The 57671-nt window shown below is 46.7% G+C and carries 48 protein-coding genes and 1 tRNA gene (2 of these 49 running past the window's edge); 21 read left to right on the top strand and 28 right to left on the bottom strand.

The features are described 5' to 3' along the window. On the top strand, window positions 1-442 hold the 3' end of the coding sequence (locus GO493_RS03175; RefSeq protein WP_157304654.1) for an SMP-30/gluconolactonase/LRE family protein. It extends 449 nt beyond the left edge of the window; only the last 442 of its 891 coding nucleotides appear in the window; its start codon lies off the left edge, out of view; it ends in the stop codon at window positions 440-442. A 42-nt stretch (window positions 443-484) separates the two neighbouring features. Here GO493_RS03175 and fabG read toward each other — a convergent pair whose 3' ends face one another. The 3 genes from fabG to lptB form a co-directional block, all read right to left on the bottom strand. After that, window positions 485-1234 carry a 3-oxoacyl-[acyl-carrier-protein] reductase gene (fabG, locus tag GO493_RS03170; RefSeq protein ID WP_157304653.1) on the bottom strand — a complete coding sequence of 250 codons (750 nt, stop codon included), beginning with the start codon at window positions 1232-1234 and terminating at the stop codon, window positions 485-487. Between the two features lie 34 nt (window positions 1235-1268). Continuing rightward, complete coding sequence (locus GO493_RS03165; protein WP_449386640.1) at window positions 1269-2756, bottom strand: GH3 auxin-responsive promoter family protein; 1488 nt, start codon at window positions 2754-2756, stop codon at window positions 1269-1271. 69 nt (window positions 2757-2825) lie between these two features. After that, complete coding sequence (lptB, locus tag GO493_RS03160; RefSeq protein WP_157304651.1) at window positions 2826-3590, bottom strand: LPS export ABC transporter ATP-binding protein; 765 nt, start codon at window positions 3588-3590, stop codon at window positions 2826-2828. A 287-nt stretch (window positions 3591-3877) separates the two neighbouring features. Here lptB and metF point away from each other — a divergent pair, with 287 nt between their 5' ends. After that, window positions 3878-4828 carry a methylenetetrahydrofolate reductase [NAD(P)H] gene (gene metF / locus GO493_RS03155; RefSeq protein WP_157304650.1) on the top strand — a complete coding sequence of 317 codons (951 nt, stop codon included), beginning with the start codon at window positions 3878-3880 and terminating at the stop codon, window positions 4826-4828. Window positions 4829-5100: 272 nt separating this feature from the next. On the opposite strand, the gene GO493_RS03150 is transcribed toward metF, so the two are convergent. The 4 genes from GO493_RS03150 to GO493_RS03135 all read right to left on the bottom strand — a co-directional run bounded on the left by GO493_RS03150 (window position 5101) and on the right by GO493_RS03135 (window position 9205). Continuing rightward, entirely contained in the window at window positions 5101-5883 is a 783-nt protein-coding gene (locus GO493_RS03150) for a porin family protein (protein ID WP_157304649.1), read from the bottom strand. Window positions 5884-6074: 191 nt separating this feature from the next. After that, window positions 6075-6698 carry a porin family protein gene (locus GO493_RS03145; RefSeq protein WP_157304648.1) on the bottom strand — a complete coding sequence of 208 codons (624 nt, stop codon included), beginning with the start codon at window positions 6696-6698 and terminating at the stop codon, window positions 6075-6077. 142 nt (window positions 6699-6840) lie between these two features. After that, window positions 6841-7530, bottom strand: a complete 690-nt coding sequence (locus tag GO493_RS03140; RefSeq protein WP_157304647.1) for a porin family protein — start codon at window positions 7528-7530, stop codon at window positions 6841-6843. A gap of 265 nt (window positions 7531-7795) precedes the next feature. Beyond that, window positions 7796-9205: a redoxin domain-containing protein gene (locus GO493_RS03135; RefSeq protein ID WP_157304646.1), complete on the bottom strand. Its 1410-nt coding sequence runs from the start codon at window positions 9203-9205 to the stop codon at window positions 7796-7798. 67 nt (window positions 9206-9272) lie between these two features. Between GO493_RS03135 and rlmD the strand changes: the two genes are divergently transcribed. From rlmD to GO493_RS03100, 7 genes are all read left to right on the top strand, one after another. After that, window positions 9273-10679 (top strand): 23S rRNA (uracil(1939)-C(5))-methyltransferase RlmD, encoded by a 1407-nt coding sequence (gene rlmD, locus GO493_RS03130; protein ID WP_317165399.1) that lies wholly within the window; start codon window positions 9273-9275, stop codon window positions 10677-10679. Between the two features lie 22 nt (window positions 10680-10701). Beyond that, window positions 10702-11505, top strand: a complete 804-nt coding sequence (locus tag GO493_RS03125; RefSeq protein ID WP_157304645.1) for a rhomboid family intramembrane serine protease — start codon at window positions 10702-10704, stop codon at window positions 11503-11505. A gap of 18 nt (window positions 11506-11523) precedes the next feature. Next, window positions 11524-12270 carry a rhomboid family intramembrane serine protease gene (locus tag GO493_RS03120; RefSeq protein ID WP_157304644.1) on the top strand — a complete coding sequence of 249 codons (747 nt, stop codon included), beginning with the start codon at window positions 11524-11526 and terminating at the stop codon, window positions 12268-12270. A 115-nt stretch (window positions 12271-12385) separates the two neighbouring features. After that, a complete protein-coding gene (locus tag GO493_RS03115) occupies window positions 12386-13501 on the top strand; it encodes an endonuclease/exonuclease/phosphatase family protein (RefSeq protein WP_157304643.1) in 1116 nt (371 codons plus the stop codon). A gap of 103 nt (window positions 13502-13604) precedes the next feature. Beyond that, window positions 13605-15110, top strand: coding sequence for a cysteine--tRNA ligase (gene cysS, locus GO493_RS03110; RefSeq protein ID WP_157304642.1), 1506 nt, complete (start codon window positions 13605-13607; stop codon window positions 15108-15110). 85 nt (window positions 15111-15195) lie between these two features. Beyond that, entirely contained in the window at window positions 15196-16185 is a 990-nt protein-coding gene (locus tag GO493_RS03105) for a M28 family peptidase (protein ID WP_157304641.1), read from the top strand. Window positions 16186-16433: 248 nt separating this feature from the next. Then, window positions 16434-17054: a DNA-3-methyladenine glycosylase family protein gene (locus GO493_RS03100; protein ID WP_157304640.1), complete on the top strand. Its 621-nt coding sequence runs from the start codon at window positions 16434-16436 to the stop codon at window positions 17052-17054. Window positions 17055-17151: 97 nt separating this feature from the next. On the opposite strand, the gene recA is transcribed toward GO493_RS03100, so the two are convergent. The 5 genes from recA to GO493_RS03075 all read right to left on the bottom strand — a co-directional run bounded on the left by recA (window position 17152) and on the right by GO493_RS03075 (window position 21790). After that, window positions 17152-18165, bottom strand: a complete 1014-nt coding sequence (gene recA, locus GO493_RS03095; RefSeq protein ID WP_157304639.1) for a recombinase RecA — start codon at window positions 18163-18165, stop codon at window positions 17152-17154. A gap of 241 nt (window positions 18166-18406) precedes the next feature. Then, the gene (locus GO493_RS03090; RefSeq protein ID WP_157304638.1) at window positions 18407-19099 is read right to left on the bottom strand and encodes a phosphatase PAP2 family protein; all 693 of its coding nucleotides are present in this window, start codon (window positions 19097-19099) and stop codon (window positions 18407-18409) included. 11 nt (window positions 19100-19110) lie between these two features. Next, window positions 19111-20601: an RNA polymerase factor sigma-54 gene (rpoN, locus tag GO493_RS03085; protein ID WP_157304637.1), complete on the bottom strand. Its 1491-nt coding sequence runs from the start codon at window positions 20599-20601 to the stop codon at window positions 19111-19113. A gap of 42 nt (window positions 20602-20643) precedes the next feature. Next, window positions 20644-21306 carry a ribonuclease HII gene (locus GO493_RS03080; protein WP_157304636.1) on the bottom strand — a complete coding sequence of 221 codons (663 nt, stop codon included), beginning with the start codon at window positions 21304-21306 and terminating at the stop codon, window positions 20644-20646. A gap of 52 nt (window positions 21307-21358) precedes the next feature. Beyond that, window positions 21359-21790, bottom strand: coding sequence for a hypothetical protein (locus GO493_RS03075; protein ID WP_157304635.1), 432 nt, complete (start codon window positions 21788-21790; stop codon window positions 21359-21361). Window positions 21791-21933: 143 nt separating this feature from the next. Here GO493_RS03075 and GO493_RS03070 point away from each other — a divergent pair, with 143 nt between their 5' ends. Then, window positions 21934-24090: a S46 family peptidase gene (locus tag GO493_RS03070; protein ID WP_157304634.1), complete on the top strand. Its 2157-nt coding sequence runs from the start codon at window positions 21934-21936 to the stop codon at window positions 24088-24090. A gap of 172 nt (window positions 24091-24262) precedes the next feature. On the opposite strand, the gene GO493_RS03065 is transcribed toward GO493_RS03070, so the two are convergent. The 6 genes from GO493_RS03065 to GO493_RS03040 form a co-directional block, all read right to left on the bottom strand. Beyond that, window positions 24263-24700, bottom strand: a complete 438-nt coding sequence (locus GO493_RS03065) for an META domain-containing protein (RefSeq protein WP_157304633.1) — start codon at window positions 24698-24700, stop codon at window positions 24263-24265. Between the two features lie 51 nt (window positions 24701-24751). Continuing rightward, window positions 24752-25627: a hypothetical protein gene (locus GO493_RS03060; RefSeq protein WP_157304632.1), complete on the bottom strand. Its 876-nt coding sequence runs from the start codon at window positions 25625-25627 to the stop codon at window positions 24752-24754. Between the two features lie 18 nt (window positions 25628-25645). Beyond that, window positions 25646-26269, bottom strand: a complete 624-nt coding sequence (locus tag GO493_RS03055; protein ID WP_157304631.1) for an alpha-ketoglutarate-dependent dioxygenase AlkB family protein — start codon at window positions 26267-26269, stop codon at window positions 25646-25648. Window positions 26270-26377: 108 nt separating this feature from the next. Then, window positions 26378-28192 (bottom strand): translational GTPase TypA, encoded by a 1815-nt coding sequence (typA, locus tag GO493_RS03050; RefSeq protein ID WP_157304630.1) that lies wholly within the window; start codon window positions 28190-28192, stop codon window positions 26378-26380. A gap of 209 nt (window positions 28193-28401) precedes the next feature. After that, entirely contained in the window at window positions 28402-30630 is a 2229-nt protein-coding gene (locus GO493_RS03045) for a patatin-like phospholipase family protein (protein ID WP_157304629.1), read from the bottom strand. A gap of 103 nt (window positions 30631-30733) precedes the next feature. After that, entirely contained in the window at window positions 30734-31828 is a 1095-nt protein-coding gene (locus GO493_RS03040) for a COX15/CtaA family protein (RefSeq protein WP_232538722.1), read from the bottom strand. A gap of 147 nt (window positions 31829-31975) precedes the next feature. On the opposite strand from GO493_RS03040, the gene GO493_RS03035 reads away from it, so the two are divergent. Further along, complete coding sequence (locus tag GO493_RS03035) at window positions 31976-32422, top strand: hypothetical protein (protein ID WP_157304628.1); 447 nt, start codon at window positions 31976-31978, stop codon at window positions 32420-32422. Window positions 32423-32788: 366 nt separating this feature from the next. Then, window positions 32789-33916, top strand: coding sequence for an ATP-binding protein (locus tag GO493_RS03030; protein ID WP_157304627.1), 1128 nt, complete (start codon window positions 32789-32791; stop codon window positions 33914-33916). A 94-nt stretch (window positions 33917-34010) separates the two neighbouring features. On the opposite strand, the gene GO493_RS03025 is transcribed toward GO493_RS03030, so the two are convergent. After that, window positions 34011-37028 carry a glycoside hydrolase family 3 N-terminal domain-containing protein gene (locus tag GO493_RS03025; RefSeq protein ID WP_232538721.1) on the bottom strand — a complete coding sequence of 1006 codons (3018 nt, stop codon included), beginning with the start codon at window positions 37026-37028 and terminating at the stop codon, window positions 34011-34013. A 361-nt stretch (window positions 37029-37389) separates the two neighbouring features. Between GO493_RS03025 and GO493_RS03020 the strand changes: the two genes are divergently transcribed. Beyond that, on the top strand, window positions 37390-37977 hold the full coding sequence (locus GO493_RS03020) for an adenylate kinase (RefSeq protein ID WP_157304625.1): 588 nt from the start codon (window positions 37390-37392) through the stop codon (window positions 37975-37977). Between the two features lie 167 nt (window positions 37978-38144). Then, the gene (gene obgE, locus GO493_RS03015; RefSeq protein WP_157304624.1) at window positions 38145-39146 is read left to right on the top strand and encodes a GTPase ObgE; all 1002 of its coding nucleotides are present in this window, start codon (window positions 38145-38147) and stop codon (window positions 39144-39146) included. A 98-nt stretch (window positions 39147-39244) separates the two neighbouring features. Here obgE and GO493_RS30800 read toward each other — a convergent pair whose 3' ends face one another. The 3 genes from GO493_RS30800 to GO493_RS03000 form a co-directional block, all read right to left on the bottom strand. Further along, window positions 39245-39829 carry a hypothetical protein gene (locus GO493_RS30800; RefSeq protein ID WP_198315460.1) on the bottom strand — a complete coding sequence of 195 codons (585 nt, stop codon included), beginning with the start codon at window positions 39827-39829 and terminating at the stop codon, window positions 39245-39247. Between the two features lie 206 nt (window positions 39830-40035). Further along, a tRNA-Thr gene (locus tag GO493_RS03005) sits at window positions 40036-40108 on the bottom strand. 160 nt (window positions 40109-40268) lie between these two features. Beyond that, window positions 40269-40580, bottom strand: coding sequence for a YbaB/EbfC family nucleoid-associated protein (locus tag GO493_RS03000; RefSeq protein WP_157304623.1), 312 nt, complete (start codon window positions 40578-40580; stop codon window positions 40269-40271). Window positions 40581-40646: 66 nt separating this feature from the next. Between GO493_RS03000 and GO493_RS02995 the strand changes: the two genes are divergently transcribed. From GO493_RS02995 to GO493_RS02985, 3 genes are read left to right on the top strand one after another with little or no spacing between them, the layout of a single operon-like run. Further along, window positions 40647-41897, top strand: a complete 1251-nt coding sequence (locus GO493_RS02995) for an NAD(P)/FAD-dependent oxidoreductase (protein WP_157304622.1) — start codon at window positions 40647-40649, stop codon at window positions 41895-41897. Between the two features lie 48 nt (window positions 41898-41945). Further along, window positions 41946-43007 carry a DUF2891 domain-containing protein gene (locus tag GO493_RS02990; RefSeq protein WP_157304621.1) on the top strand — a complete coding sequence of 354 codons (1062 nt, stop codon included), beginning with the start codon at window positions 41946-41948 and terminating at the stop codon, window positions 43005-43007. A gap of 57 nt (window positions 43008-43064) precedes the next feature. Next, entirely contained in the window at window positions 43065-45629 is a 2565-nt protein-coding gene (locus GO493_RS02985; protein ID WP_157304620.1) for a DUF3857 domain-containing protein, read from the top strand. Window positions 45630-45696: 67 nt separating this feature from the next. Here the strand turns inward: GO493_RS02985 and GO493_RS02980 are convergent, their stop codons facing one another. From GO493_RS02980 to GO493_RS02965, 4 genes are all read right to left on the bottom strand, one after another. Continuing rightward, on the bottom strand, window positions 45697-45999 hold the full coding sequence (locus GO493_RS02980) for a Dabb family protein (RefSeq protein ID WP_157304619.1): 303 nt from the start codon (window positions 45997-45999) through the stop codon (window positions 45697-45699). Between the two features lie 31 nt (window positions 46000-46030). Then, window positions 46031-47230: an FtsX-like permease family protein gene (locus GO493_RS02975; RefSeq protein WP_157304618.1), complete on the bottom strand. Its 1200-nt coding sequence runs from the start codon at window positions 47228-47230 to the stop codon at window positions 46031-46033. Continuing rightward, a complete protein-coding gene (locus tag GO493_RS02970; RefSeq protein WP_157304617.1) occupies window positions 47227-47877 on the bottom strand; it encodes an ATP-binding cassette domain-containing protein in 651 nt (216 codons plus the stop codon). Before GO493_RS02970 ends, GO493_RS02975 begins: the two co-directional genes overlap by 4 nt. A gap of 111 nt (window positions 47878-47988) precedes the next feature. Beyond that, window positions 47989-49758, bottom strand: a complete 1770-nt coding sequence (locus GO493_RS02965; protein WP_157304616.1) for a DUF4836 family protein — start codon at window positions 49756-49758, stop codon at window positions 47989-47991. A gap of 328 nt (window positions 49759-50086) precedes the next feature. Between GO493_RS02965 and GO493_RS02960 the strand changes: the two genes are divergently transcribed. Next, entirely contained in the window at window positions 50087-50359 is a 273-nt protein-coding gene (locus GO493_RS02960) for a YciI family protein (RefSeq protein WP_157304615.1), read from the top strand. 85 nt (window positions 50360-50444) lie between these two features. Here GO493_RS02960 and msrB read toward each other — a convergent pair whose 3' ends face one another. After that, entirely contained in the window at window positions 50445-50912 is a 468-nt protein-coding gene (gene msrB, locus GO493_RS02955; protein ID WP_157304614.1) for a peptide-methionine (R)-S-oxide reductase MsrB, read from the bottom strand. Window positions 50913-51171: 259 nt separating this feature from the next. Here msrB and mutL point away from each other — a divergent pair, with 259 nt between their 5' ends. Beyond that, window positions 51172-53073 carry a DNA mismatch repair endonuclease MutL gene (mutL, locus tag GO493_RS02950; RefSeq protein WP_317165398.1) on the top strand — a complete coding sequence of 634 codons (1902 nt, stop codon included), beginning with the start codon at window positions 51172-51174 and terminating at the stop codon, window positions 53071-53073. A gap of 68 nt (window positions 53074-53141) precedes the next feature. On the opposite strand, the gene GO493_RS02945 is transcribed toward mutL, so the two are convergent. After that, complete coding sequence (locus tag GO493_RS02945; RefSeq protein WP_157304613.1) at window positions 53142-54614, bottom strand: gluconokinase; 1473 nt, start codon at window positions 54612-54614, stop codon at window positions 53142-53144. Between the two features lie 129 nt (window positions 54615-54743). Between GO493_RS02945 and GO493_RS02940 the strand changes: the two genes are divergently transcribed. Next, entirely contained in the window at window positions 54744-56192 is a 1449-nt protein-coding gene (locus GO493_RS02940) for a Gfo/Idh/MocA family protein (RefSeq protein WP_157304612.1), read from the top strand. Window positions 56193-56386: 194 nt separating this feature from the next. Continuing rightward, window positions 56387-57671, top strand: partial view of a hypothetical protein gene (locus GO493_RS02935; RefSeq protein ID WP_157304611.1) — the 5' portion only. 74 nt of this gene lie beyond the right edge of the window; the window shows 1285 of its 1359 coding nt (coding positions 1-1285); it begins with the start codon at window positions 56387-56389; its stop codon lies off the right edge, out of view.

Genomic DNA, 57671 nt, shown 5'->3' with positions numbered 1-57671 from the left:
GAGCGGACAGATCTGGCGTATAGATAAGGGAGGCAAGGCTGTATTGCTTGAAGCCAATATGGGCACTACCAATGGAATAGAGCTGAGTCCGGATGAAAAGACATTATATGTGAATGAGAGCATACAGCGTAAGATCTGGAAGTATGATGTGGACAAAGCGGGTAATATCAGCAATAAAAAGCTGTTCGCAGCATTTCCGGATTTCGGGTTTGACGGAATGAAATGTGATAAGGCCGGTAATCTTTATGTGGCCCGCTGGGGCAAAGGAACCATCGTGGTATTATCGCCCGCAGGGAAGGAAATAAGGGAAGTACCGCTTACAGGGAAGCATTGCAGCAACCTGACATTTGGTGGTAAAGACGGGAAAACGGTATATGTGACCCTGCAGGACCGCAAGTGTATGGAGATGTTCAGGGTAGAGACGCCTGGAAAGAGATATTAAAAAGAACGTAGCCCGCCTGAGGCGGGCTACTTAATAAATAGTTTAGATATTCAGACCGCCGCAGGCGCTGATCACCTGGCCGGTTATATATTCTCCCATACCGGATGCCAGGAAGAGGCATACGTTGGCAATATCTTCCGCCTTACCGAAACGGCCCAACGGAATTTTCTCAATATAGCTCTTAGCACCGTCTCCTTCTTTGAGATAGTGGGTCATATCAGTTTCAACAAAGCCCGGCGCTACAGCGTTACAGCGGATGTTACGGCTGCCCAGCTCCTGTGCAATGGATTTGGTGAAACCGATGATACCTGCTTTGGAAGCTGCGTAGCTGCTTTGTCCGGCGTTACCTTTAATACCGATGATAGAGCTCATATTGATGATGCTGCCGCTTTTAGCTTTCATCATAGGGCGTATTACATGTTTGGTCATGTTGTATACGCTTTTCAGGTTGATGTCCATCACATCGTCCCACTGGTCTTCGCTCATACGCAGCAGCAGGTTATCTTTGGAAATACCTGCGTTGTTCACGCAGATATCAATAGCGCCAAATTCTTTCAACACGTCATTTACCAGTGTTTCGCAATCTCCAAAGATACCAGCATTCGATTTATAGGCTTTAGCTTTAACTCCCAGTGACTGCAGCTTCTGCTCCAGTGCTTTGGCTTTCTCGTCCGAGCTGAGGTATGTAAATGCCACGTTGGCTCCTTCCTCTGCAAACTTTATTGCTATTGCCTCTCCTATTCCTCTGCTGGCACCTGTTACGATAGCTACTTTGTTCTCCAGTAATTTCATATAGACGTAATAGTTGTTAGTTTAATGATCAAGTTTAGATTTTGCCTGTTATTCCGGCGAATTTAAGGATTTCTTCCACTAGCTGCCTTTCATTGTTCAATCGTGGTATCTTATGCTGGCCCCCCAGTTTCCCTTTGCTCTTCAGCCACTCTGTGAAAGTACCTTTTGACAGTACATGTGTCAGTGGGCGGCGCAGGGCCATATCTTTATGGCGCTTGGCTTCATAGTCTGAGTTAATGGATTTGAGGGTATTGTCCAGCACATCTATAAAGTGCTCTATGTTATCTGGCATTACATCAAACTCCAGCAGCCATTCATGACCGCCGGCTTCACTGCCGCTGAAGTAGATGGGGGCAGCGGTATAATCGTTCACTACAGCACCGGTTTCCTCACATGCTTTGGCAATGGCCATATCGGAGTTCTCTACAATCAGCTCTTCGCCAAAGGCATTGATAAAGGATTTGGTACGGCCGCTTACGCGAACACGGTAAGGGGCCAGGGAAGTGAACTGTATGGTATCTCCTACCAGGTAACGCCATAATCCGCCGTTGGTGCTGATTATCAGCGCATAGTTCTTACCCAGCTCTACATCCGGCAGCTGCAGGGTCTGCGGGTTTTCTTTACCATATTCCTCCATTGGCATGAACTCGTAGAAAATGCCATGGTTGAGGAACAGCAGTAGTCCTTCCTGTCCTATGATGTCCTGGGCAGCAAAGAAACCTTCGGATGCGTTGTATGTTTCCTGGTAGAACATATCCGGTTTACGGATCAGCTGCCTGAACTGTTCCCTGTACGGAGTGAAGCTGACACCGCCGTGCATATAGAGTTCCAGGTTAGGCCATACGTCTGCCAGGTTATCCTTTCCTGTTATTTCAAAGATACGTTTGATGAGCACCAGCGTCCATGTGGGCACTCCGGCAATGGAGGTCACATTTTCATGGATCACGGCGTTGGCCATACGTTCTATTTTCTCTTCCCACTCGTCCATCAGGGCAATGGAAAGGTCTGGTGTGCGGATCATATTGCCATAGAACGGCATGTTCTGTAACATTACGGCGCTCAGGTCTCCGAAGTAGGAATCGCTTTCTGCGTCCAGCTTGTTGACCTGGTGGCTGCCTCCTATTACCAGCGATTTGCCGGTAAGCAGGCGGGAATCCGGGAAGTTGTTATAATACAGAGATAGTACGTCCCTGCCGGCGCGGTAGTGGCATTCGTCCAGGCTTTCTACAGAAACCGGGATGAATTTGCTTTTATCTGCCGTGGTGCCGCTGGATTTGGCGAACCATTTAATAGGTGTGTTCCATAAGATATTCTGCTGGCCTTCCATCGTTCTCTGGATGTAAGGTTTCAGCGTATCATAGTTATGAACAGGTACCTGTTGTTTGAATTCTTCTATCTTATAGATCTGTGAAAAGCTGTATTGTTTACCAAATTCAGTGTACTGAGCGGCACTGATAAGGTTCTGAAACACCTGCTGTTGCACTTGCTGTGGGTACTGCATAAAATATTCTATGCGGCCCATACGCAATCGCGCCAATTGTGATATTGCAGGACTTAATATTCTCATAATAGGATCAGGAACGTAGTAGTTTTATTGTTGCTTAGCTGCTTCGTCCAGGTAATTTTTACGACGTAAAATAAAATTCTGCCCAAGATACACTTTTCTAACCTGTTCATCGGCTGCCAGCTCTTCTGCTGTACCGGCTTTGAGTATTTTGCCTTCAAACAGCAAATAGGCCCTGTCTGTAATAGATAAAGTTTCCTGCACATTATGGTCGGTGATCAGGATGCCAATGTTCTTGTACTTAAGACGTGCTACTATAGATTGGATATCTTCAACTGCAATGGGGTCAATACCCGCAAACGGTTCATCAAGCAGGATAAATTTGGGGTCTACGGCAAGTGCGCGGGCAATTTCGGTACGGCGGCGTTCTCCACCGCTCAGTACGTCTCCCGGGCTTTTCCGCACGTGAGTAAGGCGGAACTCTTCCAGCAGGCTCTCCAGCTTTTCTTTCTGGGCGGCCTTTTTCAGGTTGGTCATTTCCAGTACGGCGGCAATATTATCTTCCACGCTCAGCTTACGGAACACCGAGGCTTCCTGCGGCAGGTAACCGATACCCATCTTGGCCCTTTTATACATAGGGAGCTTGGTAATATTCACTTCATCCAGGAATACTTCTCCCTCGTCAGGCTTGATCAACCCTACCACCATATAGAATGTGGTTGTTTTGCCGGCGCCATTGGGGCCAAGCAAACCAACTATTTCACCCTGCGTTACTTCCACAGATACATGATTAGCCACAGTACGATGGCCGTATCGCTTTACAAGTTGATCTGTATGTATTTTTAATGCCATATGTTCAAACTTAGCAAAAATACACTTTTCATTTAGCTTTCAATGGATAACTGTTCACGGAGTAGTGTATCAGCCTGAGATTTCTTACCGGGAGCGGTCTGATACTGCGGGCCAAACCGGGATATTACTGTTTACGGGTATACTTTTCCTGTTCTCCTGCATCTTTTATCTACGAATACCGGATTAGAGTTTATAAATATTCGGCCATTACGGGAAATAGCAGACGATAATTCTAATAGATATATTATTTTTGCCCGGCATTAACTAAAGCCCACTTTTATTTTACCATGAAAGTAACAGAACATATTGCGCAGGCGAAGGATACCCTGATATCTTTTGAGATACTTCCTCCACTGAAGGGAAAGAGCATTGAGTCTATCTATGAACACCTGGACCCGCTGATGGCATTCAAGCCGGCCTTCATTAACGTGACCTATCACAGGAGTGAGCATATGTTTAAAAAACGGGCTGACGGCACCTTTGAGAAAGTAGAGATACGTAAAAGACCCGGAACAGTTGCCATCTGCGCTGCCGTAATGAACCATTACAATGTCGATGCAGTTCCCCATCTTATCTGCGGCGGGTTTAGCAGGGAGGAAACTGAGAACGCGCTGATAGATCTTAATTACCTGGGAGTAGATAATGTGCTGGTACTACGCGGGGATGCGGCAAAGAATGAATCTTTCTTTGAGCCGGACCCTCATGGGCACCGTTATGCAGATGAGCTGCTGCAGCAGGTAGTTAATATGAATAACGGGCTTTACCTGGAAGAAGACCTGCAGAGCGGGGTTAAGACCAAATTCTGTATAGGTGTGGCCGGGTATCCTGAGAAACATTTTGAAGCGCCCAATATGCAGACGGATATGAGTTACCTGAAGCGGAAAGTAGAGAACGGGGCAGATTATATTGTTACACAGATGTTCTTCGATAACCAGAAGTACTTTGATTTTGTGGCAAAATGCAGGGAAATGGGTATCACTGTTCCTATTATACCGGGATTGAAACCTATTACCTCCAGGAAACAGCTGACAGTACTGCCAAGGACTTTCCATGTAGACATCCCTACAGAGTTTTCTAACGAGATACTGAAATGTAAGACGGATAAAGAAGTGGAAGCTGTAGGTACTGAATGGCTCATTAAACAGTCAAGGGAACTGAAAGCTTTTGGTGTTCCTGTGTTGCATTATTATACACTGGGTAAGCCAAATGTGATCTGTAAGGCTATTGAAGCGTTATAATATTAAGATCTTAATAAGGTAAAAGCGGTCCGCCTGAGGCGTGACCGCTTTTTTATTGCAAGGTTGCCGTTTATCCAGGTAATAAAAATGCCATTACGTTGAAACGTACTGGCATGTCTGAATAACTGTCACACTTTTTGTTTTGTCCTATGTTGAGAACTAAGAGTCTTTGTTTGTATCATTAAAACGGGGAGAAAGGACCTCCCCCCTATAAGAAATAAAAAAAAATGCCGGCTTATGGCCGGCATTACATTTTGCTGAATATTTTACGATCAGTAATCTTCCCTGTTCAACAGTATTCCCACGCTGAGGCCTATATAGCTGTTCCTGATGGTGGAACCTTTTGAGCGGTCCAGGTTCTTCAGGCCTTTACTGTAGTTGACGCCTATCATCAGCATATCTCCCAGCTCTACGCCTGCCATAGCATTAACGCCGGCATCCCAGCGGTTCAGTCTTAATCCGGGGGTGATACCTTTATCCCGGCTGCTGAAATCTACTGACTGGGTGTTGGTCTCTACTACCCTTCCATTATAGAGCAGGTCCAGGTTATAGCTGCCTGCCAGGCCATAGGCAAGATAAGGGCCGCCCCCTATTACTATTTTCCCGGCAGAGAAAGGGATCTTGAGTACAAGGTTGGCCGGAACTTCCAGGTAATGCAGGCGGATCTTGTTGGCAGATTCCACAATGGCATCCTGCTGCATTTCTGAAGGCTTCAGGTAAGCGCCTTTGGTAACATACCGTAACACGGGCTGGAGATATAACTTTTCATACAAGGGAATATTGATCACAAGGTCAGCATGCCAGTTCTTTAACTGACTGCCGGAGCCAAGACCATTGCTTTTATAACCGGAGGCTTCTCTGATCTGAGTGGCAGATAGGGTGTACCCTCCTCTAAAACCTATGCTCACCTGAGCATATAGGGATATACTTGTTGTCAGTAATATTACTGATAACAACAAGGGAGTAAATTTACTCATGCGTTGAACATTGATGGACAGACATCTGAGGTTATGCTGTGTTTTCTGGTAGGTACCGGGCTGAATATCAGGGTCCATACGGCATTCCAGTCGACGAATTAAATTAACGAAATTGTTATGGGATTGGTTCAAAAATGTTTAAAAAAAACTGGAAATATGAGAAATTACTTATAAACAGGGGTATAATTTTGAAATTTTCCAGCGAAAAGGGGTTAAAATAAAGGGCCCCCATCATGAGATGAGGGCCTTTATTTAAATATTTGCCTGCCTTAGAATTTATATCCTACGGAAACACCGAAAGAGGTGTTTTTCCAGCTACCGTCTCCACCGCCTTCATTATCAGCGATGTTTACCAGGCCCAGGTCAGCATTGATACCCAGGTACAGACCTGTTTTCAGTTCGTAACCAGCTACCAGGCCCAGACCAGCGTCAAAACGTTTCAGGCCACCGTTATCGCCAAAAGCATCCGTTTTAGTTTCAACGTCTCCAACTTTGGTTTTGAACTTACCGCCAATACCGTAAGCTACATAAGGACCAGCGCCCAGGTTCAGGCTACCGGCGCCAACTTCAGGTTTGAACAGGAAGTTGATAGGCAGCTGCAAGTAAGACAGGTTAGCTTTAACGTCTGCATCCATGATGTTTTTACCACCTTTTCCGGCAAACAGTAAACCAGTACCAATGTAGAATTCGTCAGCCAGTGGCAGATCTACAGTTACACCAGCTCTTACGCCAACCAGCAGGTCAGTAGTTTCTTTACCGGAATTTTCTGTCAGGTTTTTGATAGTTGCACTGGAGAAGTTAGGACCAGCCAGGATACCGAATTTAGGTTTGCTCTGACCAAAAGTTACGCCTGCGATCAGCAGCGCTGCGGAAAACAATAATACCTTTTTCATATAGGTGTTTTAAGTTGGGGATAACATCCTACAGGCGTTCCGGATGTTATACCTTCTTTATAGCTGTTGTTTGTAGTTAAAAAGACGTTGCCTGTTTACGTCCGGATTTGACTTGCTCTTTATTATTAAATATTGCCCCGTATCAGAAAAGGTAACCAGCAGAAATACTGAACACACGGTTCTTGTTTTTGTCATCGCTGCTGTTATCAGAACCGGAATTGATCTTACCAAAGCCCATTCCGTACTGCGCAGATATCAATACGTTCCGGAATTCGGCGCCTACCTGCAGATTACCACCCCAGTCAAAACGTTTGTATTTGTTGAGCCCCTTGTTGGGATCTCCGTCATTGAAAGGAGTGTCATCGTCCCATTTAATATCAGATTCTGTCGTTGTGGTTACACCACCAATAGTGGTATATACTTTGTTCTTTCCGGCTACACCAAATGCGAAATAAGGCCCTATACCGGCAAATAACTTAGTATTTGCACCTACAGGGATCTTACCGATAAAGTTCAAAGGGACTTCAATGTACTGAGGTCTTGTAGTGAACTTTGTGTAGTTCTGGCTGTCTTCATCTCCGGAAACCAGCTTCGCCCCCTTTGTACTATAGAATACGCCGGGTTGGAAAGATAAGATTCGCGGTACCAGCGGCATATCTGCGATCAAGCCGATATGGTAACCGGATAACGACCTGTCCTTATCGACAGATCCGTCGTTGTCAACAGTGAGACTGGATAGGTTCCAACCTCCTTTGACCCCTACGCGCACCTGGGACATTGCTCCCAGAGAAATGACCAGGGCTGCTAATGAAAGGATAATCTTCTTCGTCATAACCGTAAAATTTGATCCTGCTTCTCAACTTCCAAAGACTATGCCAAAACAAAAATCAGCAAGCTTATCTGACTGCAAGTAAATAAATTACAGCATAAAAAAAAATTTCATGTTACGATTTAGGGTGTTTTGCAAGGAGGAAGGGTTTCTTTTGAGGGGAGTTTTTATGGCATTTTTAATGGGCAAAAAAAAACGAGTTTGCCTTCGGCAAACTCGTTTTTTTTTTTAGTTAAGGGCAGCCCGGAGGTCTGCCCGGAAAATATGTTTATTTATTTTGAACAGCCCCGTTCTTAACTTCAGATTTTTCCAAAAACTCATCCAGCTGTTCTACTCCCAGACGTTTAGCAAGTATCTTCTTTTTCTCATCCAGCAGATAAAGCACCGGAGTACTGTAAACATCATAGAGACGGCGGAAATTACTTTGCGCGTTCGGGTCCCAGACATGCATCCAGCCACTGAGATCATGCTCTTTAATAAAGTTCTGCCATTCTTCCCTGGTGCCTTCGGTTTTAAACCCGATCATAGTAACCCCTTTGTTCTTCCAGCTAGCCTTATACGCAGAATCCAGCTTGGGTATCTCTATTTTACAATGCCCGCAGGTAGGGTCCCAGAAGACGAGTACCGTATATTTCGATTTTGTAGTATAGAGTGATACCGGCTTCATAAGCGAATCCTTCACTTCCAGCGGAGGCGCCTGCTGACCAATAAGATTAGGCGCCATGGCATATGCCCGGGCAATCACTTTATTCAGCTGTTCATCATTCAGCCAGTAAGCATCGCCAGCTACGTAGTATTTCTCTACCAGGTGAACAAATACGGCGTCCATACCCATGTATTTGGACGTTTCATAATTGTAGGTAAGCCACCACAGCACAAACTTGAACATCTCCTTATCTTTCCTGGCCTTAGCAATGATGTTGTCACATTCCACATTGATGGAATCAGGGTCCAGCGGTACCAGCTGGGTAAAATAACGTTGCAGTTTACTTTCGATCACATTGGTGCGCACCAGGCGGCCATCACCCAGATTTACATTATCCCAGTAATGTGTTTTATAATAACGGTAAGGGAAGGTAGAATCTGCACCGGCAGGAGTTGGTGGTACTTCCGGCTCCTTCATTGCCCTGAAAATACTTGACAGAAGGCTTTTGGGATGCTGAGCAATCAGGTCATTCCTGTAGTCCTGCAGCTTTTTACGCAGTTCCGCCTGTTTTTCTGTTGCCAGGGCAGAATCGGCTGCTGTATGAGCAGCTATCCGGGACTCTATTTCCTTACCTAATGCGGTGATATCTTTTGTCAGGAATTTATTGTAAGACTGAAACAGCTCGTTCTCTGCAGAGGTTTTAAATACTGTTTTGGTGATCAGGTCTGTCGTATCTGCTGTAATGGAGAACTGCTGATCTTTATTATCCAGTAACATTTCGAAGTAGCGTTGCTTTCCCGGCAGCAGCAGGATATAAATCCCCCCGGGCAGGTTTTCCTTTCCCTTCATGACAGCTACCCCCTGCGGATTTAACAGGGCAGAATCTGCCATATAAAAGTTTTTGCCCATATAGTGGGCCAGGTATATTCTTCCCTCTTTGTACTGCTTTAGTTGTACCGTAAGCTGGTAGCCCTGGGCCTGAAGCTGTATACAACAGCATACAAAGGCCAGTATCATAATAAGTTTACGCATAGGACATAGTTGGTGTAAATGTAACAACGAAAAGGGAAAACGCAAAAATCGCCCTACCTTTGCACCCGTGAGGAAAAAAAATGTTATTCTTGAAAATGTACCCGTTAGCGCATATGCGGCAGAGGGTAAGGCACTGGCCCGTATAGATGGCAAAGTGATCTTTATAGAAGGAGGTGTGGTACCCGGCGATGTGGTGGATGTCCGTCTTGGTAAGAACAAAAAAGACTGGGCTGAAGGCAGGGCCATCCGTATACATTCCTATGCGGCCAACCGGGTAGAACCTTTCTGTGAGCATTTTGGCAATTGCGGCGGCTGCAAATGGCAGATGCTTCCCTACTCCCAGCAGCTGGAATACAAGCAGCAGCAGGTAGCAGACAATCTTCAGCGTATCGGCAAACTGGAGCTGCCTCCTATGCAGCCTATCCTGGGTTCAAAGCATACCACCCACTACCGCAATAAACTTGAGTTCACTTTCAGTAATAAAGCATACCTGCCGGCAGAAGAGCTGAACGAAGACGGCTCTATCCCCCGGAAGAACGCACTGGGTTTCCATGTACCCAAACTGTTTGACAAGGTGCTGGACATCAATACCTGCTATCTGCAGGCAGAGCCGGTAAACGCTATCCGGAACACTATCCGCGAATACGCCCTGGCAAACGATCTCTCTTTTTATGATATCCGAGCCAAAGAAGGATGGCTGCGCAACCTGGTGATCAGGATCTGCACTACCGGGGAAGTGATGGTGAACCTGGTGATCCATCATGAGAATAAAGAGGACAGGGAAGCGCTGCTGGACCATCTGATGGCAACCGTACCAGGTATTACCACTGTGCTGTATACCATCAATCCCAAGCTGAACGATACTATCTTTGACCTGGAACCTAAAGTATATTCCGGAAAAGGATATGTAGAGGAGAAGCTGGAAGATTTTGTTTTCAAGATAGGGCCCAAGTCCTTTTTCCAGACCAATACCTACCAGGGAGAAGCCCTGTACCAGGTAACAAGAGAATTTGCAGGGCTTACAGGAACAGAAATTGTGTATGACCTGTATTGTGGAACAGGCAGTATTGGTATTTTTGTATCCCGGAAAGCAGGCAAGGTAGTTGGAGTGGAACAGATTAAGGAAGCAATAGACGATGCAAAGGAAAATGCAGCCCGCAACGGGGTGAACAATGCTGAGTTTTTTGCAGGTGATGTTGTAGATATTTGTGATGACGCTTTCTTTGCGCAGCACGGACAACCGGACGTAGTGATCACCGACCCTCCCAGGGCCGGAATGCACGAAAAACTGGTCAACAAATTACTGGAGATTGCTGCTCCCCGTATAGTATATGTAAGTTGTAATCCGGCCACACAAGCCAGGGACCTGGCGCTGCTTGACCCGCTGTACAGCGTAAAAAAGATACAACCCGTAGATATGTTCCCGCATACCCATCATATTGAAAACGTGGTATTGCTGGAAAAAAGAAATTAATCATTAAAGAATAGGAATCATAATGAGCGAGTTCAGGCCCGGCAGATTTGAAATACTTCCCCTGGTGATCAAAAACCTGATGATCATCAATGGTTTGGTGTTCCTTGCGCAAAACGCATTAGGTCCGGATTTCGGAGAAAAGATCAATGAAATTTTTGCACTGCATTACTGGGGGTCCAGCCTGTTTAAGCCTCACCAGCTGATAACGCACCTTTTCATGCACGGTTCTGTAGGGCATCTGTTCATGAATATGTTTACCCTCTGGATGTTCGGGTCTACCCTGGAAAATATCTGGGGTCCCAAACGCTTTCTTATATTCTACATGGTATGTGGTATAGGCGCCGCCCTGTTCTACCTGGGTGTGCTTACTTATGAGAATACCCGTCTTACACATGATATACAGGCATTCCTGGCGCATCCTTCCGCCACCAACTTTGCGGTGCTGCAAAAGAGATATGACCTGGCGCTTGATCAGTATGAACTGGGCTACCCGACCACACCGGGAGAACTGAACTATGCCAGGTTCTTCCTTTCCAAATACCTGCAGCTCAATATTGACAATGCCATACTGGGTGCATCGGGCGCTGTATACGGACTGCTGTTCGCATTTGGCTACCTGTTCCCCAATAACCTGATCTATCTTTACTTCCTGTTCCCTATCAAGGCAAAATACCTGATCGGCATACTCATTATCATGGAGCTGGTGCTGGGCGTACAAAACTCTGCCGGCGATAATGTAGCTCACTTTGCGCATCTGGGTGGGGTATTATTCAGTTATATATTACTGAAGGTCTGGAACAGAAAGAACCGAAGACATTTTTACTAACATAAAATATTCTGTGACATGCACACTGAGGAAAGAGAACAACCTTCTTCCCTGTCCCTGGGAGAAGAGAGGAATATGGTCACACAACTGGTCCTGGTAAACGTTACAGTATTTATCCTGCTGTTCTTTACCGAGATCATTTATGGCATAGAAGGCAATCCGCCGGCCCGTTTCCATGACGATGTACTCCGGCACCTGCTGCTGCCGGCAGATCTTACCCGGCTTATACATCAGCCCTGGGTTATTATCACCTCGCTGTTCACCCATACGGGTACACTGGCCATTTTCAGTAATATGGTATGGCTCTGTTGTTTTGGATATGTACTGCAGGACCAGGCGGGCCACCGGCGTATACTTCCGCTGTATCTTTTCAGCGGTCTTGCCGGGATGATATTTTACCTGGCCTGTATGCAGCTGATCCCTGCCTTCCAGTACATACAGCCTTTTGCCAGCACTACCGGCGCAGCTGCCAGCATTATGGGCCTGGCTATAGGAGCTACAGTAGTAGCGCCCCAATACAGGCTGCTTTCCAATCTGCCTATTCCTTTCTGGATAGTGACGGTAATATTTATCATCGTAAATATTGCCAGCTTCTCTTTTGGCAGCCAGGACCTCACGTCACTGCCCGCCCTGATTGGCGGAGCACTGGCAGGTTATATCTATATGAAACGCTGGCAGAAAGGACATGATATGGGGCAGGGCTTCAATAAACTGCTTTATAAGATCACCCATCTTTTCCATCCGAAAGTAAAGGTCATAAAATAGCGCGCAGCACATATAACAGACCTGTACCTTAATGCGTTGCAGCCGCAGCCTATCCCTCATTACAGGTAAATAAGTTCATCATTTCTCCTATCTTTAACTCAAAAGAGACAAGGCGTTGAGATTTCTGAGGCTATTTACAAAAGGTTTCTTCCTGACGGTGAATACCATTGTTGTGCTCCTGTTCCTGGTGGCATGCCTGGCTCCCTATGTATCGCCGGAAACATGGTGGCCTATCAGCTTCATCACGCTCTTCTTCCCCGTACTGCTACTGGCGCTGGTACTGTTCTTCATCTGCTGGCTGCTGTTTGACTACAAGTACTGCCTGCTGCCAATGATACCTATCGTTATAGGCTGGAAGTCTGTCTCTGCCTTTATTGCCTTCAATTATCCCTCAAGGGAAAAACAATATGCTGATCTGCCGGGCAGCCTGAATGTGATGAGCTATAACGTAGCCCAGTTTGGGCTATACCGGGAGAAAGACAGCAAATATAACCGGGAAGCCATGTTTGCCCTGATCAAAAAACAGGAGATGGACGTTGTTTGTTTCCAGGATTTTTATACTTCCGAAAAAAAGAATGATTTCAATAACCGGGAAGATATTTCACGGGAGATGAAACTGCCTTACCGCTATTTTTCCAGTGATTTTAACCGGAACGGTATGCAGCACTGGGGCTCTATCATCTATTCCCGTTATCCCATTTTACAGGCAGACAAAGTAAAAATGTCTACCGGCCCGCGAAGCGAAAGCCTGATCTATGCAGACATACTGAGGGACAAAGACACTATCCGTATCATTAATATGCACCTGGCCTCCTACAGGTTTGATCAGCAGGATTACCAGTCTATCGAAAAGATCAGGAAACAGGAGGATACCGGTCTTGTAGCCACAATGAATATTGTCCAGAAAATGAAGGAGGCCTATGTTGGCCGGAGCCGGCAGGCAGATATTGTAGCGGCATTCATCCGGAAAAGCCCTTACCCGGTAATTGTTTGCGGCGATTTTAACGATACGCCGGCCTCCTATACCTATTTTACCATACGCGGCAACCTGCAGGACGCCTTCCTGAGAAAAGGCAGTGGTATAGGACGTACGTTTGCCGGCCTGGCCCCTACCCTGCGTATTGATTACATATTTACTGATAAAACATTTAAAATCAACTCCTTCAGAAGAATAAACTCCAGTTTATCAGACCATTATCCCGTTATAGCGAACCTGAGTATACAGAAATGATCTCCGCGGTTTATAAGCTTTTTTAATGGTAATGTCACTGACGAAACAAAGATTATCTTTGCAATCCTGACAAAAACGAAGGAAGTACCCGAAATTATCTGATATGTCTGAGCTTAAAGTATATAATTCGCTTCACCGGCAAAAGGAAGTATTCACATCATTGTATCCCGGACATGTTGGTATGTATGTATGCGGACCCACAGTATCCGGAGAATCACATCTGGGCCATGCCCGTCCCTATATTACTTTTGATGTTGTATACAGGTATCTGCAGCACCTGGGTTATAAAGTACGCTATGTAAGGAATGTCACCGACGCCGGCCACTTTGAGGAAGAAGGCCGTGAGGCTGAAGATAAAATAGCCAAAGGCGCTCTCCTGGAAAAACTGGAGCCTATGGAACTGGTACAGAAATATACCAACCTGTTTCACTGGGCCTTCCGCCAGTTCAACTGTCTTGAGCCCAGCATAGAACCTACTGCTACCGGTCATATCGTAGAGCAGATCGAAATGATAAAGAACATCATGGACAAAGGCTATGCTTATGAAGTGAATGGCTCCGTTTATTTCGACGTTAAAAAGTATGCGGATAACCGTGATTTTCCTGATTATGGCATCCTGAGCGGACGTGTACTGGAAGACATGCTGGAAACTACCCGCGAGCTGGAAGGCCAGGATGAGAAACATAATAAAGCAGATTTTGCCCTCTGGAAGAAAGCGCCGCCAGAGCATCTTATGCGCTGGCCCAGTCCCTGGGGAGAAGGCTTTCCCGGCTGGCATATTGAGTGCTCTGCCATGAGCGGCAAATACCTGGGTAAACAGTTCGATATTCATGGTGGTGGTATGGACCTGCAATTTCCGCATCATGAGTGTGAAATAGCACAGAGTGAAGTAGCTCATGGTGAACTGATGGCCCGTTACTGGATGCATAATAACATGATCACCATTAACGGCCGCAAAATGGGTAAGGCATATAATAACACCATCAAACTGACAGAACTTTTCAGCGGTGAAAATGCTGTACTGGAAAAGGCATACAGCCCTATGACCATCCGCTTCTTTGTACTGCAAACACATTACCGCAGCACGCTGGATTTCTCTAACGAGGCGCTTCAGGCAGCGGAAAAAGGATTGCAGCGCTTGTGGGCGGCTTACGAGGTATTACAGAAACTCAGTTACAGTGGCAATGGCCTGCCGGTTAATGAAGAGCTGGATAAACAGGTACAGCAATGGTGCCGGGAGTGCTATGAGTTCATGAATGATGACTTCAATACCGCCAAAGTACTGGCTAATCTTTTTGAGCTGGCGCCGGTTATCAATTCACTGAAAGGCGGGCAGGTTAAAATACATGAGCTGAGCGAAGAAACGTTCGCCTTATTACAGAAAACCTGGGATACTTTCCTGCTGGAAATACTGGGCCTGCAACCGCAATTGCTGACAACAGACAACAGCAAACTGGATGGTGTGATCCAGCTGCTTATGGAAATGCGTAAAGAAGCCAAGAGCAGGAAAGATTATGCAGCTTCAGACAAGATCCGTAACCAGCTTTTAGCAGTAGGTATACAGCTGAAAGATGAGAAGGACGGAACAATGACATATACCATACAGTAATGATTAAACCAGTTAGTATGCCTGCGGCGTACTAACTGAAACAATAAAGAACTGAGACATTATCATTAAACAGACATTTGTTCATATGCACAAGATTGTGGGCATTGTTGCAGGCATTGCATTATTTGCTGCCGCCTGTAACCAATCTTCAAATACCAACCAGCAGGATAACAACGGACAGGCACAGCAAGCTGCCGCACCGGCAGTAAAAGCTCCTTCATTCAATGCAGACAGCGCTTATGTGTATACGGCAAAACAGGTGAGTTTTGGTCCGCGTATACCTAACACTCCTGCGCAGACAAAATGTGCAGACTGGCTGATAGGACAGCTGAAGCTTCTGGCAGACACCGTTTACGTACAACGTACTACCGTGACCGGGCCTGGTAAGAAAGCCCTGCCCTGTATCAATATCATCGCGTCATTTAATCCTGCAGCTACACAACGTATTCTACTCTTATCACACTGGGATACCCGTCCGCAGGCCGACCAGGACGCGTTTGACAAGACGAAGAAACTGGATGGTGCGGATGATGGCGCCAGTGGTGTTGGGGTGTTGCTGGAAACAGCGCGTCAGTTACATGCACAGAAAACCAATGTGGGGATCGATATATTGCTGACAGATGTGGAAGATTCCGGGGTGAGTGAAGAAGAGAACAGCTTCTGCCTGGGTACACAGTACTGGGCAAAAAATCCGCATGTAAAAGGATACAAAGCTAACTATGGTATATTGCTGGATATGGTTGGCGGACGTGGCTCACAGTTCTTTATGGAAGCAGGTTCGCAGCAGTATGCTTACGGACCTATGAAGATGTTCTGGGATGTTGCTAACCGTATCGGTTATTCTGACCGTTTCCGCTATGATAATATTGGTGCAGGTATTACGGACGATCATGTATATGTGAATACAATGGCTGCTATACCTACGTTCGATATCATCGCATTGCAGCAGAATGGTAATTTTGTGCCTCACTGGCATACCAGTAATGATAATATGAGCGCGATTGATAAAAGTACTTTGCAGGCGGTAGGACAGACAATTCTGGAGGTGATCTATACGCAGCCGTTTGAGTATTGATTGGTGCGGGAAGAACTGCGCAAAAAAAAAGAGGAAAACTCAAAAGTAAAAATAAGCGCTGAGAATCGCTTAAATGACTACCCGACTCCATCAGGTACCTGAATAAAAAGAGCCTGTATCGCACTTTTGATACAGGCTCTTTTTTTTTGCGGGGGCCTGCGGCCGGCCAGCTTTGACTCAGCTATGTTTTTTATACGAATAGAAGCAAAATTCAATAAATTGCTATAGGAAGGAAACATTAGCTGCTTATGAGACAATCCCCCGACAACCATTTACTGCACCTGGGCAAAGACAAGAAATTACAGGCTATTATGACTACGGCATTGCCGGTCCTGTCAGTACAGAAAAATATCCCGCTGAAACTGATAGGCTCTATTATGAGCCAGCAACTGAGTGTGAAAGTAGCTGCTGTTATTTATGCCCGTTTCCTGGCACTTTATGATGGGAAGGAACCTACTCCGCAGGAGATACTGGATACACCGGCGCCTACATTGAGGGGCATAGGGCTTTCCAATGCCAAAGTGAGCTATGTACACAATGTGGCGCGTTTTGCGGTAGATGAGTCGCTAACGGATAAGAAGCTGCAGCAGATGGAGAATGAGGAGGTCATTAAATACCTGACGCAGATAAAGGGAGTTGGAAGGTGGACGGTAGAGATGTTGCTGATGTTCTACCTGAACAGGGAGGATGTTTTTGCTATAGATGATCTGGGATTGCAGCAGGCTATGATCAGGTTATACAAAATAAAAACAGAGGATAAAAAGTTGCTGAAGGAAAAGCTGTTGAAGATTTCCGGTAAATGGGCGCCATACAGGACCTATGCGTGCAGGTACCTATGGGCGTGGAAGGATATGAAGCCGACTACCTGAGTATTCTTAAAAGAAAATCCCCGCCCAGGAAAAGGCGGGGATATACGTTAATACTAACTAACCCAATGCTTATATCTAAACTAAAACAACTCTTTTTTTAGGCTTGAGCCTGCGCTTCAGCCAGTTTGGCTTTGATCTTGCCTTCAATTTCAGCTGCAACTTCAGGATTATCCAGCAGCAGCTGTTTTACGGCATCGCGGCCCTGGCCCAGCTTGTTTGATTCATAACTGAACCAGCTGCCGCTTTTCTGGACGATGCCATATTCAACACCCATATCGATAATTTCACCTACTTTGGAAATACCATTTCCGAAGATGATATCGAACTCAGCCTGGCGGAAGGGAGGTGCAACTTTGTTTTTTACAACTTTTACTTTTACGCGGTTACCCACAGCTTCGTCACCGTCTTTGATCTGGGTCATACGACGGATATCCAGGCGCACGGAAGCGTAGAATTTGAGTGCGTTACCACCGGTTGTAGTTTCCGGGTTACCAAACATCACTCCTATCTTTTCACGCAGCTGGTTAATAAATATGCAGCAGCAATTTGTTTTGGAAATAGTGGCGGTCAGTTTACGCAGAGCCTGGGACATTAACCTGGCCTGCAGCCCCATTTTGCTTTCACCCATTTCACCTTCCAGTTCACCTTTAGGTACCAGGGCAGCTACGGAGTCAATTACAACAACGTCTACTGCACCGGAAAGGATCAGGCGGTCGGCAATTTCAAGCGCCTGCTCACCATGGTCCGGCTGGGAGATCAGCAGGGAGTCTACATCCACACCCAGGCGCTGGGCGTAGGAGCTGTCAAACGCGTGTTCCGCATCTATGATGGCGCAGATACCGCCTTTCTTCTGTGCTTCAGCAATAGTATGGATAGCTACCGTGGTTTTACCGGAAGATTCAGGTCCATATATCTCAATGATCCTGCCTTTAGGAAAACCTCCGATGCCCAGGGCAATATCCAGGCCCAGGGAACCTGTGGAGATCACCTCCATAGGATCGGTGCCTTTTTCACCCATCATCATCACAGACCCTTTACCAAAGTCTTTTTCGATCTTGTCCATCGTGAGGCGCAGGGCCTTCAGTTTATCTGTATTAGCTGTAGAAGACATATTAGTAAGTTTTTTTTACAAATTTAATGGTGTGCTAAATTATGATCTAATTTTCGATTTTCCTAAAAAAATTAGCATTCTGACAAAGATTTACTAAATCCTGTAGCAAGATGCTGTTCTGAAAAATTTAAGGGGGTTAACTCACAACAGACGCATATGTCAATGTTCAAATAACACTACAAAGATGAGCATGCCTTACGCACTGGATATGCGTAGTGAAAAAAGATTTTTTTCAGGTGGCTCAGCCTACAATTCCATATGCGATTAGTTGCGAAAGAATGCCTACAATAAAGCCTGCGTATATCTCGCCGGGCGTATGTGCAGACAGGATCAGGCGGGACGTGGCCACTATTCCCGACACCAGGAAAGCGGCTATCAGCGGCTGGCTGATATTCATATGCATACCTGTCATGAGCATGAGCAGGAAGCCTAAAACGCCTCCCCAGCCCACGGTATGCATGCTGATCTTAAAATAGGTGTTAGCCACCATAGACATGATAACGGCAATAAAGACGCCGAGGAAGAAAGCATTGAAGAACGGGGGCGCAATACCTTCCCGTTTGAATGCGTAATATGCCCAGAAGAAATAGATAGTATTGGCTACATAAGGAATGATCCTGTCCTTTTTGCTCTCCATTTTCAGAGATTCCACAAAGTTCAGGGCCCTGGCTATCATGACAGTGAGCAAGGGGAAAAAGATAGTGATGGAAATTACGCGCAGAACCAGTTTGTCATACACCAGGCGAACACTGTCATGCTTGAACACTACGAAATATTCCGGCAGTGCATTGACCATTACTATGGTAACGATCAGCGGGATGAACAGCGGGTGTGAGAGGTAGGCAATTACCTCTGACACAAAACGTAGTACAGGTGAAAACTCCGGTTGTTCCTGCCGGGTATTGTTTGTTGCTGGTATAGTTACTTGTTCCATTAAATTCTCAGTTAAAGCTCTTTCCTCAGCCTTGCCACAGGGATGTTCAGCTGCTCCCTGTATTTTGCCACGGTACGGCGGGCAATATTATAGCCCTTGTCCTGCAGCATTTTGGTAAGGTTCTCATCGCTCAGCGGCTTGCGTTTATTCTCTCCTTCTATCAGGTCTGACAGGATCTTCTTCACTTCACGGGTAGATACTTCCTCCCCGCTGTCTGTAGATAATGATTCGCTGAAGAAGAATTTCAGCTTAAAGGTACCGAACTCCGTCTGTACATATTTACTGTTGGCCACGCGGCTCACGGTAGAAATATCCAGCTGGGTGATATCGGCAATATCTTTCAGGATCATGGGGCGCATGGTGGTTTCATCCCCGGTAAGGAAGAACTCCCGCTGGTATGCCATGATGGATTCCATTGTGGATAACAGTGTATGCTGGCGCTGCTTGATGGCGTCAATAAACCATTTGGCTGCGTCAATCTTTTGTTTGATGAACAATACAGCTTCTTTCTGCCGCTTATCTTTTTTATCGCCACGGTCATATTCCCTCAGCATGTCCCTGTAGCCTTCGGAAATACGAAGGTCCGGGGCGTTTTTTGAGTTGAGGGTCAGCTCCAGCTTACCGTTGTTGTTCAGGATGAAGAAATCAGGCACCACATAACTTTCCGCTTTATTGAGGGTAGCGTAGTTGCCGCCTGGCTTTGGAGTGAGCCTGATGATCTGCCCGATGGCCTCTTTCAGCTCTTCATCACTCATATTCAGTCCCTTCTGGATCTTCTCGTAGTGCTTCTTGGTAAATTCGTCAAAGTAGTTTTCCAGGATCTGATAGGCGCCGGATACGCCCGGATCGTCCTGCGATTTACGTTTCAGCTGCAGGAGCAGGCATTCCTTGAGGTCTGTGGCGCAGATGCCGGGAGGGTCAAAATCCTGGATCTTCTTTATCAGGTCCCTGATCTCCTCTTCATCTGTAGAGACATTCTGGGAGAAGGAAAGATCGTCCACGATAGCGCTTACTTCCCTGCGCAGGTATCCGTCGTCGTCAATACTTCCTATGATCTGTTCTGCGATGCTGTTCTTTCTTTCGTCCAGCTCCAGCATACCCAGCTGCTCAAGCAGGTGTTCGTGAAAGGAGGTCTCTACTCTTACCGGAATGGTTTTGTTCTCATCCTGGTCAGGATAGTTATCATCTCTCAGACGATAGTCTGCTATGTCGTCATCCCCTTCGCTTACATATTCTGAAATATCTATATTATCGTATTCATTTTCACTGCCATCCGGTTCAAATTCATCTTCTCCCTCTTCTTCACCGGCATATTCATCCTGGGGGTCCTTAAACTCATCTTCATGTGCTTCTTCGCCATATTCCAGGGCAGGATTTTCTTCCAGCTCTTCCTTGATCCTTTCCTCAAGCACAGCCGTGGGGACCTGCAGCAGTTTCATTAACTGAATCTGCTGGGGAGACAATTTCTGTAATAGTTTCTGCTGTTGCGTCTGTTTTAACATAATCTGGTCCTATCCAATGGCAAAAATAGTAAACAATAGTTTTTAACTGATCCCGTCATCCGGCGAAACCACTCTGACCACCGTGTAATCTTTTACAGGATTGTCAAAGTCCAGTTCCATCTGATCCGGCAATAACCTGAAAGATTTCCTGTGGTAGGGCGTATCTCCGTGTTGCCGGATGGCGTCCCTGTGTTGTAATGTAGGATATCCTTTGTTATCATTCCAACCGAAATGAGGATATTCTTCATGTAATTTTAACATATACTCATCCCTGTAAGTTTTGGCCAGGATAGAAGCGGCCGCAATGGAAGCATATATACCGTCCCCTTTAATGATACAGGCATGGGGAGTAGTTCCATAGGGAACAAAGCGGTTACCGTCCACCAGGATATATTCCGGCTGCATGTGCAGCGCTTCCAATGCCAGATGCATGGCTTTGAAAGAGGCCTTGAGTATGTTGATCCTGTCTATTTCCAGGTTATCCACACTGGCCACGGCATAAGCCAGGGCCTTTTTCTCTATTACCCCCCGGAGAGACTCTCTGTCTGAGGCCTTTAGCTGCTTGGAATCGTTCAGCAGCTTATGCCGGAATTTCCGGGGCAGGATCACCGCTGCGGCAAATACCGGCCCTGCAAGGCATCCCCGTCCGGCTTCGTCACAGCCGGCCTCTATGGCAAATTCTTCCTGGTGATAAGAGAGTAACAAGTTTCTAGTACGATTATTGCGGGGTAAAGTTAGGGATTTCAATGCTTAATCCTTAGCGGAATAATTCTTTAAAATCTTCCTTGAATTCCGTCCACTCCCTGTCAGATTTTTTCAGCAAGGTATCTACCTCCTTCCGGGTGCTATCCCAGGTTGCCGCACTGCTGTTTTTCAGGTCTGTCAGTTTAGCATCTATTTCCGTTCTCAGTTTTCCAAGTCGCGTCCTTGCTTTTTTACTTTTTTCGGAACCATCTTTTTTCAGTTCCTCCATTTTAAGGTCTATTTCCTTTTTCCGTTGTTCCAGGTCTTCCCGGAGCTCATCACGTTGCGCCTGGAGGTAATCTTCAGCATCGGCGGCCGTTTCTTTAACATCCTGTCTAATTTTCTCTACACCCTCTTTCAGTTCTTCTTTCTTCTCCTGCTGGCTGGATCTTTCCTGACAGGCCATAAAGGCTACAGCTACAAACAGATACAACATTTTGGTCATAAGTAGGCTTTTATACCTCCCTTTACAAATGCCATTCCAGATTTACTTCGCTCTCCTTCATACCGTTTACCACAGTGCTTATGGCGCTTATTAAAAAAAATCCTAGGTTTGGGCCTCTTTTTTCCAAAAACGATGATACAATTATGAAGAAAAATGTACTCCTCCTTTTTCTCCTGCTGGCTGTGAAATTTGCTAAAGCAGATGAGGGGATGTGGCTGCCCTATTTACTGGGACAGCAAGTATACAATGACATGGTCAAAAAAGGCCTGAAACTAACCAAAGACCAGCTATACAGCATTAACAAAGCCTCTCTGAAAGACGCCATCATCATCTTTGGCGGCGGCTGTACGGGTGAAATAGTGAGCAACCAGGGGCTTATCTTCACCAACCATCACTGTGGCTACGATGCCATTGCCACGGCCAGCTCCGTTGAACATAATTACCTTAAGAACGGCTTTTATGCGCTTGACAGGCAACAGGAAATTCCGGCCAAAGGTTTGTCTGTTCAGTTCCTGGTAAGAGTGGAAGACGTTACCAAAAAAATGGATTCCGCCCTGCAGGACCTCAGTGGCGTTGACAGGATGCAGAAACAGCAGAAAACTGTGGCCGATATAATCAGCGAGACCATTGCCGGTACTAACTATGAAGCTAAGATACTGCCCATGTTCAAAGGTAACCAGTACCTCATGTTTGTGTACGAGCGTTACAAAGACATCCGCCTGGTGGGTGCTCCGCCGGAAAGTATCGGTAAGTTCGGGGGAGATACGGATAACTGGGAATGGCCCCGTCACACAGGCGATTTCTCCATATTCCGCGTATACGCCGGCAAAGATGGCAAGCCTGCTGAATATGCTGCAGAGAATGTACCGCTGAAGCCTAAACACTTCCTGCCGGTTTCTATAAAAGGTATCAAAGAAAATGATTACGCCATGATATTCGGGTATCCCGGCGGTACTAACCGTTATGAGAGCTCCGAAGGCGTGAAACTTAAAACAGAGGTTGAAAATCCCTCTATCGTAGGTCTGCGTTCTGTGCGACTGAAATACATGTTCGAGCAGATGAAGAAGGACCCCGCCATCAAACTGAAGCTGGCTTCTTCCTATGCAGGCATAGCCAACTACTGGAAATTCTTTGACGGAGAAACCAAACAATTGGTAAAGTACAATGTACTGGGTGAAAAACAACAGCAGGAAGCTGCTTTTGTGAAATGGGCGCAGGGAAAACCTGAGTACGAGCACATCTTCGAAGAATATGCCAAATCTTACCAGGCCTGGACCCCATATGCCAAACACCGTATTTACATCAATGAAGGTATTATGGGATCTCCGCTTGCCGCTTTTGCTGCCAGCCTGCAGGCTGTAGAGAAAGCGCTGGTGCAGCCCGGCACCTCTTCAGACGCCATTAAACAGAGCATACAGGCTGCAGATAAAGCCCGTACCGCCTTCCTGGAAGAAGAAGATAAAGCAAGCGATCAGAAGATACTGGCAGCTACCTGCCATATGTTCTATACAGATGTTCCGGCATCACAGCATCCTATTGGTTTCTACGATGCTATCAAAGCTAAATTCGGCAGCCTGGATGACGATAATACCTACCGTTTATGGTCTGCCGCTATTCTTTCAGGCACCATGATCCTGAACGACACCCGCTGGAAAGCTTTCATAGCTAATCCTGATGCCGTGACCCTGCAAACAGATCCTGCGTTTGCTTATTCCAGCGCTTTCATCAAGAATTTTTCCAGTAAATATCAGCCGCTCTATAACCAGTTCGTGACCAGGAACAATGACCTGGGCCGCGCTTACCTGAAAGGCTTGCTGGCAAAAGAACCGAACAAGAACTGGTATCCTGATGCCAACTTCTCTATGCGTCTCAGCTACGGACAGGTGAAATCTTATGCGCCGAGAGATGCGGTGTCTTACGATTATGTATGTACGATGAAAGGGGTAATGGAAAAATATAAACCGGGAGATTATGAGTTTGACCTGCCGGCTAACTATGTTTCACTGTATAACAAGAAAGATTTTGGTCAGTATAAAGATCTGAGGAAAAATGATATTGTTACCTGCTTTATTACTACCAATGATATTACCGGTGGTAATTCCGGTTCTCCTGTGCTGAATGCTAACGGGGAGCTGATAGGTCTTGCTTTTGATGGTAATTATGAAGCGCTTAGTCACAAGATCCAGTTTGATCCTGTATATAACCGTACTATCTGTGTGGATGTGAGGTATGTGCTTTGGTGTATAGATAAGTTGGGAGGGGCTGGTAATATTATCAGTGAGCTGAAGTTAGTGAAATAATACTGAGGATTAAATTGCACGAAAAAAGCGCTTTTGCCTTCGGCAAAAGCGCTTTTTTCGTGACAGGGGCCTGCGGCCGGCCTTTCTTTGAAAGAAGGAAATAGTTAATGGCAGTGAAGACCTTTTTGATGTCTTTTCCTGCGGCCGGCTTCTTTTGGAAAGAAGCGTATAGCTATTTAGTGTTTTTTACTTTGGTTTTACCGGTAAACTGCAGCGCTACACGGCCACTATCCCGGAACTGTAACTGTTGTTCTTCCATTCTCACTGTATATGTACGGTCATTCAGCATACGCAGCAATGCGCTTTCTCTTTCATTAGACGCCGCATCTATACAAGCCATCCGTGTACTGATCACCTTTTTAAAAGTGATCTCATTCCCTGTCAGTTCATACTCACCCGCTACTTTATTGCAGCCGCCATTACCATTAAATCGGCGTGCAGTTGCGTCAAATTCCAGCCATACAGGAGAATTAGTCAGCTTCTGCCCTTCCATTTCCGTAAGGCTCCATCTTTTTTGCTGAATACTGGTTATCTGTTGCTGTGTAGCTTTATTACGTGAACAGGTGTTTGCCAGCAGGACAAGAAAAATAACGACAAGTCTCGAAAACATAATATAAGGTTTAATGGTGAGCATCAAAAATCAATCCACTACACATTACCACTATAAGCTTCGGATCCTTTTCAATACCGCCTGGTAGTAAGATTGCTTATCAGGCGCTGCAATATCTATCACTTTCACATCGTTGGCTGTCAGCATATCGATCTTGAACCTGGCCGACTGAACAAACTCTGCGGGGATATAATAATACAGCGCATTCTTTACAGGAATAGTATTTCTCTGGAACTTCTGCCTGGCCCTGTAGGTAAGCAGCCACCAGAGATCTGTCTCCACAAAATCCAGTGAGAGGCCGAAGATGTGGATATCCCGGGTAAAGAAAAAATCCAGCCAGGAATCATCCCTGAGCGTCTCACCATTCTTAACACGCTGCACCAGTGATTGTTTAGGGGCCTGGCGACTGGTATATGTCGTACCCGAAACAACATAGTTCCTCATTTGCTGTAATTGTCCGCCGTAATGCTCAAAGCCCAGGTTAATGCTCAGGGGGTTGAGGCAATCTCCATGAATATGCCAATAAAAGGTAGGACCTACTTTATACCTTCTGAAAATGCTGAACACTCTTTCATTGATCAGGCTATCATGCTGTGAGGGGCTCACTCCTTCCAGGGAGAATTCATAGTTGGTGGTCAGGATATGTGCAGGCGCTATATCCCGGATAGCTTCGTGTACCTCGTTCTGTGCAATAACCTGCACCTTACGGGCAATAAAGGTTTTGAGCTCTGTTTCACTGATCCTGGTTTGCCGGATGGCTGTCAGGAAAACCTCTTCATAGAGAAGAGGAAAAGGTTTACGGTCGTCCAGCTGTATACAACCGTCCGGCAGGCAGAAATTCACGATATCATTAAGCAGGTCTTTCCAGCTTTGTCCTTTGGAGATGTTATTGATATCGTTACCTATTAACAGGATGGGGTTTTTCATGACGCAGTTTTTGTGCTGTTAGCATGTGTGTCGTATAACCCGGAAGGTGAGGTTGATCCTCTCTCCCAGAGGTCTGGTCGTTTTAGGCACCTGGTGTTGCCAATGGTGTTGCAGGGCGCCTTTCATAATAAGCAGCGATCCGTGCTGCAGCTCCAGTTCATAGCGTTGGTCTTTCTCTGTTTTATGCCGCAGCATAAAGCGGCGGGAGGCTCCCAGGTTGACAGAGGCGATGACAGGGTCGCGGCCCAGTTCGGGCTCATCGTCCGCATGCCAGCCCATTGAGTCCTGTCCGTTACGGTAGCGGTTGGCCAGTACGCTGTTGAAGGTTACTCCTGCTTCCTTTTCTATGCGGTTTTTAATGTAGAGCAGGTCTTTTGTCCACGGAAAAGGATGATAGGTCTTACCGGAAAAAGAATAGCTGCTGCCGGCGTCTCCAAACCATGCCATCAGCCGGGGAAAGAGCACCTGCTTGCCATACATCATCATACTTTCCTGTTGCCAGTGGATGTTTTCCAGCAGTGCTTTAAGCAGGAGGTTTGCTTCCTCCCCGGAAAACAGGTGGGGGAAGTAAACCAGTTCTCCATCTTTTAATGGGATGAGGTGGCTTCCGGGTTCGCTGAAGAATGGCAATTGCGGGTCCATGTTACAAATATAAGCAGCCGCTGCGCAGCATATATGCGTGTAGGGGCATAAAAAAACCGTCCTGCTTTTACACAGGACGGTTATATCTGAATCTGTATAACTTTCTTATTAAGCTACGCCGTCAGCTTTCATCACTTTAGCATATTTCTTACGCTCTTCTTCATCCAGGATGGTTTTACGCATACGGATGTTGTTAGGCGTAACCTCGATACACTCGTCATGCTGGATATACTCCATACATTCTTCCAGGGTCATCAGGGTTTTAGGAGCAATGCTGGTGGCAGCATCACTACCGCTGGCGCGCATGTTGGTGAGTTTCTTTCCTTCGTTCGGGTTTACTACCAGATCGCCGGGTTTGTTGTTTTCACCGATGATCATGCCTTTGTACACTTCTTCTCCCGGATCTACGAAGAAGAAACCTCTGTCCTGCAGTTTATCCAGGGAGTAAGCAGTAGTTGTACCGGCTTCCTTAGCGATCAGCACACCATTGTTACGGCCGGGGATAGGGCCTTTCCAGGGTTTGTAATCATTGAAACGGTGGGCCATTACAGCTTCACCTGCGGTGTTTGTCAGCATCTGCGTACGCAGACCGATCAGACCACGGGAAGGAATTTCAAATTCCAGGTGCTGCATGTCGCCTTTGGTTTCCATGATCAGCATCTCACCTTTACGGCGGGTTACCAGGTCAATCACTTTACTTGCAAATTCCTGCGGAACGTCTACTACCAGTGTTTCGTAAGGTTCGCATTTCTTGCCGTCAACCTGTTTCAGGATTACCTGAGGCTGACCTACAGTCAATTCAAAACCTTCACGGCGCATAGTTTCGATCAATACGCCTAAGTGCAGGATACCACGGCCATATACCATGAAGCTATCAGCACTGTCAGTATCTACAACGCGAAGCGCCAGGTTCTTCTCAGTTTCTTTTATCAGACGGTCACGCAGGTGACGGGAAGTTACGAACTTACCATCTTTACCAAAGAACGGAGAGTTGTTGATGCTGAACATCATGTTCATGGTAGGTTCGTCTACGCTGATAACAGGTAATGCTTCCGGTTCATCAAAATCAGCGATGGTATCGCCAATGTTGAAATCTTCCAGGCCTACCACTGCGCAGATATCGCCAGCCAGTACTTCTGTTACTTTCTTTTTACCCAGCGCTTCAAAGGTGTACAGTTCACGTACACGGGACTTCCTGATGCTGCCATCAGTCTGTACCAGTGAAATAGGCTGGTTTTCTTTAATAGAACCACGAGCTACGCGACCGATGGCTATACGGCCAAGGAAGGTAGAGTAATCCAGGGAAGTGATCTGCAGCTGCAGGTTCCCTTCAGGGATCCTGGGTTCCGGAACATGTTTCAGGATACCATCCAGCAGCGGGGTAATATCTTCACATTGAGTTAATGAATCGTTGAACCAGCCATTCTTACCGGAACCGTAATAGGTCGGGAAGTTCAGCTGATCTTCTGTAGCGTCCAGGTTGAAGAACAGTTCGAATACGGCGTCGTGTACTTCGTCAGGACGGCAGTTGGCTTTATCAACCTTGTTGATAACCACGATAGGTTTCAGGTTGAGCTGCAGCGCTTTCTGCAGTACGAAACGAGTCTGAGGCATAGGTCCTTCAAAGGCATCTACCAGCAGGATCACACCGTCCGCCATTTTCAGCACCCTTTCTACTTCCCCACCGAAGTCGGCGTGGCCCGGAGTATCAATTACGTTGACTTTCACCCCTTTGTACTCAACAGATACGTTCTTACTAAGGATGGTGATACCACGTTCCTTTTCCAGGTCGTTGTTATCCATGATCAGCTCACCTGTTTCCTGGTTGGCCCTGAAAACGTTGGTGTGGTGAAGGATTTTATCAACCAGGGTAGTTTTACCGTGGTCTACGTGCGCAATGATTGCTATGTTACGGATATTCATAAATCTTGTTAAATAGTTCTGACCGCTCTCTATCAGGCCGGCCAAAAGAAGGCGCAAAGTTAGGATAAAATGTGGAAAAAGTGGGGATAGTGGTTTAAATAATTGTAATCGTTTTGCCAGATTCCGGGATATAGCTTTAACTGAATGATGGTTAAGGGGTTATAAACAGGATTTAATTATACATTGGGAAAATGCAGCGGGGTCAGCATTTACCTGATCAGGTGCATGACACTATCAAAAGCCGCCTGGTTGGCAGGATTGTCCAGAGCACCGGCAATATCTATCTTCTCTCTCGATGTAAGATGCCAGCTCAGCGCTGCGGCCTTATCTTCTTTCTGCGGCACATACTGGAAAATGATACGATGAAATTTTCCGGGGAAGTATCCTTCCAGGAAGTTCAGCTGATTGTCCTGTACAAAATCCTGCATAGCGCTCCAGTGCTGCTGCATGGTGAACAGGGGGTCAAACATCATATCATTCAGCTTCATGGTTTGTTTAATGGATTTGATATCATTCTTACGGGTGTCCCTTATCTGGAGGTAGATCACTCCGCTGGTATTTTCATTGATCCAGTGCCTGAATGCGAACAGGAAGCGGGCGGATACTTCCTGCCCGAAGTTGTCGCGTATCCCGGCATCCATTACATCTACTATGGGATGACTGGGCAGGAATACGTTGGGCAGTACATAAGGGAATGTTGCGCACATGCGGATAGCGCTGGTAACCCGCAGGTTCAGCGCATCCTGGCCGGCAAAGTACTGTGTGAAGTCCACTCCGTCCACATCCCGCACTTTACGGATAGTGGTATCGTATTCCGGCGCACAGAGGTAGCTGACCGGTTGGGGTGATATAATAAGGCGCCTGCCATCTGCATTGATAGTGGCGTTCCATATCAGCATCGGTATCCTGGCCTGCTGTTCCGGTTCCCGGTAGGTATTGATAGTAGTTGCCAGCACATTATCCGTATTGTTATTCAGCTGCATTTCAAAGACATATCCCCTGTCTATTGCATAGCGGTTCTGGCCTATCTGAAAGCTCCGGAAAGGAGTGATAAAATCGTTTGCCGCCATGGAGGTGAACACGCTGTTCAGCAGGTCCCGGGAGATCCGTTCTGTATATGAGCTATCCTGCAGGTTTACAGGCAGTCCATTCTTTTTTTCCATGTAGAGCGCGCGGAAGTAGGAGGCTCCCATCATACCACCGGAGGCGCCTGTCATCAGAAATGTATGGTCCATCAGCTTTCCCTTCATCAGGGTATCCAGCCGTTGTAATACATTCATGCTCCAGGTAGCGGCACGCAGGCCTCCCCCGCTGAAGTTGATGACAATGAGTTTAGGCTTCTGCCCGGTACTGTTCCTGGCTTTCCAGTTTTCAAGGATCTTTTTTGTTTCCTCTTTATCTTTTTCTGCTCTGCCGGTAGTAAAAAATTCCTGTAATGCAGTAACGCTGTATTCCGGCCTGCTTGCCCGCTGGCGGTAATTAAGGCCATAGGCTTTATTCCGGTTATCTACCAGGTTATGCTCTACCATCCAGTTCAGCATAAACAGCAGGACCAGCGCTACAGGAATGGCCCAGCTTTGCAGCAGGTAAGCATAAGCGCCGGCCACCCCTATCAGGAAAGCAAAGAAGATCATGACACTGGCGCCTGCAGGGATACGGAAAACTGTATACTCCATCAGGTAAGCCAGCATTACCAGGAACACCAGCGCCAGGCCTACGGTGATCATAGCTGCAAAGTGGTGTTGTTTGAGGATGCTGTCAAGGTAATGCTTGTTGTAGTGATCTACATTCCTGGCACGGCGTATCTTCCAGGGGGAGTTGAAATAGTTATGTACCCGGAGGGCATTCTCATCGCGTTCCTGTGTGGGTTTCAGCACCATACGCAGGAAATTGCGGGGATTGCCGAACTTCTTTTCCAGCCGGCGGCCAATATTCCTGTCGGCGTTGAAGAAATAAAAGAAAGAGAAAAAAACGATGAACAGGTATCCGCAGATGAAGCCTTCTGTGAGGAGTAATATTTCCGGTACTGAGCTGAGTTGCTGATAGCGCTGGTATTCCCATCCGCGGAAAAGCAGGTTCAGCATAAATGCCAGGGGAAAAAGCGAGTTGTTCAGGCAGTATTTGAAAAAAGGTTGTGTGGTTGTGGCAAGGAATTTAAAGCGGCCGGTATGGAGAATGAAGGTCGTGATGTTCCAGCTCATTACAAACAAGCCGGTTGCCAGCCCCAGGATTGTAGTGCTGTAGAAATTCACTTTTCCCAGGTATTCCGGGGCAAGGAATAAGGCGTCGCCTCCGAATACTTTAGCAAATTCTCCGTTGATCGTACTGAAAAGAATAGCCCAGAAGATCAGTAACACCTGGTACTTGCGGAAGTGCAGCAAGAACAGCTGTATAGGAAAAGAAAAAAAGAATTTGACCAGCAGAGATTTCACTTTCATCCGTAATCGCAATTACACTAAACTTACGAAAAAATGTAATATACCTTGTTGGAGGAAGGTGTTAGTTTGAATTTCTTTTGATGTTCAGAGCGGGAAAAAAAGATTAATTCACTCTTTTCGCATTACTTAAGAACAACGTCCATATCAATGCCAGCAAGAGGAGCATCCCGGTAAACTGATGCAGAATAGCCTGCAGCAGCGGGATCTTTGTCTGACTGCCCAGCAACGTCAATACACCCAGCATTACCTGCAGCAGCACCAGCAGTAAAGGCAGGTAACGTACCCGGTGCAACAGGCTGTGCTCCGGCGTTTCAGAGGCCTTCCACCACCATACCGCTACCAGGACAGTAATGACATAAGCCAGTCCGCGGTGAATGAACTGAATAGTGATCATATTATGTGTTACATCTGAGAGAAAACCTCCCTGGGTAAACATTCCTGACGGCCACCACATGCCATTGATATCCGGCCAGGTGTTTGCAGCCAGGGCTGCATGCAGGCCCGCCATGAAAGCCCCATAGATAAGCTGTAAAGTGAGGAGCGCCAGTAACCATATATTCAGGTTGCGGAGACCAGGTACATGCAACACCTCTTTTACCGGAGTGCTGAGACGCAATGCAAACCAGAGTATATAACACAACAACACCAATGCTGCTATAAAGTGAATAGCCAGCCTGATATGATTTACATACAGATCTTCAACGTTCAGCCCGCTCTTTACCATGATCCAGCCTATTGCACCCTGCAGGCCTCCCAGCAGGAACAGGATGACCATCGGTTTTACCATGGTGCGGTCTATTCTTTTCTTTACCAGGAACCAGATAAAAGGCACGGCGAAAACAACACCCATCAGACGGGCCCAGTCGCGGTGCAGCCATTCCCAGAAATAGATAGATTTAAAGTCAGAGAGGGTGAAGTGGCTGTTCACATATTGGTACTGTGCAATCTGCTTATATTTATCAAAAGCTTCCTGCCAGGCAGCTTCATTCATAGGAGGTAACGCACCCAATAAAGGCTGCCATTCTGTAATAGACAATCCTGAACCTGTAAGCCTGGTAATGCCCCCCAGCAATACCTGGATAATAACCATTCCTACGCCTGTATACAGCCAGACAGCCACCGGCCTATGCTGTTGTAATGTCGTTCTTTCCATAAACGCCAGCAAAGGTAGGGCAATATCGTTAAATGTATGCCCCATACTGATAATGCTTTCTTAACACCGGCGTAATATTCCGTTAACCTGGCTCACTGATCTTTGCGGCGGAATAAGGAACCATTGTATTAGCTAATACGACCCTGAAAAAAGAAGATTATAACATCATCTAACAAAAACAAACATTTTTGTATGAAACACATACAGTTTATACCCAAACAAGTGGGTATAGTATTAGCAGCTATCCTTTTTTTAAACATATCTTTTGCGAAGGCCCAGGCATATACCTATGCATACAACAAAATAAACACTCCCCATCATGAGGAGGAGCCTGTTACAGTGAATGCCTTTAAACTGGATGTTGCGCAGATAGGAGAAGGAGATGCGCTGATATTCAAAGTAACCATCGAGAATCCGGGATCTGAAAAGATCACTTTGTCTATTAAAGACGGTAACAATTATACACTTCACCAGGAAACAGTGCCTGCTACGCTGGTTTACAAAGCGAAGTTCAATATGCAGGAGTTACAGGATGGGAATTATATTTTTGAGATCAGGAAAGGAAAGACCAGGCTGGCGGAGAAGAAAATAGATATCAGGACTGAAACAAGTATTAACAGAACAGTTTCCGTACAATAGATATTGCTATTATAAAATAGTGACAGGTGAATGGCTGGGAAAGCATATTTCATTTGTCACTATTGCCTATGAAAATGAAAATTTACCGGGCCGGCCCTAATTGTTAAAATCCAGATCCAGTATTACTTTTCTCCGTCCAAGGCATATCTTACCGGCCCCCATAACACTAAAAGCATCACGTAAAAAATCAAGTAGCGGCATATCCAGTTGTGCCGGAAAGATCTTATTAAGCTAATAATAAGTCTGTTATAATCAGTTTAGTTTGGTCTTGCGTAGAAGATAATAGGATTTTCAATTCAGAAATCATAATATTACCGGATTGTAATCCAGAAATATTATGTAATTTAGGGATTGTAATCCTCTTACATGATAAAGAGAATATTAGAAACAAAGATCCAGCAAAGGCTTTTTAAAGGTAAGGCTGTCATAATATTTGGTCCACGCCAGTCAGGGAAATCAACATTAACGGAAGCATTATTAAATGCCCAGGAGAAGGAATGGCTATACATGAATGGGGATGATGCTGATGTAAGAGAACTTCTTACAAATACTACATCGGCAAAACTGAGCGCTATTATGGGTAACAAAAAGCTTGTTTTTATAGATGAGGCTCAACGGATCATGAATATAGGTCTCACATTGAAATTATTTACGGACCAGCTTAAAGATGTCCAGGTGATAGCGACAGGATCATCGGCATTTGAATTATCGAGCCACGTCAACGAGCCGCTGACAGGTCGAAAATATGAATTCATGCTATATCCGTTAAGCTTTTCGGAGATGGTGCAACACCACGGACTTTTGCAGGAAAAACGCTTAATTGAGCATCGGATGGTTTATGGATATTATCCTGAAATTGTTACAAAACAGGGAGAAGAGCATGAATTACTGAAACTGCTGGCAAATAGCTATCTGTATAAGGATTTGCTGATGTTGGATCAGATAAAAAAACCCTTATTACTCGAAAAGCTTCTGAAAGCTCTTGCATTACAGGTCGGTAGTGAAATAAAGTATGAAGAAATAGGTCAAACGATAGGAAGTGACAGTAAAACTGTTGATAAATATATTGACCTGCTGGAGAAAACCTTTGTGGTATTTCGTCTGCCGGCATTTAACCGCAATGTTCGCAATGAGATTAAAAAAGGGAAGAAGGTGTATTTTTATGATTGCGGTATCCGCAATGCCATTATCAATAATTTCAAGCCTGTAAATTCCAGAACTGATGTGGGGGCATTGTGGGAAAACTTTGTAATTGCAGAGCGTATAAAAACGCTACGTTACCAAAATACAGATACTGCACATTATTTTTGGAGAACAACGCAACAACAGGAGATAGATTTAATAGAAGAAACAAGTGACAGACTTGAAGCGTTTGAATTTAAATGGAGTAAGACGGAAAAAGTCAGGTTTCCACAGACATTTACAGAAAATTATCCCAATGCAGGTACAAAGATTGTCTCACCTGAAAATATTGAAGAATTTATAGGGATGTAGGGTTAAAATAAGTACTGTAAATAAAAGCAAAAAGGAACATCGGATGATGTTCCTTTTTGCTTTATAGCGAAATAAAGTCGAAACCAAAAGGAAATTACTTCTTCGTTGCCATTGCATCATACAGCACCTGCATCATATTCTCCCTTACATGCATGGTCATAAGCTTCTTATTATCTCCTCCTTCCGGACATACCCTGTTACTCAGGAAAATAAATACGATCTGCGACTGCGGATCTACCCAGATACAGGTACCCGTAAACCCGGTATGACCATAAGTAAGCGGTGATGCACTCTTACAGGGATAAGCCTCACCATGTTTACCATTATCCTTTTCAGGTTTGTCAAAACCCAGTCCCCGGCGACTGATACTACTGTTATACGCAGTGAACAGTTTCAGCGTTGCCGGTTTGATGTATTCACGGCCATTATAACTACCGCCGTTCAGCAGCATCTGCATCAATACTGCCAGGTCTTCTGCGTTGGAGAAGAGGCCCGCATGGCCAGCCACACCACCAAACATAGCGGCACCCGGATCATGCACATCCCCCCGGATCCACTGGCGGCGGAAAGTGCGCTCATTCTCAGTAGGCGCCAGCTGCGATAACTGGAAGCGTTCTCTTGGACGGAACCCTGTAGTGCTGAGTCCCAGGGGTTCATAAAAAGTTTCCCTTGCATAACGGTTCAGTTTCTTACCGGTGATCTGTTCCACTATTTCACCGAGGAAGATATAGTCATTATCACTGTATACATATCCCGGACGCGGATTCAGCTGGCTATCCAGGATGCGGCGGTACATAGTATCCACATAACTGTTCTTCATATACATATGTTCTGCCACCCTTACGCTGTAGGTGGAGTCTGCATAACTATGGAACAGCGTGGTGTCAGGATAACCTGCCGGCGTCATCACTTCTTTATAGAAAGGAATAAATGCTACCAGTCCTGCCTGGTGCAGCAGTATATCACGGATCTTCAACCCTTCCTTATTGCTGCCTTTCACCCAGGGAAGATAATCTCCCAATCTGGCATCCAGGCTCAGCTTACCTTCATCATACAGGCGCATCACAGAAAGTGTGGTGGCGCATATCTTGGTCACGGAGGCAAGGTCATATACCGAACTGGCCGTTACCGGCTCACGCTGACTATAATCGAAATAACCAAAGGTCTTTTCGTATACTACTTTCCCGTCTTTCAGCGCCATAACCTGGCAGCCGGGAGCTGCTCCCTTATCTATCATCGCTTTGGCCAGAACATCTATTTTCCTCAGCACTTCACTGCTCATACCCACTGTTTCTGGTTTTACGCGTGGCAGTTCTGCCTGCGCTACGGCTGGTTTGGGAACAGTAACGATACCTGACCCATAAGGGAAATTCTGGCAGACTGTAACCGGCAGCCGTCCTTTAGGCGGCAGCTGTCCGAACAGCAGCTGAGCTGCGGCCTTCTGAGTTACCTCATCATCTTCATAAGCCGCCACTATGGTAGGGGCATCACAGAAATACTGGATAGCGTAAGGGTTCCCGAACACTACCGTTGCTGTAGGCATTTCCTGCTGCAGCTGTTGAAGCAGCAGGCGTTCAGCCCTGCTGATGCCAAAGTTGTTTGCCGGCCGGCGACCATAGTTATGTAACCCAACGATCACTGCCTGGTAATCCTTTTTCAGTCTTTCTACCACCTGTGTTACCTGGGCATCAGACTGGCGGGCAGTGAAGATATACGAGTTGATATCCGGACGGATCTGTTTCAGCGTTTGTACGAATGCGTTATTCACATCTGCACCTACTGCAATGACAGCTACTTTACCGGGCGTATGCTGATTGAAGGGAATAAGATTGTTGTCATTCTTAAGCAGGGTCAGAGCGTTCTCTGCTATGCTCCTGGTAAGGGTATCTGTTGCTGCGTTCAGGTCGTTCGCCAGGTTGGCGGTTTCTATGACCTGTGGTTTGTTCAATCCCAGGTTATATTTTGCCAGCAATACCTTCTTCACTCTTTTGTTCACTTCATCCCAGGAGATCAGGCCTTTCCTGATCGCTCTTCTGATGGCATCCACGCTTCCTTCTGCCGTAGAGGGCAGCATCATCATGTCATTACCTGCCAGCAGGGACTGGGCGGCTTCCTCTCCCCCGTTGTAAAACTTGGCGATGCCTTTCATTTCCAGTGCGTCTGTGATCACTATGCCTTTGTAGCCCATTTCTTCTTTCAGCAGGCCGGTGATGGTCTTATAGGAGATAGAGGTGGGAGTATTAGGTGTGCTGTCTATAGCCGGCACATATAGGTGTGCGATCATGATACTCTGTACACCTGCCTCTATGGCTTTACGGAAAGGGTACAGCTCAAGAGAGTCCAGCTGGGCCCTTGTTTTGCGGATGGTGGGCAGGTCCAGGTGAGAATCTACGTCGGTATCTCCATGGCCGGGAAAATGTTTGGCCACGGCCATCACATTCTGGTCCTGCATACCTTTTATCATCTGCACTCCCATGCGGGCTACCTGGTATTTATCCTGGCCAAAGGAACGGTCGTTGATAACCGGGTTGTTGGGATTATTGTTGATGTCCATGTCCGGCGCATAATCCACATGAATACCCATTCTGCGGCATTGTTTTGCCAGGAGCTGGCCGGCCTTATAGGCCAGGGTACTGTCTGACGCAGCGCCTATCATGAGGTTGCGGGGCAGGGCTATGACGCTGTCCAGCCGCATGCCCAGCCCCCATTCCCCGTCAATCGCTATCATGAGGGGTGTTTTGGAGATGGACTGGTAGTAGTTGGTGAGATTTGCCTGGCGTACGGGGCCTCCCTGGAAGAAAATGAGCCCTCCTACTTTATTGTCCAGGATATCCTGGGTGACTTTCCTGACGTGGTCGGGCCCCAGGTTGGAGTGAGCCCTGATCATAATGAGCTGAGCAATACGCTCATCAGAGTTCAGTGATTCAAAAACGCTATCTACCCAACGGTTAGCATCACTTTCCTGTTTTACGGCCTTGAATTCTTTCTTTATGGCTTTATGCAGCTGACTGGTCTGCACCTTTGCAGGGCCTGGTCCTTTTTTTTTCGTTGCGTGCATCACACTTCCTCCCAGGCATAAGCCGGAGAGGCCTAAGATCAATAATTGCTTCATAATCATCGTCTAAACTTACAAATTAATTAATCTAAAGAAATAATATGTTTCCAGAGACCTGACTTTTTTATGGTTGAGTGGTTATTTTTTTCACATGATAGTTTTATTGACAGCCGTATTCTGGCAGTATAAATGGTTATATTTACCAGGTATTTTAAAGAAAAGTCTGAATCCTGTGACCCCGTTGGCCGCGGAATGCCTTCGAACTACTTAAAAATATTCCATTATTTACAGCAAATCATTGAAACATATCTAGTAAATTTCTTAAATATTTTACATTATTCAAGCAACTGTAATTTTAGTTACCTATACATTCAATTGTTTGCTATATTTGCAGTCTTGCTAAAGTTTCTTTAAACACATGGTCAATATCATTTTATTTGGCCCTCCCGGTAGCGGTAAGGGCACACAAAGTGCTAACCTGATTAACAAATTTGGTCTTATCCACCTTTCTACCGGCGATTTGCTGCGTAGCGAAATCGAGGCTAAAACACCGCTTGGACAGGAAGCCAAAAAAGTAATGGACCAGGGTCTGCTGGTACCAGATGAAGTTGTAATTGGTATGATCAGTTCCAAACTGGATGCCAACCCGGAAGCAAGGGGTTTTATTTTTGACGGATTTCCCCGTACCACAGCGCAGGCTGAAGCGCTGGACAAGCTGCTGGCATTAAAGAAAACGGCTATTTCCAATGTGCTGGCGCTGGAAGTTCCGGAAGACGAGCTGATCAGCCGTTTGCTGAACAGAGGCGCTACCTCCGGCCGTAGTGATGATGCCAACGAAACGGTGATCAGAGCCCGTATAGTGGAATATCATAATAAGACCGCTCCTGTTGCTGACCATTATTCCAGATATGGTAAGTTCAAGAAGATCAAGGGTGAAGGCACCGTTGACGAGATTTTTGAACGTTTAAGTAAGGAAATTGAAAGCCTGGTAGAAGAAAAAGTATAACAGGCGCTCAGCATACATTTTAAACGCAAAGATTGTAAGTGAGCATTTTAGTGCGCAAAGCGTAGTAAAATGACTGAACTTAACGATCTTTGCGTTTTTATATTTAACGCTGAAGGTATTACAGGGATGTTTGCCCGGAGTATTCAGCATAAATCAAATCAATTACTTTGGAAAGAGGCAACTTTGTTGATTTCATAAGGATCTACTGTAAATCCGGCAAGGGTGGTGCGGGCAGCGCTCACTTCATGCGTACAAAATACAATCCTGAAGCTGGTCCGGATGGTGGTGATGGCGGCAGAGGCGGGCATATTATCCTGAAAGGGAACTCCCAGTTGTGGACGCTGCTGCATTTGCGGTGGTATAAGAATGTGGTTGCGGAAGATGGTGGTAACGGAAGGGACAATAACAGTACCGGCCGCAATGGTGAAGATATCATCATAGAAGTACCGCTGGGCACGCAGGCCTTTAATGAAGAGACCGGGGAAATGGAGCTGGAGATACTGCATGACGGCCAGGAAGAGATATGGATACCCGGTGGTCAGGGCGGACGGGGTAACAACTTCTTTAAATCTCCTACCAACCAGGCCCCGGAATATGCACAGCCTGGAATGCCGGGACAGGAAGGATGGAAGGCGCTGGAGTTAAAAATGCTGGCGGATGTGGGATTGGTTGGTTTTCCGAATGCCGGGAAATCTACCCTGCTGTCTACCATTACTGCTGCAAGACCTAAAATAGCTGATTATGCTTTTACCACCCTCACGCCTAACCTGGGGATGGTGCCTTACAGGAATGACCGTTCATTCTGTATTGCCGATCTTCCCGGTATCATTGAGGGGGCGCATGAAGGGAAAGGCCTGGGACACCGGTTTCTACGTCATATTGAGCGGAACCCCGTTCTGTTGTTCCTGATACCGGCAGATAGCAGCGATCATCGTAAGGATTTTGAGATACTGGTGAATGAGCTGGAACAATATAACCCGGAGTTGCTGGATAAGCAGTTCCTGCTGGCTATCAGTAAGAGCGATATGCTGGATGATGAGCTCAGGGAGGCGATTGCGGAAGAGTTGCCGGATAATGTGCCGCATGTGTTTATATCTTCTGTGACGCAACAGGGATTGCCGCAGTTGAAGGATATGCTCTGGCAGGCGTTGAATGCTAATGATAAATAGCTCTGTGCGGATAAATTGTACAAAAAAGACGCTTTGACCTTCGGTCAAAGCGTCTTTTTTATGTGAAACAGGGCAGCCCTGCGGTCTGCTAAATTTTTTTAATCTTTCAGCTTAAGGTAAGCCTGTACTTCCTTATAGTTATTCCAGTTGATACCTGCTTTCCTGGCAGCAGTACCTCCAGGTATCAGTATATACCTGTACTGAAGACCTTTTGCACCACCGGAAGTAAACGTACTTGCGTTGAAATTAGCGTAAAGATCTATCGTATTCAGGTAAAACGCCGGAGAGATAGAAGCTGCAGTGTAAACGTCAAAGTAAGGCAGAGGGAATATGAACGGATCTGCAGCTGTATTGAAGTTCACATATACTTTGATCTCACCTGAAGTTAACATGGCCTGATCCAGTTTTGCAGCTGTAATAGCAGCATAGTATCCGACGGTATCGATCGTGGCATCGGCGTTATGCACAGTATCCGGCAGGTATGCCACATCCAGCCAGCCGGAATAAATAACATTCGCAGTTCCCGGATCTCCGGCAGGACCTGATGGGCCAGCGGGGCCTGCAGGACCGGCAGGGCCGGCGGGACCAGCCGGGCCAACGGCTCCATCTTTTCCGCAGGAAACAGTAAATAACGCTACCGCCAATAGCATACAGGCAAAGAGGTTGAAAGACAAACGTTTCATGTATAGTAGATTTGGTTGTTAATAAGCGTGCTCCGAAATTGTCTGATTTAAACAGTACAGCAGATGCGGGGGGCGCACAGAATCATTACGTGTAATAAATATACGAAACAAAAGGAGAGTTTGCACTATACCGGCAGTGAGAAAGCTTTATTCCTTACGGGAATGACAGATGAAATTTTATAAAGGAAATTAAAAACGGGGTTATGAGCCAACCATGGGATTCGAACCCACGACCAACGATTTACGAAACCGCTACTCTACCAGCTGAGCTAGGTTGGCTGGTTGCAGATACAATGATAGGTCTTTTGTCTGCTAATAGATTGCGGGGAGTTGCTCAAAAATTGTGCTTTCGCCTCCGGCAAAAGCACAATTTTTGAGAGCATATTGGCCTGCGGCCGGCTAAGATTAAATCGAGGCTTGCTTAAGCTAAACCGGCGATTTACAATAACCCGCCTAATGGGCCTAACATTCCACCGGCAACATTCTTCATTTCTGCTTCCCAGGCGCCTTCTGCATTTTTCAATGCACGGTTCAACGCCGTGATGAGCAGATCTTCCAGTTCCTCTTTATTATCTTTTTCCAGCAGATGCTCTGCCACGTCAATACTTTTCACTTCACGGTTGCCAGTCACCACTACTTTCACGGAACCCTCTCCTGCTTCTCCCGCCATAGTGATCTGCGCCAGGCGGCTTTTGCTTTCTTTCATTTTTTCCTGCGCTTCCTGCAGCTTTCCAAATAGATCTCCGAACATGATATATTGATTTAAAGGGGCGAAGATATTCCTCTTTTCTTTATCTTAACGCTTCAATTAACAAGGATGTTTGAAACAAAAGTATGTATTGTTGGCGCCGGCCCGGCCGGAGCTGCAGCAGCCCTCCAGCTGGCCCAATCAGGAGTGGAATGTATAGTGGTGGACAAAGCTGTGTTTCCGCGCGATAAAGTTTGCGGAGACGGCTTAAGCGGTAAAGTGATCACAGCGCTGAACCGTATAGATCCCGCTATTGCCAGCCGCCTGAAGGCAGCCGACTTTAAGGTAAACAGCTGGGGTGTTACATTTGTATCGCCCGGCAGGCATAGCCTGGATGTTGGATACCGCCCTGATTACAACAGCGGGAACGAAAGCCATAAGGAAACACCAATAGGTTATGTGTGTAAACGCATGGACTTCGACAATTTCCTGGTAGAGGAGATCAAACGCCGCTCTGAAATAAAACTTTTTGAGGGAGTTACAATTGATAAATATGAGCTGCAGGAAGACGGTTATCTCGTTTCCGGCAGCAACGGGTTCCAGGTAAAGGCACAACTGCTCATCGTTGCCAATGGTGCACATTCAGCATTCACTAAAGAGGTAGCCAACATCACCATGGAGCCTAAACACTATGTGGCAGGTATACGCGCCTACTACAAGAACGTAAGCGGCAACAATGCAGATAATTTTATTGAGCTGCACTTCCTGAAAAACCTCCTGCCCGGCTACTTCTGGATCTTCCCGCTGCCAAACGGGGAAGCTAACGTGGGCGTGGGTGTGCTGAGTGAAGCTGTGCGCAAAAAGAAAATGAACCTGAAGAAGTCCATGCTGGACATTATAGAGAACGATCCTGTTTTCAAAGAGCGTTTTAAAAATGCTGAGCTGACCAGCAGTATTGAAGGTTATGGTCTTCCGCTGGGCAGCAAGCAACGTGTTATATCAGGTAACCGTTATATGCTGGTAGGCGATGCTGCTTACCTCATTGATCCTTTTACAGGAGAAGGCATCGGCAATGGCCTGTATTCCGGCCGTATTGCCGCGTTGCAGGCTGTAGAGGCCTTGAAAGCAAATGATTTCTCTGCTACACAGCTGGCTAAATACGATGCGGAAGTATACCGTGTTATGGGGCCGGAACTGAAGCTGAGCCACCGCCTGCAAAAGCTGATCAACTACCCATGGCTGTTCAACACTCTTATGAAGATCAGCAGCCGTAATAAGCAACTGCAGGAATTACTTTCCTGTATGTTCTATGAAGTAGACCTCCGGAAAAAACTGGCTAAGCCGTCCTTCTACCTGAAATTGTTACTTAACAGAAACTAAGCCGTGAAAAGAAAGATCCTTGTTCTATCACTCATAATCAGCTCTCTGATGTCTACAACATCTGCACAACAGGCGCTGTATACCCGCAATACCACAGGCCACCTGGACCTGACGCCACAGGGCGCCGCCCACCTGGCGCAGCTGCCGCTGAGGTGTATGCAGCAGGAGTATCCTTACAAAACGGGAGTTGTATTTTCTGACAGTTCGCTGGTAACGGCGCCACGTAATTATCACCCTGCCTTTTACGGTTGCTTTGACTGGCATAGCAGTGTGCATGGCCACTGGATGCTGGTACGCCTGCTCAAATCTTTTCCCGGATTGCCGAGGGAGCAGGAGATAGTCAGAAAGCTGTCTGAAAACCTGACTGCCGCCAACATCTCGCAGGAGCAGGAGTTGTTTAAGAACAGGGAGAACAAGGGCTTTGAACGTATCTATGGCTGGAGCTGGCTGTTACAGCTGCAAAGGGAGCTGCTTACCTGGAATGACCCGCTGGGAAAACAGCTGGCCGCCAATGTACAGCCGCTGGCTACCCAGTTCTCCCGTGCATATACAGACTTTCTCGGTAAACTGGTATACCCCATCCGCGTAGGCGAACATACCAACCTGGCCTTTGGCCTGTGCCTGGCCTGGGATTATGCTGTTACCGCAAAAGACACTGCCCTGCAGGGCGCTATCAGGCAGGCAGCCATGCGCTTCTATGCAGCAGATGTTAACGGGCCGGTAGCCTATGAACCGGGAGGATATGATTTCCTTTCCCCCTGCCTGGAAGAAGCAGACCTTATGTGGCGGATACTGCCGCATGCAGCATACCAGCAATGGCTGCATAAATTCCTGCCCGGCCTGGGCGCTGATAAGATCACTATCTTCTCCATTGGCCAGGTAAAAGACCGTACCGACGGGAAGCTTGTACATCTTGACGGATTAAATCTGAGCCGTGCCTGGTGCCTCTACGGTATTGCCAGACACACGGATAAAAATAAGGCGGCCATCCTTCAGCTGGCCAACGAACACCTGGAAGCTGCCATCCCGCATGTTGCCAGCGGCGATTATGCCGGCGAACACTGGCTGGCATCCTTTGCTGTATATGCCCTTACTACAGGAAATAACTAAGTACAAGGGACCTGTCTGAAGCAGGTCCCTTATACTTTCAGATACTATTTGATCTCTATGCGCCTGAACCTGTTCATTACCGCCCTGCTTGTTGCGTGCCTGACCGTTGTAAAGGCGCAGCATAAAAACCTTTCCGTTGCCTCTACCCCTTCCTGGCTGGTGCCCTACCAGCCGGATATGGACAAGAAACCGGACGAACGGGATATCAGTGAAGGATATTATCTCCTGTTGTTCGAAGAACAGCATCACGTTGAAAAAGCAGCTGTTTACCGGCATATTGTGCGGCAGATAATCTCAGAGGCCGGGATACAGAACGGGGCCGAAATAAGTGTAACATACGATCCTGAATACGAGAAAATACTTTTCCATAAGATCGTCGTTCGCCGCAATGGAAAAGAGATCAACCAGCTGCAACCTTCCAGGTTTAAATTCCTGCAGCAGGAAGAAGAGCTTTCCCGCTTTATCTACAGCGGCGTATATACTGCCTATTTCCTGCTGGAAGATGTACGCAAAGGAGACCAGATCGAATATGCCTACACGCTGGAGGGCAACAATCCCATCTTCGATAATAAATATTCCAGCTTCTTCTACCTGACGTCCTACGATCCTGTTGTCAATTTCTACAAAAGCCTGATAGCATCCCCTGCCCGGAACATCCGTTTCAAATCGTTCAATAAAGCACGGCTGCCTGAGAAAGAGAACATCAACGGTATGCAGGTGTATCAATGGAAAGAAACCAATATCAAACCACTGGAATCAGCTTACCATACACCGGGCTGGTACTTTGACTACCAGTTAGTACAGGCCAGCGAGTATAATGACTGGGGGGAAGTGATCAACTGGGGTGCACGTATCAATACAGTGTCTGCACCAGGCAACGCCCTGCAGAAGAAAATAGCGGAGCTGAAATCAGAGTCGGCCAGCAGCAAAGCATCATACATGCAGAAAGCCATCCGCTTTGTGCAGGATGATATCCGTTATATGGGCATTGAAATGGGTGAATATTCCCATCGCCCCAATACCCCTGACAAGATATTATTACAGCGCTTTGGCGACTGTAAAGATAAATCCCAGCTGCTTACCCAACTGCTGAAGGCCAACGGCATCTTTGCCAGCATGGTATATATCAACACTTACCGGAAAGGTCATGTTGCTGATTATCTTCCTGCGCCGGATATCTTTAACCACGTGATCGTATATGCGCAGCTTGATGGTAAAGATTACTGGATAGATCCGACTATCAGCTATCAGCGTGGCGACCTTTCCCAGATCACCGTGCCTGATTACCAGAAGGGCCTGATAGTAAATCCTGAAGGTGCGAAAGGATTTACAGACATTACAAACAAGGCTTACGGTAAAACCACTGTTACCGAACATTTTCACCTGCCTTCAGAAACCACCAATAAAGGCACCCTGGAAGTAACGTCTACTTACTACAAGCAGTTTGCAGACCTTCAGCGGGATGAGCTGGCCAACAGCAGCCTGAAAGATAATGAGAAGGCGTACATGGAATATTACAGGAAAGTGTATGGCAAGATCAGTGTGGATACGCCTTTGCAGATAAAAGACAACGATACTGCCAACCAGCTGGCGGTGAGGGAAACCTATATACTGGAAGAGCCCTGGAAACAGGACAGCAGCGCTGCCGGCAGGGTATCTTTCAATCCTTATGCGGGTGTACTGAAAGATGTTCTTCCTGCCAGCATTGATAAGGAAAGAAAGGAGGCGCCGCTTTCCCTGCGTTACCCTGTTTCCATGGATTACCGCATCATTATTGAAATGCCAACAGAACTACCGCTGGAGGGAGAAGAGATCAACATAAAGAACAGGTATTACTCTTTTTACTTCTCTCCTTCTGTCAATGGCAGGAATGCAATACTGCACTATAAATTTGAAACCTACCAGGACTATATCCCGGCAGACTTTATAGCTACTTACCTGGAAGACCGTAAAAAGATAGATGAGGTACTGGGGTATAATTTTACGTGGAATCCTGACGTATCTTCCTCTTCGCCGGGTGGAAATTCCGGTGGACTGAACTGGCTGATCATTGCCCTGACATTACTGTTTGCGGGGATCTTCTATTACCAGGCGCAACGTTATTACAAGAGATCAATATTGCCGGTACAGCAACCTCTTTATCCGCGGGAAATGAACGGCTGGCTGATACTGCTGGCAATAGGCATCTGTATCAGGCCCCTGGTATTGCTGTTCCAGCTTTTCAAGACGCCGGTATTTCAGAATAACCTGTGGCAGCATCTTGACCAGGTGAAAAACGCCACCGGCAATACTTCACTATTACAGCTGCTGCTGATAGTTGAGCTGGCGGGAAATGTGTTTTTCCTTACCTACAGTATTCTGCTGATCTTCCTTTTCTTTAAGCGGCGGGATACTTTTCCCGTCACTATGGTGTATTACTTTGTTTTCAATTTCCTGTTTCTGGCGGCAGACCAGGTAACGTTCTATTACATCTATGAGCTGACCACATGGGACCCTGCCGATACAAAAGATCTTGTACAGCTGCTTGTTGCAGGAGCCGTATGGAGTCCGTATCTGTTAATGAGCGGACAGGTAAAGGAAACGTTTATTATGCCGCACGATTCGGAGATAAATAAGTATTAAAAAAAACGCTTTTGCCTTCGGCAAAAGCGTTTTTTTTGTGCGTTTGGCCGCCTGCGGGGCCGCGTAGTTAAATAGTCTCAGAATCATAGATAACCACCTTTTCCCAGAGGTGTTTGCAGTTCTCTACAAATGCAAGATGTACCGGATGTTTCTGGTAAACGTCATGTCCGGCTTCATCGTTGAAGACGGTCAGCTCACAATAGCTGTAGCTTCTGTCTATTACCGGACGGTCTGTCGATGCGGGTTTGCCTACATTGAACATTACCAGCGATTCAATAACGCTGAGAGATTGTACGCCCTCTTCGAACTTCCTGATATCCGCTTCTGAAAGGCCTGGTTTCAGCCAAAAATTTACGACATGTACAAACATCTTTGAATATAATTTAAGTGTGTAAAAGTAATTAACTGATAGCATTGATATACTTCCTGACGTTGAACCTGTTTACTATGTACACCAGCAGGATAACCAGCAATGCAGCACAGATCGTACCGGCAGATACCAGTGGGGAAACGATCATATCATGCTTTTCCAGTTCCTGTGCTGCCATCCATTGTAAACCAGCCACCACCAACAGGGCCAGGATACCTATAACGATGTACAAAGGCACAAACTGGCGCATCAGGTAACGTTGCAGTTGCCTGGGCGCTGTGCCCAGTGTGACCAGCAACTGTATCTCCCGCTTACAGCTGGCTATTACCAGCTGAATGAACATGCTGAACACCAGCAATGCAAACAGGAGGAGCACCAGGCCAAAGAAGCCTATTACGGAAACGATAGTTTGTACTATCAGTTTTGTTTTGCTGTATTTGAGTTTGTCCTGGTTGGTAGTATATCCTTTATCGTCCAGGTATTTTACCAATACCGGATTGGATGGATCTTTCGTTTTGATGATCACTCTTGAAGGAGCCGTTTTCTGACCGCTGCCAAATTTTTCATTGGCCCACTGCATGAAAGTACCAGGTACCAGGAAGGAAGATATCCTGTCAGAGAACCCTACTATACGGCCTGTAAACTCCTGGGTGAGCATTCCTCTTGAAATGGTGATCTTCATGGGTAAAGCCTTTACCGTTTCCTGCGATATCTGCGGCAGGTCCTGGCTCAATGCAAAGCCAAAGTTGTAGAGGTTCAGAAAGTCGTTAGGAAGGATAATAGGGAGGGCATTATCTCCCGGGCTCCATTTCCATTCGTCGTTCTTCACGTCAATGAATGCGTCCGGCACTGATTCGAAGAACATATCTGTATAGAAGTGAAGATCGCCTGGGGCGGCAGCTGTTACTTTATACTGGTTGGAAGTAATGAATCCGAATGCCTGGGTGAAAGGTTGTTTCTGTATGTCTGCAATTTCCTGGTCTGTGAACTCGCTCTTTCCTGTTTGCCCCATCATCTCGTTCGTGATCTTTTTATTGATGACCAGGAAGTCTGCGCTTTCATTTTCATTCTGCCGGCCGTGGAGGAGCTGGTCGAAATCGGTATGTACCTGTATGGCAATAAGGAGGAGCAGCATGGCAATGCCCAGGCCCAGTGTTGCCATGATCATACGGGCCCGGCCCACACCTGTGCGGATAATCTTTTTAAGTAACTGAAAAAAGGATGGCATCATAAGTTATAAAGTGTGTCATATTCAAACCTGTTGTCATGGTCCAGGTCTGTCAAAATAAAACCGGCTTTGCGGGCTTTGCATTCTTCTGCTATGAGGCTGGCTGCGCGTTGGGCGTTGTCTTCATCCAGGTGGCTGAAGGGTTCGTCCATGATAAGCCATTCGAAGGGTTGTACAAGAGCGCGGATAATGGCTATGCGTTGCCGCTCGCCGTAAGATAATGTTCTGCCGCTCTGTGCCAGTACATGGGTTACATTGAGGCGGGCAGCCATTTCCTGTATCTTTTCTGCGGTACATGAGGGTTGAGGCATCATGATACGCTTCAGTTCTATATTTTCCTGTGCACTGAGTTGTTCGAAAATGCGAAGGTCCTGGAAAACCACGCTGACCTGTTTCTGGCGTATATCAGCGATGTTGTTTTTGCTGTAGGAAGGCCAGGGTTTTCCGTTAACCAGTATGGCGCCGGTATAGTCATTCCTGATATGGTACAGGTAATGTACCAGGGTAGTTTTTCCTGTACCGGAGGGGGCCTTTATTTTGATGAAGTGCCCTGGTGTGAATGTTACCTGCCGGTTCCATATATCTGAGGACCGCTGTAGTATTTTATCTTTCAGCGGTACAGGTACCAGGTTTTCTAATTGTATCTGCATGTATGTTGGTATTCTAATACAAGGTAATGTAGCTGTTTGATTTGTTATAGCGAAAAAAAACCCATGGCCGTTTTGAAAGACCATGGGTTTTAATATTGTGTCAGCTACTAATTAATTAGCTGGTGCAGCGGCAGCTGAATCTGCAACTGCTGTTGCGGCTGAATCCAGCGGAGCTCCGGCCAGTTCCTTTTTCTTCTTCTCTTCCATGTATCTGGCGGCCTCGGTACCCAGGTTGATGATCTGAACAAGGCTGTTCTCGTTCTCATTCCTGAAGTTCACCACGATCTCTGAATGCTGGGTCTTACCATCAAAGGAATGGCTTAACGCAGTCATATCTTTCAGCAGGCCTTTGAACTTGCCGGCCAGTTCCCTTCCATCGGCCGGGATCTGTTCTTCCGGGATATTGTTTACTATCTTTTCGAAGTTCACATAAGCGCCCATTGGGTTGCCTTTGATCTTGCTGACAAAACCATTGTCCAGTCCACCGGCTTTACCTTTACCTTCCAGGTAGCTTTGCAGCAGCGCGTCGTCAGAAGCGGTTACCACCAGTTTATCGGTAATGGATACAGCTGGCATACCAGGCATACCGGATTGCTGCATTACATATTTATCGCCTTCTTTCACAAAGAAGCCTTTCAGCATGGGAGAGTTCATTACTTTGTCGAAAGCGGCTTTGTCGCCCACTTTCATTGCAAATACCCATTTTGATTCAGGCTGTGTGATAGAATCTCCTTCAAAGTAGGCGCTTGGTTTCTTTTTCACTTCGAAGTCAGAAGCAACGAATACCAGCTGACCTTTGAAAGCGTTCAGGATATCGTCCAGGGTGAGGCCGGAGCTATGCAGGCCCATGTTGGCAAAACCATCCAGGCCGGTGCTTTTCACGATATCGCCGATCATACGGAAATCGAAGCCATATACCATGAAGCCGGTGATGTTCTGGGAAGGATATTTTTCCAGCATGCTCAGGTCAGCTTCCAGGCTGCCATATTTTTCGTAGATGGCGGCCAGGTCTTTTCCTACATAGGAAGTACCGTCTACCAGTACTTTACCTTTTTCAAAGTTTACAGCGCCGGTGTAATAGCAGCCGGCCAGCAATGCTTTCAGGTTGGCAGGGATCATGGTAGCCTGCGCGCTGTAAACAGGCTCAGGGTTGATGTAGATGCCAATGTCTGCATTATTTTTCAGCAGGTCATTGAAAGCGGTGATAGAACCAGCTGTTTCATCTTTTTTCAGGTGGAACAGGTGATCTGCTTCAGCCACCCATGTTTCTTCCTCTGCATTTGCCGCAGGGGCAACCTGGGCTGCCGGCTGGGCAGTACTGGTATCATCGTTTCCGTCAGGATTGCCGGGAACGGGCAAACCAGCTGGAGGTAAGCCATATTTCAGGGCGTCTGTGTTCGTGCCTTTCAGGCAGATCACGATCTCCTTGTTCCAGGCGATCACTGTTTCCTGTTCTTCTGCCCAAACGTACTGGAAGTCATTCTTCTTTTTCAGGGAGAAGCTGGAGATATTCTTTTTCAGATACTCCTCGAACTTTCCTGCGTCTTTCAGTCCGCTGGTAAGTGTTACATAAGAACGTTCCCTGGCATATACTACAGATACGAAAGAATGAGCCTGCAGGTCAATACCGGAATTCTCCAGGTCTTTCCAGGCTTTTTTTACCTGGTTAGCGGTATCGCCGGACTGAACGGCTTCAAAAAGTTTATCTACGGTAATACCATCGGTAATCAGTTTCTTGCTGATCTGTTTGCTGTTCAGACTAAGAACAACGCTTGCTGTTTTGGGAATATATTTGCTTTGCTCCGGCGCCTTGGAACAGGCAGTAAGGAGAACCGCTGCGGAGATGGCGGTTAGCAAACCCTTTGAAAACATTTTTGTCATAATAAGGGGGATCGTAATTAAATAAAAATGGAAACCGGATGCTAAAATACTTTCTTTTTCGTTACTAGTAGATAGATAGGCTCTATCAGTTTAAGATTTTTTATGATAGGAGTTCTGACCTTTGGCCCGCAGGAATAAAATCTGATTGTTATACATAACCATATTTTCTATATATTAGCTATTGGGGCCAATCTTCAAAGATGTACTATTGAGCTTGCATAAAATGCTCATTTCTATAATATTATTATAAAATAAAAACTGCGATAGTTTTATACCTTTGTAAAAAAGGTTCTATCATGATTCTAAATCCTATTATTGAAACGCTGTTATGTACCTGATCCTCCTACAATACATTCGTCCGGTAGCTGCCATAGAACATTATATGGAACAGCACAGAGCATTTCTTGAGAAGTACTATAAAAGCGGGCAATTTATACTTGCCGGACGCCGTAAGCCAAAATCCGGAGGTTTGATCATCTGTAAGGCATCCAGCCGTAAAGAGGTAGAACAGATCATCAGCGAGGATCCCCTGGATAAATTCCAGCTGGCACTCTATGAAATTATTGAGTTTGAGCCAACATCTTACGTTAGCGAATCATAAGGTCTCATCATTCCCGGGCACAAAAATGCCGGATTAGGAAATACCTTGTGAGGCAGGTCCGTAATCCGGCATATTCAGTTAGTTATCAGTGCTTTTCTTTAAAATTCTTATCTGCTTCTTTTGCTTTTTCAAAATCCAGTATCACTGAATTGATGCAATAGCGCAGTCCTGTTGGCGGTGGCCCATCGTCAAATACATGGCCCAGGTGCGCTTTACAACGGCCGCACATTACTTCTGTGCGCTGCATACCATGTGTATTATCAGGCGCATAGATCACGCTGCCTTTTGTAAGCGGCTCAAAGAAACTTGGCCAGCCACAGCTGCTTTCAAATTTAGCGTCGGATACAAATAATGGATTACCACAGGCAGCGCAGTAATAGGTGCCACTTTCCTTACTGTTCCAGTACTTCCCGGTAAACGCCCACTCTGTCCCTTTCTCCCGGGCAATATTATATACCTCGGGAGATAAGCGTTTTTTCCATTCATCGTTTGACAGGTTTACTTTGCCGGTGTCCGTTCTTGAGTATACATCACTTTTTTTCTGGTCTTCCATAGTGACTTGTTTTTCCGGTTTTTGCGAATATGTACAATTGCTTATAAATGCGGATAAGCTCAAAATTATCAGATTCCTCCACTTCATAGCTGTATTTGTTAGTGTTTAACTACTTTTTAACAAGGGCGGGTTGCCCCTTAATTAAAGTTACGAATTGTGGTATCTGTTAGTTTGATCCTTTCCAGTTGTACACATTCATTTAACAATTTTATAGCAACCGTTAAACTTTCCTAACTTTACGGCAAAAGGTGCAAAAGTAGTGGCGGACATCATCAATCTATTACCAGACAATATAGCCAATCAGATAGCAGCAGGAGAAGTGATCCAGAGGCCCGCTTCAGCAGTGAAGGAATTGCTGGAAAATGCCGTGGATGCAGGTGCAACAGAAATTCAACTCATTATCCGGGATGCGGGCAAGGAGCTGATACAGGTCATTGATAACGGAAAAGGAATGAGTGAGACTGATGCCCGTATGTGTTTTGAAAGACATGCTACTTCTAAAATAAAGACCATAGATGATCTTTTCCAGATCCGCACCATGGGTTTCCGTGGTGAGGCGCTGGCATCTATAGCGGCAGTGGCGCAGGTAGAGCTGAAGACCCGTATGCACAATGCAGAACTGGGCACTTACCTGGAAATTGACAACAGCGTTATTAAAAAGCAGGAGCCCTGCCAGACAGCAGAAGGCACCAGCATTGCTATGAAGAACCTCTTCTTCAATGTACCGGCACGCCGTAACTTCCTGAAAAGCAATGCCGCAGAGATGCGTCATGTGGTGGACGAGTTCATTCGCGTGGCGATGGCTTTCCCACAGATACAGTTCTCTCTTAACAGTAATTCACAGAACCTGTTCTACCTGGAGAAAGGTTCCCTCAAACAAAGGATCATCGCTATCCTGGGGCAACATTATAATGCCCGTCTTGTTTCTGTAAAGGAAAGTACAGACTATATGGATGTGCATGGCTTTGTGGGAAAGCCGGAAACAGCCAAGAAGACAAGGGGAGATCAGTTCTTCTTTGTGAACAACCGCTTTATCAAAAGCCCGTACCTGCATCATGCTATCATGAACGCTTTTGCTGAAATGATACCGGCAGACAGTTACCCGTTATATGTCCTGTTCATTGACCTTGACCCGGCCCATGTGGATATCAACGTACATCCTACCAAGCAGGAGATCAAGTTTGATGATGAAAAAGTGATGTATGCCTTTGTACAGGCGGCGGTAAAGCATGCACTGGCTCAATTCAACATCACGCCTACACTGGATTTTGAACTGGACCCCGGTATTCAGCAGCTGGATGCGGTGAGCAAGCCGTTCACAGAACAGCAGCAGGCAAAGTCTGTCAACACTTCCCTGTATAAAAGTTTTACCCAGGCCAACCAGGCGCATACCATAGATACCAACAACAGTAACCTGCGTCACTGGAAAGATCTGTACGAAATAGGGAAGTCTGCTCCAGATACAGGCAGCAGGGCCCCGCGGGAGGAAAGCCCCGTTTCTTCCACCCCGGTATCTTCTTCCCTGAGCGGCGGTTTTGAAAGCCGTTCTTCCACAGCGTCTATGATAGATGAGCGCTGGCAGGATACAACCATAGATCAGAAAGTACCGGTACAGGTACATCAGCAATATATTCTTTCCCAGATCAAATCAGGATTTATACTGATAGATCAGCAGGCTGCCCATGAGCGCATCCTGTATGAGCGTTATCAACGCGCCCTGCAGGACAGCCCGGTGCCTACCCAGCAGAGCCTCTTTCCGCAAACCCTGCCCCTGCTGCCCGCGGATGCCGCATTGATCACTGAAATGCTGCCGGAACTGCAGGTGCTGGGATATGACCTGGAGCCCTTTGGTAACAACACCTTCGTTGTGAGAGGAACGCCGGCAGATATTCAGAGCGGTAATGAACAGGCAAGTATTGAAGGGTTGCTGGAACAGTTCAAGAACTTCAGTACTGAGCTGAAAGTGAACCGGAGAGAGCAACTGGTACGGTCTATGGCACGGAATAATGCGATACCGGCAGGAAAGTCTCTTTCTACCAGGGAAATGCAGAATATTATTGATGAATTGTTTGCCTGCTCTATGCCTAATGCGGCGCCGGGCGGTAAGTATACTTATATTTCTTTTAAGCTGGCGGACCTGGCGAAGATGTTCGGGGCTTAAGTTTTTTAAAGTTTTTAACAGCCTCAGAAATTGCGTTCGCCTTCGGCGAACGCAATTTCTTTTTGCGCTTAAAGTTCCGGGAACACGTCTTTTAAGGCATCGTATAGTTTAGCGTGTACCGTATATGCCTTCCTGTATACTTCAGCATGGGCCGGGTTTGGCAGGAATTCTTTCTCCTCTGCGTTGGCAGCAAATGACGTTTCCAGGTTCAACGCTTTAAATCCCAGCAATACCGCCCCCATGGCAGAGGCGTTCCCTTCTGGCTGCAGGTACATCGGCCGCTGGAAAACATCCGCCATCAACCGGACCCATTCCGGGGAAGCGGTAAAGCCCCCGCTTACAGATATTCTTTTAACCGGACCAACAGTTTGTTCCAGCGCTTTGGTGATACTTAACAACCCGAAAGCCATTCCTTCCAGCAAAGCTCTCATGAAATGCCAGGTAGTATGCCGGGGCTGTACCCCTATAAATGCGCCTTTGGCATGCCCGTCCCATACAGGCGCCCGTTCTCCGTGCAGATAGGGAAGACAGAGCAGCCCTTCTGATCCGGGAGGTACTTTCAATGCCTGCTGCAATGCCGGGTTTACCTCTATGGCCTTTTCAGAAACCGTTTGTATAAAAGAATGCAGGTACCATTGCAGCACTACTCCCCCGTTATTGACAGCCCCACCGGTTACGTATACGCCTGGAGTCAGGATGTAGGTGAATAACCGGCCCTGTTCATCTACTACCGGCTTACCGGCCGCCATACGGACGGCCCCGCTGGTGCCTATAGTGAGGGTGGCATGCCCGGCATCGAGGGCGTTACTGCCCAGCTGGGCCAGGCAGCCATCGCTGGCGCCTGCTACAAATGGTGTTGTTGCCGGAATACCGGTTTCTGCCGCCACTTCGGGCCGTAGGCCGCCGATCAGGGTATTGCTGCTCACCGCTTCCGGCAACTGCTCTGCAGTAATACCGGCAGTTTCAAGGGATAAGGCATTCCATCTCTCCTCCTGCAGGTTGAACAGGCCGGTAGCAGAGGCTGTGGAATGATCGGTAATGTACTTTCCCAGGAAATGATGGAAAACGTATTCTTTGATGCCTATAAACATTGCCGCCTGGCTGAATATTTCCGGCGTATGTTCTTTCCACCAGAGTATTTTAGCCAGCGGCGCCATAGGATGTACCGGGACTCCCGTCTGGTTATACAGCTGCCGGGCCTGCGGGGTTTTCTTTAGTTTGTCTACCTCTTCCTGGCTACGGTTATCTGCCCAGATGAGCAATGGCGTAAGCGCTTTCCCGTCTTTACCTATAGCCATTACACTATGCATAGCCGTGCTGAAAGACACTGCTGCCGGCGGCTGCTTCATCAGTTCCGCCACATGCCGGATACCGTTCTTTACCGCCTGTAATATCTGGTCAGGGTCCTGCTCACTGTAACCGGGTTCCGGCTGTACAATAGGATATTCCTGCTGATGGTGGGCTTTCACGCTGCCATCCCGCTGTACAGCTATCACTTTTGTACTGCTTGTGCCGATGTCTACACCTATGATATATTCCATTGCTGTATGTTTTGCTTTTATCCTTAGAAAATAATTTATAGATTTAAAACCACTTTAGGTAAAATAACTTATCCACGATTACAGGTAGTCCTTTTCTAATAATTTAAACCGGTATAAACATTTGTTACTATGGTCCAGGAAAAAAACAACAAGGGAAGTCATGAATCCCGCAGATCATTCTTAAAGAACGGCGCTCTGGCAGCAGCCGGCTTTATGATCGTTCCACGTCATGTATTAGGAGGTAAAGGTTTTATTGCACCCAGCGACCGGTTGCGTGTAGCCGGTATAGGTGTAGGCGGTAAGGGAGAAAGCGACCTGGAAGAGATCGCTAAAGGTCCGGCAGACATCACATTCCTCTGCGATGTAGATACCCGCCGTGCTGCCAATTCTGTAAAGAGGTTCCCCAAAGCCAAATTCTATAAAGATTTCCGGGAAATGCTTGACAAAGAGCATAAGAACATTGATGCTGTAACGGTATCCACACCGGATCACCAGCACGCAGTGGCAGCTATGGCGGCTATGCAGCTGGGCAAGCATGTTTATGTTCAGAAACCCCTTACACATGACATCTATGAAGCGCGTGCACTGACCGCAGCTGCCAAACGCTATAAAGTCGTGACGCAGATGGGTAACCAGGGCGCCTCCGGCGATGGAGTACGGCAGATGATGGAATGGTATAATGCAGGGCTTATTGGCGACGTTCATACTGTGTATTGCTGGACAGACCGCCCGGTATGGCCGCAGGGCATTCCCTGGTCTGACAGGAAAGCAGAAGTGCCTAAGGAACTGGATTGGGACCTCTGGCTGGGTACTGCTCCCTACAAAGATTATATTGACAAACTGGTGCCTTTCAACTGGCGTGGCTGGTGGGATTATGGTACCGGCGCACTCGGAGATATGGGATGTCATATTATAGAACCTCCTTTCCGTATCCTGGGGCTGGGGTATCCTACTTCTGTAGAGTGCAGTGTAGGTAGTGTGTATGTGGATGAGTTCAAGCGCGGCTATTTCCCGGAAAGTTGTCCGCCGTCTTCTCACGTTACCCTGAAAATACCTTCTAAAAATGGTAATGAGATAACCCTTCATTGGATGGACGGCGGCATACAGCCTGAGCGTCCGGAAGAGCTGGGACCTAACGAAGTGATGGGCGATGGCGGTAACGGCGCTATTCTTGTTGGCAGCAAAGGAAAGATGATGTGTGGTACTTATGGCCGCGACCCGAAGTTACTGCCTACCAGCAGGACGCAGCAGGTGAACACGCCCAGGACCATTGCGCGTGTACCGGAAGGACATTACGTACAGTGGGTGAATGCGGCCATTGCCGGTTATAACAGCGATAAGGACAAAGCGATCAGCTCTCCGTTCTCAATTGCCGGTCCGCTTACAGAATCCTTGCTGATGGCTAACCTGGCTATAAGGAGCTTTGATATCAAAAAAGAGGTGAATGGGAAGAATTCTTTCCCTGGCCGTTATATCAAGCTGCTTTGGGATAGTGAGAAGATGAAGATCACCAATTTTGATGATGCTAACCAGTTTGTGAAGAGGACTTACAGAGATGGCTGGAGCCTGGGAGTATAATATTTCTCTGCGTTGGGAACAGCGCGGAAATGGTCAAAAAAAATCGCTTTTGCCTTCGGCAAAAGCGATTTTTTTTGAGGGGGATGGCAGCCTCCGGCTGCCGGGCAACAGAATCTGATTTCTTTGGTTACCAGTCATTTAAGTACTAACTTTAATCAAGAGAATTACATTTACCCCCGTTAACACCACACTGTATGCACTGGCTTAGATTGTCATTATTATTGTTATTCACATTCACTTCCTGCAAGAAGTATATGTCTTACGAAGGAGTACCTCCGATTCAGGAAGAACCATCGCAGACAGTCACCACAAGTATACAGGGCCGCATACTGAACGGTCAGCGGCAACCGGTAGCAGATGCCGGGGTAACCGGCGGAGGCAGAACTGTTACTACAGATGCTGATGGGAATTTCCTGCTGGAAAATATCAGTATCAACAATAACGCAGCTGTAGTAACCGCATCAAAATCCGGCTACTTTACCTCATACCGTACGTTGATAGTAAGAGAAAGTAATCTTCATTATACTCAGCTGGAGTTGCTACATCCGGGGCAGAACACTTATAATGCCGGCGACGGCAGTGTGATCACATTCTCCGGAGGCACCCTCTCCTTCCCTCCTTCCTCTTTACTGTCAGCAGATAAATCAACTTATTCCGGTATCACTTTCGTCCAATCTTCTTACATAGATCCGTCTGATAATACCTTTGCCGACCAGATGCCGGGAGATCTTCGCGGCATTGATGACAACAAACAGCAAACAGGTATCCGTGCTTTCTGCATGCTGGCGCTGGAAGTGAAGGGGGAAGATGGCAACCTGCTCTCTTTCGACGGTACCAAACCTGTTACTTTCCGGGCAAAGATACCTTCAGCACTGGGTCAGGACGCTCCTGCAGAGATCCCTCTCTGGCTTTTTGATCCTGCTTCCGGCAAATGGACCAGGAAAGGCAGCGCACAGAAACAGGGAACTGATTATACAGGCACGCTTACACAAAATGGTTACTGGGCCTGTGGGACTACGTTTCAGCTGGTAACGCTGAACACAAGCCTGGTAACACCCGCCGGCGCTCCTGTTCCTAATTTACTGACCGCTTTCATGATCAAAATAGGGCTTGTGCCTATGTACTGCTACTCAGATTCTGCCGGCAGAATAACTGCCAAGGTGCCTGCTGATGCCTTATTACTTAGCGGTGTGATGGACCGTTGCAATAATGTTTTCCTGTTAAAGGAGCTGGGGCCTTATGGTGCAAAAACACAGGAACCGCCTATTACCGTTACGTTTCCCGATAACAGAAGCCTTACTATAAACGGCACAGTACTTAATTGCAATAATGCCCCGGTAAACAGGGGAAATGTTATTCTCAGTATCGACGGATTGAAATATATCATTCCTATTAACCTGGGGTATTTCAGAATAACCGTGCCCCGTTGCGATGATGCTTCCACTACAGCCTCCCTGACGGCTATAGAGAGCGGGACAC

Source organism: Chitinophaga tropicalis (assembly GCF_009758205.1).
Taxonomy (GTDB): domain Bacteria; phylum Bacteroidota; class Bacteroidia; order Chitinophagales; family Chitinophagaceae; genus Chitinophaga; species Chitinophaga tropicalis.
Note: the sequence above shows the minus strand (reverse complement) of the source record. Positions and strands in the feature narration are given on the sequence as shown.

Excerpts from the sequence above, each read along its gene's own strand:
- fabG (WP_157304653.1), bottom strand. The coding sequence starts at position 1,234 with ATGAAATTACTGGAGAACAAAGTAGCTATCGTAACAGGTGCCAGCAGA.
- GO493_RS03165 (WP_449386640.1), bottom strand. The coding sequence starts at position 2,756 with ATGGGCCGCATAGAATATTTTATGCAGTACCCACAGCAAGTGCAACAG.
- lptB (WP_157304651.1), bottom strand. The coding sequence starts at position 3,590 with ATGGCATTAAAAATACATACAGATCAACTTGTAAAGCGATACGGCCAT.
- metF (WP_157304650.1), top strand. The coding sequence starts at position 3,878 with ATGAAAGTAACAGAACATATTGCGCAGGCGAAGGATACCCTGATATCT.
- GO493_RS03150 (WP_157304649.1), bottom strand. The coding sequence starts at position 5,883 with ATGGACCCTGATATTCAGCCCGGTACCTACCAGAAAACACAGCATAAC.
- GO493_RS03145 (WP_157304648.1), bottom strand. The coding sequence starts at position 6,698 with ATGAAAAAGGTATTATTGTTTTCCGCAGCGCTGCTGATCGCAGGCGTA.
- GO493_RS03140 (WP_157304647.1), bottom strand. The coding sequence starts at position 7,530 with ATGACGAAGAAGATTATCCTTTCATTAGCAGCCCTGGTCATTTCTCTG.
- GO493_RS03135 (WP_157304646.1), bottom strand. The coding sequence starts at position 9,205 with ATGCGTAAACTTATTATGATACTGGCCTTTGTATGCTGTTGTATACAG.
- GO493_RS03125 (WP_157304645.1), top strand. The coding sequence starts at position 10,702 with ATGAGCGAGTTCAGGCCCGGCAGATTTGAAATACTTCCCCTGGTGATC.
- GO493_RS03120 (WP_157304644.1), top strand. The coding sequence starts at position 11,524 with ATGCACACTGAGGAAAGAGAACAACCTTCTTCCCTGTCCCTGGGAGAA.
- cysS (WP_157304642.1), top strand. The coding sequence starts at position 13,605 with ATGTCTGAGCTTAAAGTATATAATTCGCTTCACCGGCAAAAGGAAGTA.
- GO493_RS03105 (WP_157304641.1), top strand. The coding sequence starts at position 15,196 with ATGCACAAGATTGTGGGCATTGTTGCAGGCATTGCATTATTTGCTGCC.
- GO493_RS03100 (WP_157304640.1), top strand. The coding sequence starts at position 16,434 with ATGAGACAATCCCCCGACAACCATTTACTGCACCTGGGCAAAGACAAG.
- recA (WP_157304639.1), bottom strand. The coding sequence starts at position 18,165 with ATGTCTTCTACAGCTAATACAGATAAACTGAAGGCCCTGCGCCTCACG.
- GO493_RS03090 (WP_157304638.1), bottom strand. The coding sequence starts at position 19,099 with ATGGAACAAGTAACTATACCAGCAACAAACAATACCCGGCAGGAACAA.
- rpoN (WP_157304637.1), bottom strand. The coding sequence starts at position 20,601 with ATGTTAAAACAGACGCAACAGCAGAAACTATTACAGAAATTGTCTCCC.
- GO493_RS03075 (WP_157304635.1), bottom strand. The coding sequence starts at position 21,790 with ATGACCAAAATGTTGTATCTGTTTGTAGCTGTAGCCTTTATGGCCTGT.
- GO493_RS03070 (WP_157304634.1), top strand. The coding sequence starts at position 21,934 with ATGAAGAAAAATGTACTCCTCCTTTTTCTCCTGCTGGCTGTGAAATTT.
- GO493_RS03065 (WP_157304633.1), bottom strand. The coding sequence starts at position 24,700 with ATGTTTTCGAGACTTGTCGTTATTTTTCTTGTCCTGCTGGCAAACACC.
- GO493_RS03060 (WP_157304632.1), bottom strand. The coding sequence starts at position 25,627 with ATGAAAAACCCCATCCTGTTAATAGGTAACGATATCAATAACATCTCC.
- GO493_RS03055 (WP_157304631.1), bottom strand. The coding sequence starts at position 26,269 with ATGGACCCGCAATTGCCATTCTTCAGCGAACCCGGAAGCCACCTCATC.
- typA (WP_157304630.1), bottom strand. The coding sequence starts at position 28,192 with ATGAATATCCGTAACATAGCAATCATTGCGCACGTAGACCACGGTAAA.
- GO493_RS03045 (WP_157304629.1), bottom strand. The coding sequence starts at position 30,630 with ATGAAAGTGAAATCTCTGCTGGTCAAATTCTTTTTTTCTTTTCCTATA.
- GO493_RS03040 (WP_232538722.1), bottom strand. The coding sequence starts at position 31,828 with ATGGGGCATACATTTAACGATATTGCCCTACCTTTGCTGGCGTTTATG.
- GO493_RS03035 (WP_157304628.1), top strand. The coding sequence starts at position 31,976 with ATGAAACACATACAGTTTATACCCAAACAAGTGGGTATAGTATTAGCA.
- GO493_RS03030 (WP_157304627.1), top strand. The coding sequence starts at position 32,789 with ATGATAAAGAGAATATTAGAAACAAAGATCCAGCAAAGGCTTTTTAAA.
- GO493_RS03025 (WP_232538721.1), bottom strand. The coding sequence starts at position 37,028 with ATGAAGCAATTATTGATCTTAGGCCTCTCCGGCTTATGCCTGGGAGGA.
- GO493_RS03020 (WP_157304625.1), top strand. The coding sequence starts at position 37,390 with ATGGTCAATATCATTTTATTTGGCCCTCCCGGTAGCGGTAAGGGCACA.
- GO493_RS30800 (WP_198315460.1), bottom strand. The coding sequence starts at position 39,829 with ATGAAACGTTTGTCTTTCAACCTCTTTGCCTGTATGCTATTGGCGGTA.
- GO493_RS03000 (WP_157304623.1), bottom strand. The coding sequence starts at position 40,580 with ATGTTCGGAGATCTATTTGGAAAGCTGCAGGAAGCGCAGGAAAAAATG.
- GO493_RS02995 (WP_157304622.1), top strand. The coding sequence starts at position 40,647 with ATGTTTGAAACAAAAGTATGTATTGTTGGCGCCGGCCCGGCCGGAGCT.
- GO493_RS02990 (WP_157304621.1), top strand. The coding sequence starts at position 41,946 with ATGTCTACAACATCTGCACAACAGGCGCTGTATACCCGCAATACCACA.
- GO493_RS02985 (WP_157304620.1), top strand. The coding sequence starts at position 43,065 with ATGCGCCTGAACCTGTTCATTACCGCCCTGCTTGTTGCGTGCCTGACC.
- GO493_RS02980 (WP_157304619.1), bottom strand. The coding sequence starts at position 45,999 with ATGTTTGTACATGTCGTAAATTTTTGGCTGAAACCAGGCCTTTCAGAA.
- GO493_RS02975 (WP_157304618.1), bottom strand. The coding sequence starts at position 47,230 with ATGATGCCATCCTTTTTTCAGTTACTTAAAAAGATTATCCGCACAGGT.
- GO493_RS02970 (WP_157304617.1), bottom strand. The coding sequence starts at position 47,877 with ATGCAGATACAATTAGAAAACCTGGTACCTGTACCGCTGAAAGATAAA.
- GO493_RS02965 (WP_157304616.1), bottom strand. The coding sequence starts at position 49,758 with ATGACAAAAATGTTTTCAAAGGGTTTGCTAACCGCCATCTCCGCAGCG.
- GO493_RS02960 (WP_157304615.1), top strand. The coding sequence starts at position 50,087 with ATGTACCTGATCCTCCTACAATACATTCGTCCGGTAGCTGCCATAGAA.
- msrB (WP_157304614.1), bottom strand. The coding sequence starts at position 50,912 with ATGGAAGACCAGAAAAAAAGTGATGTATACTCAAGAACGGACACCGGC.
- GO493_RS02945 (WP_157304613.1), bottom strand. The coding sequence starts at position 54,614 with ATGGAATATATCATAGGTGTAGACATCGGCACAAGCAGTACAAAAGTG.
- GO493_RS02940 (WP_157304612.1), top strand. The coding sequence starts at position 54,744 with ATGGTCCAGGAAAAAAACAACAAGGGAAGTCATGAATCCCGCAGATCA.